Source organism: Thauera butanivorans NBRC 103042 (assembly GCF_001591165.1).
GTDB classification, from domain to species: domain Bacteria; phylum Pseudomonadota; class Gammaproteobacteria; order Burkholderiales; family Rhodocyclaceae; genus Thauera; species Thauera butanivorans.
Window position 1 is genome coordinate 1 of the sequence record NZ_BCUG01000035.1, and the last position, 46,535, is coordinate 46,535.

Sequence of the window (46,535 nt, forward strand, 5' to 3'; positions counted from 1 at the left end):
CGCGCCGCCGAGCACGGCGACGGCTGGATCCCCTGGCTGGTGACCAGCGAGGACCTGCCCGGCTGCATCGCCTACATGAAGAGCCTGCCCGCCTACGAGGCCAAGGCGGACCGCTTCGAGATCCTCGTCACCACCACCGCCTACAAGGTCGACGACTACTCCCATGCCGAACGCGGCCAGACCCAGATCGCCAGCGACCGCGACGGCGTGCTGCGCGAGATCGAGGCGCTGCAGAAAGCCGGCGCGACTTCGGTGCAGGTGATGCCGCCGCGCCACGACACCCTCGAGCAGACCCTCGAATGGATCGAGTGGTACGACGACGAGATCATCCCCCGCTTCCGCTGACGGGCGCCGCCCCCCTTTTTCGAGGATCCACGCATGACCGAAGAACTGCGCCATCTGCAATTCCGCATCGAGGACAATGTCGGCATCATCACGCTGAACCGGCCCGACAAGCTCAACGCGCTGAGCTGGGAGCTGGTCGAGGAACTCGCCGCGCTGCTGCGCCGCCTGCGCTACGTCGACGAGGTGCGCTGCATCCTGCTGCACGGTGCCGGCCGCTCGTTCTGCGCCGGCGGCGACGTGGACTGGATCGCCGGCGACAGCGATCGCCCGATGCCGGGCACCTCCGACCCCTCGCGGCCGATTCCGCGCTCGCAGCGCATGACGCCGGGCGGCCCCTTCATGGACGTCACCCGCCAGATGGTGGCGGTGGACAAGCCGATCGTCGCCGCCCTCCACGGCCACGCGGTCGGCGCCGGCCTGGCCTATGCCATGGTGTGCGACCGCCGCTTCGCCGACGCCACGACCAAGATGTCGGCGATCTTCACCAACGTCGGCGTGGCGCCCGACTGCGGCCTGTCCTGGTTCCTGCCGCGCATCGTCGGCCTGCCCACGGCGCTGATGATGGTCGAGAGCGGCAGGACCTTCGGCGCCGAGGAATGCAAGGCGCTGGGCCTCGTCGACGAGCTGGTGCCGGCGGGCGAGAGCTTCGCGGCGGCCTTCGAGTACGCGCGCACCCTGGCCAGCCGCGCCAGCGTCGCCGTCTGCATGGCACGCCGCATGGTGCTGATGGGGCAGACCGCCACGCTGGAGCAGATCCTCGACTACGAAGGCATCGCCGGCGTCATCGTGGCCTCGACCCTCGACGCGAAGGAAGGCACCCAGTCCTTCCTCGAACGCCGCAAGCCGGCTTACCGCGGCATCTAGACCCACCTGCCGCCGCAATGGCAGCCAACCGGAAAGCTCCTCGATGAAACCGATCTCACTGCGCGCCGCAGCGGCCCTGGCCGGCTGCTGCACCATCCTGCTCACCAGCGTTCCCGCCGCCGGCGGCGGCGGGAACGAAGCCGCCAGCCTCGCCGAGCTGCAGCGGCAGGTCCGCGAACTGCGCGACATCGAAGCGATCAAGCGCGTCAAGCACGCCTATTTCCGCGCCATCGACAGCGCCGATCTGGCGCTGCTGGGCAGCCTGCTCGACCCCGGGGTGGAAGTGCACTTCATCGGCGGCGACTACGAATGGCGCCTGCAGGGGCGCGACGAATATGTCGAGGCCATCGGGCGCAACTTCAATTCCGAGGTGATCGCCCAGCACAACGGCCACCATCCCGAGATCACCGTGCTCAGCGAGACCGAGGCCGAAGGCATCTGGTACCTCCACGACAACTTCTACAACCTGAGCACCAGGCTGTTCACCACCGGCAGCGCCTTCTACCACGACCGCTATCGCAAGGTGGACGGCCAGTGGCGGATCGCCGCGACGCGCTACACCCGCCACTACGAGATCGTCACCCCGCTCGAGGACCTGCCCAAGGTCACCGTGCATTACCTGGGCAAGCATGGCCGGGTGGTCGATCGCCACTGCCACACCGACGCCCTGTGCCGCGACGCCGAATAGCCCCCGGCCGCGCGCCGGCGGTTCACATGTATGGGTGATGCGAGCGCGGCACGCAGCCCGTATCGTCGGCCACATGCATCGAACCGGCCTGCGCCAGAGATGAAACCATGAAACCGGCTCCCTTCGACTACCATGCGCCCGCGACCATCGACGAGGCCGTCGCCCTGCTGGCCCGCCTCGACGGCGAAGGCCGCGACGCCAAGATCCTCGCCGGCGGGCAGAGCCTGATGCCGATGCTCGCGCTGCGCGTCGCACGGCCCGAAATCCTGGTCGACCTGCGCCGCCTGGGCACGCTGGACTACATCCGAGACGAGGCCGGCACCCTGGCCATCGGCGCCATGACGAGCAAACAGGCCGCCGCCGATTCCGCCCTGGTCAGGCGCGCCCAGCCCCTGTTCCAGGCCGCCACCGAACTCGTCGGCCACCGCCAGATCCGCAACCGCGGCAGTGTCGGCGGCTCGTTCGCGCACGCCGACCCGGCCTCCGAGTACCCGGCCGTCGCCCTCGTGCTCGACACCGGGTTCGAAGCAGCCGGGCCGGACGGCAGCCGGACCATTGCCGCGGCCGACTTCTTCATCACCTACATGACCACCGCCCTCGAACCGACCGAGATCCTGACCGCGGTGCGCTTCGCGCCCTTCCCGGCGGGTCGGCGCTGGGCCATCGAGGAATTCGCGCGGCGCAACGGCGACCTCGCGCTGGCAGGCGTCACCGTCACCTTCGACGTCGACGCCGGACTGTGCCGCAACGTGCGCATCGCCGCATTCGGCGTCCAGGCCACCGCGCTGCGCCTCACGGCGGCGGAAGCGCTGCTCGAAGGCCGCCCGGCGCAGGCCGCGCAGTTCGACGCGGCGAGCAAGGAAGCCGCCGCCGCGCTCGACGATCCGATGAGCTGCATCCACGCCTCGTCCGCCTACCGCCGCCACCTGGTCGGCGTGCTCACCGCCCGGGCGCTGGGCCAGGCAGCGGCGCGCCCGCACTGAATCCACGCGAGAGGACAAGCATGCCGAACAAGCAACGCGTCGAAGTCCGGGTGAATGGCACCCGATACGTCCGCGAGGTGGAGCCGCGCCTGACGCTGGCCGACTTCCTGCGCCACGAACTGAACCTGGGCGGAACCCACGTCGGCTGCGAGCACGGCATCTGCGGCGCCTGCACCGTACTGGTCGACGAGCGCAGCGCGCGCGCCTGCCTGACGCTGGCGGTGCAGGCCGACGGCTGCGGGATCACCACCGTCGAAGGCCTGCGCGACCCCTCGAGCGGCGCGCTCCATCCGATCCAGCAGGCCTTCGTGGACGGCCACGGCCTGCAGTGCGGCTTCTGTACCCCGGGATTCATGATGACCACGCTCGAACTGCTGCGCTGCACGCCCGACCCGAGCGAAGAGCAGATCAAGGAAGCCCTCGGCGGCAACCTGTGCCGCTGCACCGGCTACCAGTCGATTCTCGACTCCGTGAAACTGGCCGCGCAGCGGATGAAGCCGTCGACGCCGGCCTGAGCCGGCTCCTTCGTTCCACAGCGCAAACCACCAAGGCGACGACACCATGGCAATCGAGATTCCCACCCTGCCCGAACAGATGCCCAACGATGCATCGCGCTATGTCGGCAAGGCGGTGAACCGTGTCGAAGATCCGGCACTGGTATCGGGCACGGTCGAGTTCATCGACAACTTTTCCCTGCCCGGCATGCTGCACTGCGCCATCCTGCGCAGCCCGCATCCGCACGCCCGCATCCTGTCGGTGAAGGTCGACGCCGCGCTGGCCGCCGAAGGCGTCGCCGCCGTGCTCACCGGCGAAGATGTCGGGCGCTGGTGCAACCCCTGTTTCACCGCCCCCGAGGGCTGGGGCAACTACTGCCTGGCGGTCGGCAAGGTGCGCTTCGTCGGCGAGCCGGTCGTGGCCGTCGCCGCAAGCAGCCGCTACCTCGCCGAGGATGCCCTCGAACTGGTCGACATCGAGTACGAACTCCTGCCGCCGGTCGCCGACGCCGGGCAGGCGATGGCGAGCGGCGCCCCGCTCGTCTTCGAGGAACGCGGCACCAACGTCATGCTCGACCGCACTTACACCTGGGGCGAGCTCGAGCGCGTCTTCGCCGAGGCCGACCGCGTGGTCAGCCGGCGCTTCCGCTGGAACCGGGTCGGTGCGAACCCCACCGAGACTTTCGGCTGCGTCTGCCGCTGGGACCTCGCCGACAACAGCCTGGTCTGCCACGGTGCCTACCAGACGCCCCGCTTCATGGCCATCGGCCGCGCCGCCTCGCTCAATCTGCCGGTCAACCGCGTGCGCATCGTCACCCATCCGCAGGGCGGCGGCTTCGGCGGCAAGGGCGGCCCGCGCGGCACCGACATCGCCGCGCTGCTGTCGCGCAAGTCGGGCGGGCGGCCGGTGAAGTACATCGAGGACCGCATGGAATACCTGCTCGCCGGCGGCGGGCAGTCCTGGGACCGCCATTACGACGCGGCGCTGGCGGTCAAGGCCGACGGCACCGTCACCGGCTTTCGCGTGCGCCTGGTCGACGACCAGGGCGCGGGCGCCGAAGGCTACGGCACCATCTCCGCCGCCAAGCCGCTGGCCGCATTCACCGGCAACTACCGCATCGAGGCCGCCGGCTACGAGCTGACCCTGGTCGCCACCAACCGCGCGCCGACCTACCCCTACCGCGGCTACGGCCCCCCGCCGCACAACCTGGTCCTCGAATCGCTGATGGACTGCACCGCCCGCGAAATGGGCATCGACCCGGCCGAACTGCGCCGGCGCAACTACATCCGCCCGGAGCAGTTCCCCTACACCGTGCCGAGCGGCAACGAGTACGACAGCGGCGACTACCACGCGGTCCTCGACCGCGTGCTGCAGATGGCCGACTACGACGCCCTGCGTGCCTTCCAGGCCGAAGCGCGCGCCGCAGGCCGCCTGGTGGGGATCGGCGTCGTCAATACGGTGGAACCGGGCGTGTTCGACTGGAACGCCTACGCGACCGTGGGCGTTCCCGGCGTCGGCGTGCCGGAAGGGGTCAAGGTCGCCGTCGACCTGTTCGGCGGCGTGACGGTGGCGGTCGGCTTCAGCCTGCAAGGCCAGGGGCAGTTCACCGTGGCCTCGCAGGTCGCCGCCGACTACTTCGGCATCGACATCGCACAGGTGCGCGTCGCCACCACGCCCTCGGACGTCGCCGTCCCCCACTTCGGGCAGGGCGGCAGCCGCCTCGGCGTCGCCGTCACCGGCGCCATCCTGGGTGCCTGCGAGAAGCTCAGGGCGATGTTCTGCACGGTCGCCGCGCATGTCATGCAGGCGCCCGAAGGCGGCGTCGAGCTGCGCAACGGCTGCCTGCGCCGCATCGACGCCCCCGAACACTCGATGTCGCTGGCCGAGATCGCCGGGCTGATGCTGTCGCGCAGCGACCTGCTGCCGCCAGGCATCGAGCCCTGCCCGGAAGCGACCTACGTATGGACCGCGCCCAACCGCAACGCGCCGGACGACCAGGGCCGCTGCCGCAGCTACCTGACCGCAGCCAACGCCACCCACGTCGCCGTGATCGAGATCGACCGCGACACCGGCCGCAGCGCCATCCTCGACTACTTCATCGTCGACGACTGCGGCACCCGCCTCAACCCGGCCAACGTGGAAGGCCAGCTGCAGGGCGGCGTCGCCCAAGGCGTGGGCGCGGCGCTGTACGAGGAATACGTCTACGACGCCGACTGCCAGCCGCTGGTGAGCACCTTTGTCGACTACCTGATGCCGACCATCCACGAAGTGCCGATGACGAAGAAGGACCACATCGTCACCCCTTCGCCGGTGTCGCCGCTGGGCGCCAAGGGCTGCGGCGAAGGCGCGATCCATACCACTCCGGCCACGATCCTGTGCGCGATCAACGATGCGCTCGCGCCGCTGGGCAAGGAACTGCTCGAGACCCCCGCTTCGCCGCACCGCGTCTGGAAGCTGCTGCACGAGGATGGCGCCGCGGCCTGAGCAAGGCGGCCGGACTGGCCAACTGAACGAAAGGAAACACGAAATGAGCCGCACCGACCTGTCTGCCGGGCCCCTCTCCGGCCTGCGCGTACTCGACCTGTCCACCATGCTGGCCGGCCCCTACGGCGCGACCCTGCTGGGCGACCTCGGCGCCGACGTCATCAAGCTGGAATCGCCCTACGGCGACGAGAGCCGCCACCTCGGCCCCAAGCGCGGCGAGGAACGCGGCCCCTACCTGAGCCTGAACCGCAGCAAGCGCGGCTTCGTGCTCGACCTGCAGCAGGCCGATGCGCAGGCGGTGTTCGCCCGCCTGGCCGCCACCGCGGACATCCTCATCACCAACATCCGCGAACCGGCGCTGAGCAAGCTCGGCCTCGCCTACGAGCAGGTCCGCGAGCACAGGCCCGACATCATCTGGATCCGCGTCACCGCCTTCGGCACCGACGGTCCCTACGCCGGCCGCCCCGGCATCGACTTCCTCGCCCAGGGCTACACCGGCGTGCTGACGCTGAACGGCGAACCGGACGGCGCCCCGGTGCGCACCGGCTTCCCGGCAGTGGACGTGATGACCTCGCTGCTCGTCAGCAACGCCGCGCTGGCCGCGCTGCGCGCGCGCGAGCTCAACGGCGAGGGCCAGCGCATCGAGATCTCGCTGCTCGACGCGCTGATGCATGCGCAGGCAAGCTCGATCGGCACCTACCTCGCCACCGGCGACCGCCCCAAGCGCACCGGCAACCGCAGCCTCTACTTCGCCCCCTCCGGCGTCTACCCGACGCGCGACGGCAGGCACGTGGTCATCACCACGCCGGGCGAGAAGTTCTTCGCCAAGGTCTGCCGCGCGCTGGAAACCGACTGGGACAGCGACCCGCGCTTCCACGACATCCACGCCCGCCTCGCCCACGAGGACGAACTCGACGCCGCCATCGCCGAGCACACCCGCCGCTTCGACCGTGACGATCTGGTGGCCAGGCTGGTCGCCGCCGACGTGCTCACCGCGCCGATCAACGAAGTCGAGGACGTGGTGAAGGACCCGCAGATCCTGCACAACCGCATGATCGTCCCGGTCGAACACCCCGAGCTCGGCCGCCTCGACGTCACCGGCATCCCGGTGCATTTCTACGGCACGCCCTGCGAAGTGCGCAAGCACCCGCCGATGCAGGGCGAACATACCCGCGAACTGCTCGCCGAACTGGGCTATGCCGGAAACGAGATCGACGCGCTGATCGCGCAGGGGCTCGCCGCCGATACCGCCGAACTGCGGCGCCAGAGGGATGCGCGGCGGGCGGAGAGAGCCACGGCGGCGCAAGCTTGAGGCGGACTGGCGGGCGACCGCGGGAAAAGCCTGGACCCCGATCGTTCAGCGCATCGTGCCGAAAAACTCGGCGTTGCTCTTGGTGGCCTTCATCCGCGTCAGCAGGAATTCGACCGCTTCGAGGTCGTCCATGCCGTGCAGCAGACGGCGCAGGATCCACATCTTCTGCAGTTGGTCGGGCGGCACGAGCAGCTCCTCCCGCCGGGTGCCGGAACGATTGACGTTGATCGCCGGATACACCCGCTTTTCCGCCAGGCGGCGGTCGAGGTGGAGCTCCATGTTGCCGGTACCCTTGAATTCCTCATAGACCACGTCGTCCATGCGGCTGCCGGTGTCGACCAGCGCGGTGGCGATGATGGTCAGCGAGCCGCCCTCTTCGATGTTGCGCGCGGCGCCGAAGAAGCGCTTGGGTTTTTGCAGCGCGTTCGAATCCACGCCGCCGGTGAGGATCTTGCCGGATGCGGGCGCAACGGTGTTGTAGGCGCGCGCCAGCCGCGTCAGCGAGTCGAGCAGGATGACGACGTCGCGCTTGTGCTCGGTGAGGCGCTTGGCTTTCTCGATCACCATCTCGGCGACCTGGACGTGGCGGCTGGCGGGTTCGTCGAAAGTGGAGGCGATGACTTCACCCTTGATCGAGCGCTGCATCTCGGTCACTTCCTCGGGGCGCTCGTCGATCAGCAGCACGATCAACACCACGTCCGGCTGGTTGGCCACGATCGAATGGGCGATGTGCTGCAGCATGATCGTCTTGCCGCTCTTGGGCGGAGCGACGAGCAGGCCGCGCTGGCCCTTGCCGATCGGCGCGATGAGATCGATGACCCGGCTGGTGAGGTTCTCCTCGCCGCGGATGTCGCGCTCGAGCCTGAAGCACTCCTGCGGATGCAGCGGCGTCAGGTTCTCGAACAGGATCTTGCCCTTGCACTCGGCCGGCGGGCGGCCGTTGATCGCATCGATGCGCTCGAGGGCGAAGTTGCGCTCTCCGGCCCGGGGGACGCGGATGATCCCTTCGACGGTGTCCCCGGTGCGCAGGTTGAAACGCCGGACCATCGAAGGCGAGATGTAGATGTCGTCCTGGCCGGTCAGGTAGGATGAGTCGGCCAGGCGCAGGAAGCCGAAGCCGTCGGGCATCAGCTCGAGGGTGCCGTCGCCATGGATCGGCCCGCCGCTGCGCGCGTGGAGGCGCAACAGGGCAAACACGAGATCCTGCTTGCGCAGGCGCTGCGCGCCTTCCACACCCTGCACCTGCGCCATCGCCAGCAGTTCGGAGACGTGCAGGGACTTGAGCTCGGACAAATGGAGCGGCGGACCGGTGTTGACGTCCGCCCCTGCGGACGCCTCGGTCTCGATCGGCTCGGGCAGGTCGTATTCGTACCCCTCGCCGGCGGGGCCTCCGGCATCATGCCGGGCAGGGTTGCGGCCGTTCTTCCTGGGGCCGTTGGAGGAGTGGGAGCCGTTGCGGCGCCCACGTGCAGGATTCTTCGAGCGCGGCTTGGCGGCGGGTCTGGGGGTATCGGTCACTCTGAAATACCGTGAAAAGGAATCGAACGGGCGGCTGCGAACTCCGTACAGCGGAGCACCCGCGCGCCGCCTGCAGCCTTTCGGGCCGCGGACTACGCATGGGTCCAGCCAGAGATGTCGCCTGACGAGAAAACCCCGCAGGCCGGAGCAGCACCGTGACCACGATGCCAGGCACCACGCTCATCGGTTCAACGCCGGAGCCCTCTTCCGCATCACTCAGGACACGGCCCGGCGAAAGCATTCCGGACGCACGGCGATGGCCTGGCCCGGTGGCCGGTCTACGGGGCGATTCAATGCGGCATGGCCTGCGCGATTCGGTCTGCGCCAGCCGTGGTTCCGCCGCTCCAACAGTGGAACCCGCATCATACCATCGTCGACGGCGCGGGCCGGGCATGATTCGGCCACGCCCCTCCCCCGATGCTTCCGCCCCCCGCCTGAGCAGGCCTTTTCCCGTTTCATGGTCTATGGTCAGACGAGAAGCCGGCGCAGATGCGGCTCCGGCAGACTTCGCACCGCCGCTGCAGACCGGATGAGGGAGGAAGGCATGGCGAAACCCGGCGACGCCCGCCCCGTGTTCCTGGATCTCTTCCGGATCCGCTTTCCGATCGGTGCGATCGCATCGATCCTCCACCGGGCCTCCGGCGTCCTGCTCTTCCTCGCCCTGCCACCGCTGGCACTCGGACTGGAGATGTCGCTGCGTGGCGAGGCGCAGTTCGAGGCCCTGCGCAGCTTGCTGCCGGCACCGTGGCGGATCGTGATCGGCACGATCCTGGCGTGGGCAGCAACGCACCACCTGCTCGCCGGCATCCGCCACCTGCTGATGGACGTCGGCGTCGGCAGCGCGCTCGGTACGGCACGTGCCAGCGCCCGCGCGGTGCTGGCGATTGCGCTGCTCGCCGCCCTGTTCGCGGCCTGGCGGGGGCTGTCATGAGACTGTTCCGCGGCCAGCGCGCCTGGCTGGTGCAGCGCATCAGCGCGCTGCTGGTGCTGGCCCTGCTCGCGGCGGGCGGCCTGGCGCTGCTGCTCGGCCCGCCGCTCGACCATGCGCGCTGGCACGCGCTCGCCACCGGCGTCCACGGCGGCCCGCTGATCATGCTGCTGTTCGCGGCGCTGTGTGCGCACGCCTGGGTCGGCATGCGCGACATCGTGCTCGACTACGTGCAGCCGCGCGCCCTTCGCCTGTCCGTGCTGACGCTGGTCGCGCTCGTCCTGTTCGCGGTGCTCGTGCGCGTGCTGCTGACGCTCGCCGCCCATTTCGCCCCGCCTGGCTGAGCGCCCGCGCGCAGGAGACGACATGAAGCTCTCGATCTACCGCTTCAACCCCGAAACCGACGACAGGCCGCGCATGCAGGCCTACGAGATCGAGCCCGAGGCTGGCGACAAGAAGCTGCTCGACGTGTTGATGCGCCTGCGCACCGTCGACGACAGCCTGTCCTTCCGCCGCTCCTGCCGCGAGGGCGTGTGCGGCTCCGACGCCATGAACATCAACGGCCGCAACGGCCTCGCCTGCCTGACCGCGCTGGCCGGGCTGAAAGAGCCGGTGGTGCTGCGCCCCCTGCCCGGCTTTCCGGTGATCCGCGACCTGATCGTCGACATGACGCAGTTCTTCGCCCACTACCACGCGATCAAGCCCTACCTGATCAACGACGGCCCACCGCCCGAGCGCGAGCACCTGCAGACGCCCGAGCAGCGCGCCCGCCTCGACGGCCTCTACGAATGCATCCTGTGCGCCTGCTGCAGCGCGTTCTGCCCGTCCTACTGGTGGAATCCCGACAAGTTCATCGGCCCCTCGGGGCTTCTGCAGGCCTACCGCTTCATCGCCGACAGCCGCGACACCGCCACCGCCGAGCGCCTGGACTACCTCGACGACGTCTACCGCCTGTACCGCTGCCGCACGATCATGAACTGCACCGAGGTCTGCCCGAAGGGCCTGAGCCCCTCGCACGCGATCGAGCGCATCCGCCTGGCGCTGCTGCAGCGTTCGTCCTGAGCCGGCCGGCGGGCGTCAGCCCTGCTTCATGGCCTGCACGACGTCGGCCCAGTGGCGGGGATCGGGGCAGCGGTTGTGCGTGATGCTGACGCTGTCGGCGATGCCGTCCAGGCGCGCGCGCAGCTTGCCCGGGATCTCGTGGCGCTCGCCGACGACGGCGATCTCGTCGAGGATCGCGTCGTCGATCACGGCCGTCATGTCGTCCCAGCGCCCCTGCTTGGAGAGCCGGTTGAGTTCGGTATGGACTTCGTTCCAGCCATGGCAGGCCAGCGTGGGGACGTAGGCGGGGGTGGAGCCGTAGAAGGCCAGCTGCTTGCGCGCCGCCAGCCGGGACGCGGCGAAGGCTTCTTCCGTGTCGGCGGTCACCACCAGCGTCGCGCACATCACCTCGATGTCGCGCCGCGTGCGTCCGGACCTGAGCAGGCCGTCCTGCAACGCGGGCAGCGTGTTCTCGAGCAGGGAGCGGCGCGTGTTGAACGGATGGGCGATGAAGCCGTCGGCCGTCTCGCCGGCCACCGCCGTCATCCGGGGGCCGAAGCCGCCGGTGAAGATCGGCGGCGGGCCATACGGGTTGGGGCCGGGGTCGAAGGCCGGAATCATGATCGTGTGGTGGTAGAACCTGCCCTCGAAACGAAGCGGCGCCCTGCCCTCCCAGCAATCCCAGATGGCCTTGATCGCCCGCACGATCTCCGCCATCCGCTCCGCCGGGTGGGACCACACGCTGCTGAAGCGCTTCTCGATGTGGGGCTTGACCTGCGACCCCAGCCCCAGCACGAAGCGGCCACCGCTGATGGACTGCATGTCATGGCCGAGGTTGGCCAGGTTCATCGGATTGCGCGCGAAAGCGACGGCGATGGCCGTGCCCAGGCGCAGCGTACTCGTATGCTCGGCCGCTACCGCCAGCGACAGGAAAGGGTCGTGCTTGGCCTCGAAGGAAAAACCGCCGTCGTAGCCGATGTCCTCCAGTTCCTTGTAGATCGTGCGCGCCCGGCGGGGATCTTCCAGGGGAGCGGTGGTGTAGACCTTCATGTCGCATGCCTCGGGCAGGTGGTGGGGAGCCTAGATGCCGGCGCGGCGAGCGCGCCGGCTGGCATCGGCGCATTTCCACGCCAGCGGGATCGCCAGCAGCGACACCGCCGCCGCCAACTGGCCGACGCTGTCGAAGCCGGCCAGGCGGCCGCCGGCGTCGATGTCGATCATCAGCCCGGCGGCGAGCGCACCCACGCCCATGCTGAGCTGGGTGACGACGCCGTTGATCATCATGAAGCCGCCGCGGTGCTCGGCGCGCGGCAGTTCCGACAGCAGCGCCAGCGCCGGAATCCAGCGCCCATAGACGGTGAGGAAGAAAGCCGCGCCCAGCGCCACCGCGAGCCACGCCGGCAGCAGCGCGGCATGCGTCGTCTGCAGGATCACCACGATCGACAGCAGCGTGGCGGCGACGAAGACTTCGAAGCGGCCGTGGCGGTCGGCGAGACGGCCGACCAGCGGCGAGGTGAACAGGCTGAGCGCGCCGGCGACGAGGTAGACGAGCGGCAACTGCGCATCGCCGATGCCGACGTTGCCGACCCAGAACGGCGCGAAGTAGGCGCCGACCGCGTAGGCCGAGCCACTCACCGTGACTGTCAGCAGCAAGGCGGGCGACAGCGCCAGCAAGGCCTTGCCGCCCGCCCCCGCCGCCGGCGACGCCGGCCGCGCGGGCAGGCGGGGTACGCGGCGCCGGATACCCAGCGCGACCGGCAGCGCCAGCAGCAGCAGCGCGCCGAAGGCCAGCCGCCAGTCCAGCGCCGAGGCGATCGCCAGGCCGAGCGGCACGCCGACGACCGAGGCCAGCGCATGCCCGGTCATCACCGTGCCCAGCGCCGCCGCCCGCCCTTCGAGCGGCACGCAGTCGGCGACCGTGGCCTGGATCAGCGACGACAGCACGCCGCCGCAGGCGCCGGCCAGCACGCGCGCGGCGAGCAGCGCCGGCAGCGACGGCGCCAGCGCGGTGAGCAGCAGCGCCAGCGCGAAGCCGCCATAGACGGCGAGCAGCAGCGCGCGGCGCTCGAAGCGGTGGATGACGGCGCCCAGCACCAGGCCGGCGGCGCCGGCGCCCAGCGTATACAGGAAGACGAGCTGGCCGAGGGCGGCCGGCGGCAGGCCCAGCGTGCGCAGCAGCTGCGGCGCCAGCGGCATGACGATCATGAAATCCACCAGATGGGTCATGTGCACCCATCTCAACACATTGGTCAGGCGACGTGCCGCTCCCGCATCGCCCGCCGCTGGCTCAAGTGCCGGCACCGGCCGGCGTCACCGACAGCACGTCGTCCGGCGCCCAGTACGCCCGCATGCTGGTCACTTTCAGCGTCGGGTCGAATTCGAGCACCTCGATCACCGCGATGCACATTTCCCCCTGCGGCGTATCGACGCGAACATTGAATGCCATCGCTGCGGCCAGCCCATGCGAGGCGCGGATCGGCGTCACCAGTTCGATCCGGGCACGCGCGGCAACCGCCCGGTCGTAAAATCCGGCGATTGCCGCGCGTCCGCGCACCGGCTCGCTGCCGACCGGATCTTCCACCGTGGCGTCCTCGGCGTAATGCCTGACGATGCGTTTCACATCTCCCGCATCGAGCCCATCGATGATGTCCTGCACGATTCGTCGCATCTCCTGCGCTGTGTCGATATCCACATCCCTCTCCTGGCTGTGCGTCCGGCGGCGGTTCAGGCCGGAGCCTTGATGATGTACTGGCTGGTCTGCACGACGTCGAGCTTGTCGAAGTCGATGAAGCGCGCGCAGCTCTCGCGCATCGAGGCCTGGTTGCGCTGGTATCTGGCCTCGTCGCCGGCAGCATCGTAGAAGGCCCGGATGTCACCGAAGGCCGCCGGCGGGAAACCTTCCTCGACGATCGCGTCATAGCGCGGAGCATCGAAGCTCAAGGCGCGCCCGACCACGTTCTGCACGTACAGGAAGGTGTCCTGGGTATCGATCGCCACCTGCGTGTGGGATTCGAGCCAGATGTCGAGCCAGGCCTCGCGCGCCACCCGCGGCGGGCGGCGGAACAGTGCGATCTGGATGAAGCCCGGCGTGCGCTCGCCCGGCGCGGCCGGGAAGCGCGTGTTGCGCATGGGCTGGGATTCGCTCACCGCATAGCTTGCCACCCGCCCGCCGAGGCTGCCGACGGCCTCGTCGAAAGGCGCACGCGAGGCGCGGTTGGCCGAATCCACCCACACCGAGATGAAGGCCTCCATCTGCGGCGCGCAGGAACGGAAGGCCGGCGCGGCGCCCCGCGCCGCCTCGTCGGCGACGTTGACGGCCACGCCGAGCGCACCGCGCTCGACGAGCAGCGGTCCCACTTCCTCCCGCACCCGCCGGCAGAAACCCGCCGGATCCTCGCGCGGATCGCGCCACAGCGCATGGACGATCTTCTCCATCAGTTCGCCTTGGGCACGCGCTTGGTCGGCTCGATCCCGGTCAGGCGCGCGAGGTTGAGGCGGAGGATGTTGGCCTTGTCCTGCTCGGTGAGCTGGGCGTAGCCCCACTTCTGCTGCAGCTCCTCGGGCATGTCGAAATGGCGGATGTAGTCGGTGACGCGCCCCAGGTCGTCGAACGGCAGGTCGAAGCCGAGCACGATCTTCTCCGACGTCATCCACTGCAGCGCGGTGCCGATGGCGTGGTAGCCGCGGTAGGGCGCGCGCTGGTACCAGCCGATGATGCCGGAGATGCTCATGTACAGGTTCTTGTGCTTGCCGCACAGGCCGACCAGCAGCTCGGTGTCGGGCCAGCCGGCGTGGTAGGCGATGATCTTCAGGTCGGGGAAGTCGAGCAGCACCTCGTCGAGCTGGCCGACCGCGCAGTGGTTGTTCGGCTGCGGGCAGACGTAGCTCATGCCGGTGTGGATGGTGAGCGGTACCCCCAGTTCCTGCGCCTTCTCGTAGAACGGCCACAGGCGGCGGTCGTTGAGCGGGCCGTCGTCTTCGGGCGTATACAGCTTGCACAGGCGCGCGCCGCGCTCCTTGGCCAGGTACTCGAGCTCCCAGTTGGCGTGCTTGATGCCGCGCTTGATCACCGGGCCGACGTTGGCCTCGAGGTACATGCGCTCCGGATAGGGCTCGATCTGCTGCAGCATGAAGCCGTTGGTCGACATCGACACCGTGCCGCCGGTGATGTCCATCATCGGCTCGCGCAGGCAGAAGGCCACGTCAACGTTGGCCTGGTCCATGTGCTTGATGAGTTCGCTGGCGATCGGTGCCGGCCACTCGCTGTCGAGGTCGCGTCCCGCCCAGGCGCGCAGCACGCCGTTTACGCTGTCGTGGAAATGCTGCATTCCGGGGTAGTAGCCGATCTCGCTCATGGTCTGCAGGTTCATGAAGTGGAACTCGGTCATCGCGACGAAATAGTCCTTCTCAGCCATGCTCGCTTCTCCTTTGGTGATGGTGTTGCGCCGGTCCGGCTCAGCGTCCGGTGAATTCGGGCTTGCGCTTGGCGGCGAAGGCGCGCGGCCCTTCCTGCGCGTCGTCGGACGCGAACACGCGGGCCGACATCGTCTTCTCGAGCACGAAGGCGGGTTCGTTGTTGAGCGCGCGCACCGCGATCTCCTTCGCCGTGCGCACCGCCAGCGGGCCGTTGTCGCAGATCCGTTGTGCATAGGCGAGCGCCTCGTCCATGAGCTTGTCCGCAGGCACGACCTTGTTGATCAGACCGACCTCGCAGGCGCGCTGGGCGTCGATGGTGTTGCCGGTGAGCAGCAGTTCCATCGCGATCGCCCATGGCACCTGCTGCGGCAGCCGGATGTGCGAGCCGCCCGCCGGCACCACGCCCCAGCGCACTTCCGCAAGGCCGAACTTCACATGCCCGGCGGCGATACGGATGTCGGTGCCGAGCATGAATTCCAGCCCGCCGGCCACGCACATGCCGTTGACCGCGGTGATGATCGGCTTGAAGTTGCGCTGGAAGGGCCGCTTGGCGGGATCCTCGTAGCCGAGCGCGTCGCCTTCGTTGAGCGCCGGCAGGGCGACCTTGAGGTCGAGGCCGGTGCAGAAGGCCCGCTCGCCGGCGCCGGTGAAGATCGCCACCCGCAGCGCGGGATCGGCCTCGAAATCGTCGAAGGCGGCTTCCAGGCCGATGAGCATTTCCTTGGTCAGCGAGTTCATCGCCTCGGGACGGTTCATGGTGATGACCGCGATCGGGCCGCGTTTCTCGTAGATCACGCTTTCGGGCAGCTTCGGTTCCATCCTTCCTCCTGTGTTCGTTCCTTGCCGGCCGCAGGGCTGCGGCCCGTGCTCAAACCTCGCTGCGCCTGAAGCAGGGCAGATACAGCTCGTCGGTGACGCGGCTGAAGGCGACCTCGACCGCCATGCCGATCGACAGTTCGTCCGGCGCGCAGTCGAGTACCCTGCTCAGCATCCTCACGCCCTCGTCGAGTTCGACGATCACCGGCGCGTAGGGCGCATCCCCGGCGAAAGCCGGATGCAGCGGGCGCTCCACCACGGTCCACGAAAACACCTTGCCACGGCCGCTGGAACCTTCCCACACCCATTTGGGTGAACCGCAATGCGCGCACAGCTCGCGCGGCACGTGGCGGTAGCGGCCGCAGCCGCTGCAGCGCTGGAAGCGCAGTTCGCCCTGCGCGCCCCAGCGATAGAATTCACCCGCCAGCCCCTCCAGGGCGGGCAGGGGCTTGCCTCGATCGGCGCTTGCTGCATCCATGTTCATATCGACCTCTCTTGCCCTCAGCGCCGCAGGATGGCGATGCTGCCGTCACCGAAATCCCCCCAGCCGGTGACCACGCCGATCTCCGCGCCGGCCACCTGGCGCGCCTCCGCCTGACCGCGCAGCTGCCGGACCGCCTCGACGACGTGGGCGATGCCGAGCACGTGGGCCTGCGACAGCAGGCCGCCGTGGGTGTTGACGGGCAGCCTCCCGCCGAGCTCGATGCCGCCGTCCTCGACGAAAGCACCGCCCTCGCCGCGGGCGCAGAAACCCGCCTCCTCGAGCTGCTGGATCACCTCGAAGGTGAAGCAGTCGTAGATCTGGGCGAAATCGACGTCCGCCGGCCCCACTCCGGCCATGCGGAAGGCTTCGGGTGCGGCCGTCGTCAGGCCGATGCGGTGGAAGTCGGGGCGGCCGCAGATCTCGTCCGCCGGATAGGGCTGGCTGGCCGCCGCGCCCATGATGAACACCGGGTCCCGGCGCAGGTCGCGCGCCCGCTCCGCGCTGGTGACGACGAAGGCGGCGGCGCCGTCGGTTTCCAGGCTGCAGTCGAACAGCCGGTAGGGCGACGAGATCATCGGCGAGGCGAGATACTGCTCCATCGTCAGCGGCTTGCCATGCATCAGCGCCGCCGGATTGAGCTGGGCGTGGCGGCGCATCGCGATCGCCACCGCGCCGAGCTGCTTCTCGGTGGTGCCGAATTCATGCATGTGGCGGCGCGCCATCAAGGCATACCACTGCGGCGGCGCGGTGAGCCCGAACGGCAGGTAGAAGTCGCGCGCGATGCCGCCGCCCGGGATCGAGTTCACGTCGTTGGCGGCGGTTTCGCGCACGCGCGCGCCGGAGAATCCGTTCCAGCCGCCGGGCACCAGCACGTGGTCGGCGACGCCGGTGGCGACCGCCATCGCCGCCGCGCGCAGCGAGGCGACCGGCGCCGCGCCGCCCATGTGCAGGGTGGCGGCGAAGCGCAGGCTGGTGCAGCCGAGTTCGGCAGCGAAGGCTTCGGCCTTGCCGACGTTGGGAAAGGGCATGATGCCGTCGATGTCGGCCGGCTTCAGACCGGCATCCTCGATCGCGGCCAGCGCCGCCCTGAGCTGGATGCCCATCTCCGACAGCCCGGAACCGGGCTTGCGGCAGAAGGGCGTTTCGCCGACGCCGACGATGCAGGCCTTGTCGCGCAGCATTTCCCGCTGCATGCCCCGCCGCATGTCCTACTCCCCGGCCGCCGGCGCGGCGCCGTCGGCGAGGTAGGCATCGAGCAGCGCCTGCCGCATGCCGGCCTCGCGCTCGCGCAGGCGCCAGAAGTCAGGCCGGCGCTTGGCGAGGAAGGCCGCGCCGCCTTCCTTGCCTTCGGGCATGTCGAACCAGTCGGGGTACATCGCCGCCGAAGTTGCGCAGGACTCGCGGTAGCCCTCCATCTCCTGGTCGAACGCGGCCTTGAGCACTTCCAGGCAGCCCGGGCTCTTCTCCAGCAGTTCGGCGCACCAGCGGTCGACTTCGGCCTCCAGTTCGTCGAGCGCCACCACGGTGTTGACCAGGCCCATCTCCAGCGCCTGCTCCGCCTTGTACTTGCGGCACAGCATCCACATCTCGCGCGCTTTCTTGGCGCCGACCACCTTGGTCAGATAGGGCACGAAGAAGCCATCGGCCGGCGACGAGACGCGCGGCCCGGCCTGACCGAACACCGCGTCGTCGGCGGCGATGGTGAAGTCGCAGCAGTAGGCCATGTGGTTGTGGCCGGCGATGCAGTAGCCCTGCACCTGCGCGATCACCGGCTTGCGCGACAGGCGGATCAGGCGGTTGTGCGGATAGCGGTTGTAGAAGGCCTCGCGCAGGCCCCAGCGCTCCCACTCCACGTCGCCGCCGGCACCGAAGTGCCTGCCCTTGCCGGCGATGACGATGACGCCCGTCATCGGATCGTGGTTGGCGTCGTAGAAGGCGCGGAACATCTCGTCCACCGTCGCCAGCGTCAGCGTGTTCATCCTGTCGGGCTTGTTCAGCGACACGCGGGCGATGCCGCCGCCCGAGGGCAGGTGCTGCTTCTTCTCGTAGATGATCTCGGCGAAGTCGTCGAGACCTTCCCCTTCAACCTGCTTCCAGTCGCTCCATGCGGCCATGCCGCCATCCTCGCGTGTACTCATGACTGTCGTTTCCCTGCTGTTGATCCTGCGCCCTGCCGCCGCATCGGCGGCGCCCGGGAAACACCGGTTCGTCCGCGGCCGCCTGGGCCGGGCCCTTCGGCAAGCCCGGGGCTGGCGGACTGGTCCGGCATGTCCCTCAGGGGATCGCACCCCTGGCCTTCATCGCCTCGATCTCGTCCCACTCGTAGCCGAGCAGTTCCATCATCACCAGTTCGGTGTCCTGGCCGAGCTGCGGCCCGAGGCAGCGGATCTCGCCGGGGGTCCGGGACAGGGTGACGGGCAGGCCACGCACGTCCACTTCGCGCTGCACCTCCTCGCACCAGGTCTTCATGAAGTAGCCGTTGCGCCAGGCCTGCTCGTCGCGGATCACGTCGGCGAGGTTGTTGACCGGGCTCGCGGCCAGCCCCTCGCGGCCGAAAGCCGCCATCAGCTCCGCGTGGCCGAGGCCCAGGGTGCGCTGCTCGATCGCTTCGATGAGCGCCTCGTTGTGCCGGCGCCGCCCGTCCGCGTCCGCGAAGCGCGCATCGGCCGCCAGATCGGTGCCGCCCAGCGCACGGCACAGCGCCGCCCAGCGCGCGTCCTCGTTGGGCTCGCACAGGAACACCCATTTCCCGGCCGTCGGGTAGAGATTCCACAGCGGGTTGTCGACCTGCTTGCGCGACTGCTGCAGCGAGACCGATTCCTTGCCCGCCAGATAGGACTGCAGGAAAGGCGCGGCGAGGAAAAGCTGGGCGCCGTAGAGCGAGGCATCGAGGCACTGGCCGCGCCCGGTACGCCTGCGCTGGTACAAGGCCAGCACGATGCCGAGCGCCGACATGATGCCGCCGTAGGCATCCCCCGAGCCCATGCCGAGGTAGATCGGCGGCTCGCCGGGTTCGCCCAGCCGGGCCATGATTCCGGTCAGGGCCTGCACCGTCATGTCGAAGGAGGGCTTGGAGACGTCGCCCAGGCGGCCGTAGCCGGTGTTAGTGGCGTAGATGATGTCCGGCCTGATCGCCTTTAGCCTGTCGTACGACAGCCCCCAGGCGTCGAGCATGGACGGCGCGAGATTGGACAGGAACACATCCGACTCGGCGACCAGGCGGTACATGATCTCGCGCCCGCCCTCGGTCTTGAGGTCGATCGCCACGCTCTTCTTGTTGCGGTTGATGACCAGGAAGTACTGGTTCCAGTCACCGATCTCCAGCGACTTGATCGAGCGCACCCCGCGCGCCTGGTCGCCGCCCTGGGGCCGCTCGATCTTGATCACCTCGGCGCCGAAGTCGGCCAGGTACTGGGCCGAGACCGGCCCCTGGAACCAGACCGTCAGATCGAGGACGCGGATGCCTTCCAATGCCCGTGCCATGGCACTCTCCTTGTGCTGCCTTCAAGCCACCACGCCTGCGCTGCGGCAGGCGTGGATGGCGTCTTCCGAATAGCCGAGCAGGTCGCGCAGGACCTGCGAAGTGTGCTGGCCGATGCAGGGCGCGAGGCGGTCGAGGCGCGCCGTGCCCTCGCTGAGGAAAACCGGGAAGCCCAGGCTCTTCACCGTGCCGAAGCTGGGGTGTTCCAGTTCGAGGATGTAGCGGTTGGCGCGTGCCTGCGGATCGGCGGCCGGGTAGTCGAAACGTTCGATGACGTCGGCCGACAGCTGCTTTTCCATGAACACCCGGCGCCAGTCGCCGCCCGGCCGGGTGGCGAAGGCGGCCTCGAGCGCGTGGATGAGTTCGAGCCGCCGGGATTCGGTGCGCTTGTCGTGGGTGTCGAAGCGCGCATCGTCGGCGGCGATGCCGACCGCGGCCGAGAACACCGGCCACCAGCGGTCGGTATCGGGCATGGTCAGCGTGACCCAGCGCCCGTCCGCGCTGCGGTACAGCGCGCCCGACATCGGGTTCGACACGTCCAGCCGCGAGATCGGGTTGAGCAGCCGGTCGCCCTTGCCGATGGCGAGGAAGGCCTGGATGTCGAGCGCGGCGCCGTACATGTTGGCGCCGAACAGCGACACGTCCACCGCCTGCCCCTCGCCCGAGGCGGCGCGGTGCAGCAGCGCGGTCACCACCCCGAAGGCCAGCATCGCGGTCGAGTGCATGGCGCCGGCGCCGGTATACACCGGCGGCTGCCCGGGCTGCGGCAGGATAGGCATCATCCCGGTGCGGGCGGCGGCCAGTTCGTCGATCGGCGGCAGCCCGCTGTCCGGCCCCTGCGGCCCGAACCCGGACAGCCGGCCGAACACGATGTCGGCGCGCAGGGCGCTGGCCCCGGCATGGTCGATTCCCAGCGCCGCGAGTTCGGGCACGCTCCAGTCGGTCAGCAGCACGTCCGCCTTCGCCACCAGTTCGTGGAGCAGCGCCCTGCCCTGCCCGCTGCGCACATCGAGGGCAAGGCTTTCCTTGTTGCGGTGGATGAGGTCGGCTTCGTGGTTCCAGCCGGCGGCCGTGCGCGCCGCTTCCTGCGGCAGCGGCTCGAGGCGCACCACGCGCGCGCCGAAGTCGCCCAGGAAGGCAGCCCCCAGGGATGTACAGAACAAGCGTGTCAGGTCGATCACGACCACGTCGTCGAGAGGACGATCCATCTCTGTTTCCTCGTTCGATTCGCCGCATACGCCGCCGTCGGGCGCTGCAGCGCAAGCCTTCAGACGGCTCCGGGCGGCCCGGCCCCTGCTGCACCATCGGCGTGCCGCAACAACAATTGCTGGAAGCGAGTCTAGTACCGGCGTCGTCGCGCAATGACTTCGCGATTGGCTCAAATGCGGCCGTTGGAACATCAAAAACGGCCCTTCGCGGAAGTAATCCGAATGAGTGATGCGCCGGCAGGAAGGGCATGGAAGTCTCCCGTTGCGGCGCCGCCGTCGGTGCCGAGCCACAGAACCAAAGGGGAATGGGATGCCCATCAGGAAAAAAGAACGAGGAGACAAGGTGCAACCGGCAATCGCCTTTTCACCGCTGGCACTGGCAATCGGTCTGGCCGCTGCGCCCGCAGCCCATGCCGGAGCGACGATCGATCTCGGCGAAGACACCAGCCTGGCCTATTCGGTGACGCTCTCGCACACGATGTCGAGCCGGCTGAAGAAGGCGGCGCGCGAATACCTCGCCGATCCGAACTACGACGACGGCACGCGCAACTTCGACCGCGGCAGCCTCATCACCAATCGCACCAACGTCCTGGGCGAACTGCGCCTGCGCCATGACAATCTCGGCGCGATGCTGCGCGCATCGACCTTCTACGATTCGGCCTACCGCAACGGCAACGACAACGACTCGCCGGCCACCGTCAACAAGATCGGCCCCCACGACGAGTTCACCGCCACCACCCGCCGCGACAGCGGCCGCTCCTCGCGCATTCTCGACGCCTACGTCTATGGCAACTGGGCGCTGGGCGAGCAGCAGTACCTGTCGGTGAAGGCCGGGCGCCATGTGCTGGCCTGGGGCGAGAGCATGTTCTGGCCGAACATCAGCCAGGGCCAGGCGCCGGTCGACGCCACCGTCTTCAACGTGCCGGGCACCGAAGCCAAGGAAGGCTATCTGCCGGTCGGCCAGCTGTCGGCGTCATTCACGCTGAACGACCAGTTGACCCTGACCGGCTTCTATCAGTACGAATGGGAGAAGACCCGGCTCAATCCGGTCGGCGACTACTTCGCTTCCGACTTCTTCGGCCCGGGTGCGCAGTTCTACCGGCTCGCCTCCGGGGTGATCACGTCGCTGCCGGACAATACCTACACCGCGGTCAACTTCGCTGGTGAGATCAAGCCGCGCGACTCCGGCCAGTGGGGCCTGGGCGCACGCTACCAGGTCAGCGACGCCACCGAACTGGGCCTGTACCACTACCGCTACCATGACCGCGTCGGCGCGATGTTCTTCGATTTCAGCGGCGATACGACCTACTCGTCGTTCTCCCGTTTCGGCCGCCGCGCCTCGCCCGGCAGCGCGCCCTCTTACAAGCTCGCCTATTTCGACGACATCGAGCTGACCGGCATCAGCCTCAGCTCCAAGATCGGCGACGCGGTGCAGTTCGCCGGCGAACTGAGCTACCGCGACAACGCCCCGGTCTATGTGATGACCCCGCTCGGCGCCGCACCTGCCCGCGGCAGCTACTTCCAGGGCAACGTGAACGCGGTCTACATGCTCGGACCGTCGAAGCTGGCACACCAGACCACGCTGATGGGCGAGATCGTGCATCAGCGCATCCACAAGGTCGATGATCTTGCGATCACCACGGGCGGCTTCGACATCGGACGCTACGGCGACTACACCTACGAGGGCCAGACACGCGGCTCGACGCTGGTCGGCCTGGGCGCGCTCTTCGACTATCCGTCCGTCTTCCCGGGCTGGGACCTGGCCACCAAGGTGATCTGGACCCAGAACGTCGCCGGCAGCGCCTTCAGCGGCATGGGCCGCGACGAGAAGCGGCTGACGCTGGGTGCCGAATTCAAGTACCTGGGCAATTTCAGCATCGGCCTGACATACGTCGGCTATTTCGGCTCGCCGAGCATCGCCGAGGGCCGCACGATGGCCGACCGCGACTACGTCTCGCTGAGCGCGAAATACACCTTCTGATCCCGATGAAACGGAACAAGGAATCGAACATGAAACCCAAATTCATCGGCCTGGCGGTCGCCACAGCGCTCGCCCTGCCGTTCGCCGCCGGTAGCGCGCATGCGAAAGCCACGGCAGACGAGATCGCCCGCCTCGGCAAGGATCTGAACTGCATCGGCGCCGAGAAGGCCGGCAATGCCGACGGCTCGATCCCCGAATGGAGCGGCAAATGGCTCGGCGTGCCGCCGCACGTGGACTTCAAGGGCACCGGCAGGCATCCGATCGACCCCTATGCCGGCGAAAAACCACTGTTCGAGATCAACGCGAAGAATGTCGCCCAATATGCGACACGCCTCTCCGAAGGCCAGAAGGCGCTGTTCGCGAAGTATCCCGACACCTTCCGCATGCCGGTCTATCCGACCCACCGTGACTTCCGCTACCCGGACGCGGTGTGCGAATCCACCCGCCGCAACGCTGCCGAAGCCGAACTGCTCGACGGCGGCATGGGCGTCCATGCCTACACCAACGGCGTCATGTTCCCGTTTCCGCAGAGCGGCCTCGAACTGCTGTGGAACATCACCGTCCCCTACCGCGCCCACACCGAGGAGCTGGTTTCGGACAACGCCTACGTCATCGCCAACGGCAGCATCAACTGGGGCCGGGTGAAGTCGCGCAACATGGGGCCGAGCCACAAGCCGGGCATGATCGAGCCGGTCGGCGAACGCGCCGCCTCGTGGTACCTGAACGAAACCCTGCTCCCCGAGCGCGACCGCGGCGAAGTCAATACCGGCGTCGAGTTCTACAATTACAAGAAGCAGCCCCGCCAGAGCTGGCGCTACGATCCCGGCACCCGGCGCGTGCGGCAGTCGCCCGGCTACGGCTTCGACATGTCCTTCCCCGGCACCGGCGGCTCGATCACGGTGGACGAAGTGCGGATCTGGAACGGCTCGCCGGAACGCTACGACTGGACCATCCTCGGCAAGCAGGAGATCTACATCCCCTTCCACGCCTGGCGTGTCCATGCGCCCGACATCAAGTATGCCGATCTGCTGATGAAGGGCCATGCCAACCCGGACTACATGCGCTATGAACTGCGCCGCGTCTGGGTGCTCGAAGGCAAGCTGAAGGAAGGCCTGCGCCACCTGTACGGCAAGCGCGTGATGTACATCGACGCCGACACCATGTTCCCGGTCATGGCGGACAACTACGACGCCCGCGGCGAATTGTGGCGGACTTCGATGCTCAACCACTTCTATGCCTACGAGATGAACACCTGGCAGGCGGGCGCGGGCTTCTACCACGACCTCAACGCCGGTACCTATCTCGGCTTCAACCTGATCAACGAGCAGCCGAACGCCTATCGCCTGAACGAGGACAGGATCAGCGAACGCGACTTCGGCCCCGAAGCGGCACGCCGTATCGGCCAGTAGCCCTCGCAACCCCCGGCACAAGGCCGGGGGAACCTTCTCTCCCTTGCGGCCTGCGCTCACCGTCCGGTGGCGCAGGTTTTTTTCGTCGGGCCGTCCCAAGGCAAAAACAGCCCCCTCGGGGGGCAGCGACCCGCGCAGCGGCGGAGCGTGGGGGCCCTTTTTCGCCGGCAGACGGGGAGTGCGCAGCGTGTCGACAAGAAACGGCCACCGTTGCCGGTGGCCGCCATCTGCCCTCTTCCCCGCTCCAGGTGTCACCCGGGAGAAATCGTCCGGCGCTACACCATCATGCCGACGTTCGCGCCATGGCGCGTCGCTTCCGCCAGGCGGCGCGGCACCCAGGCCGAACCGGCAAGCAGGATTTTCGGGATGCTGCCGTCTTCCTGCAGGCGGTAGTACAGCTCGGGCTGCTGCACGGCGCCATAGACCAGCACGACGCTGTCGAAGCCCTGCTCGCGGTAGCTCTGCCCGCCCCAGGACGAGACGAATTCGAGCGTGTCGCCACTCACCGCCTTCAGCACCCGGTTCGGGTGCACCTTCACGCCACAGCTTTCCATGCGCTTCAGCACCATGCCGATCGAATAGCGCGCGACCTCGGTCGCCAGATGCACGGACTTGTGGAAGACCTCCACCTGCTTGCCCTGCGCGGCGAGGTATTCGGCGACGCAGGGTGTCTGGTAGTAGTCCTCCTGCGACACCACCGCCACCCGCTTGCCGGTGGCGGCCTTGCCGAGCAGGACGTCCCAGCCCTGCACCACCTGGGGCTGGTCGATGCCCGGCACGTCGTCGGGCAGGCGCGGCAGCGCGCCGGTGGCGACGACCACCGCCTGCGGCTGCATCGATCTGACGAGGTCGAGGTCGGCGCGGGTGTTCAGGCGCACGTCGACGCCGAGGCGTTCGAGGGCGTTTTCCTCGAAATACACCTGATCCTCGAAGGAATCCCGTCCGGGCGCACGCGCGGCGATCAGCAGTTGGCCGCCGAGGCGCCTGCCCTGCTCCAACAGCGTCACCCGGTGGCCGCGCATGGCCGCCACGCGGGCCGCCTCGCAGCCGGCCGCGCCGCCGCCGACGACGACGACGTGGCCTGGCCGGTCGGCAGGCCGGAAGGTGGCCGCCCAGTGCAGCTCGTTGCCGATCTCCGGGTTGATCGAACAGGTCGGCGCATACGGGATGGTGAGCGGCTCGGACGCTTCGTCGATGCAGCGGGTGCAGGCGATGCAGCGCCGGATCTCGCCGAGACGGCCTTCGCGCGCCTTGTTGGCGAATTCGGGATCGGCGATGCCTGCCCTGACCATGCCGACCAGGTCGCAGAAGCCGCCCTTGAGCAGTTCCTCGGCGAGCACCGGGTCATTGATGCGGCCGGTGAACAGCACGGCGACCTTGCGCTCCAGCTCGGCGAGGTCGGAGCGCGCCGCCTTGCCGAACTCGCGGTATTCCGCATGCGGATGGTAGGACGAGGGCACATAGGACGGCGCCCCCCAGCAGTGTCCCACGTCCAGGTCGACGAAATCGAGCAGCCCGGTCTCGGCGATGTAGTACAGCATCTCGCGCAATTCCAGGTTGTCGTAGCCGCCGTCGCGGGACTCCTGGCCGTTGATGCGGATGCCGAGCGCGAGCCTGTCGCCGACGCGCGCACGCACGCGCCGGAGCGCCTCGACGACGAAGCGGATGCGCTCGCGCGGCCCGCCGCCCCAGCGGTCGGTGCGCCGGTTCGTCGCCGGCGACAGGAAGCTGTAGCCCACGGTCTCGTGCGCACAGTGGATCTCCACGCCGTCGGCACCGCTGTTCATCGCCGCCTCGGCGGCATCGGCGTAAGTGTCGAGCAGGAACCCGATCTCGCTTTCGCCGAGCACGTGCGGGGTGTAGTCCTGCGCACCGACCACCGGCACTGCCGAAGGCGCCCACAGCGCATTCAGGTGGGTGAGCTGGACCACGACCACCGCACCGCTGGCGTGGATCTCATCGACGAAGCGCGTCCAGCCCTCGATGAAGGCGGGATTCCGGTAGGCGGCGAAATGGCTGCCGAAGCCGCCGCGCAGCGACACCTCGTCCGGCGCGCCTTCCGGGAAGGGCACATCCAGCAGCCAGGTCTCGCTGCCGATCCAGCCGGTGCCGCCTTTGGCCTTGGCGCCGTGGTGAGCGATGAAATGCTCGTCGATCAGGCCCGGCGCGCGCGAGGAATTGATCGTGTTGGTGGTTTCACAGATCCGGTTGGGCACCCGCATCGGGCCGACCTGGAGCGGTGAGAACAGGTGTTCGAACTTCACGTTGGTCATGGGCGTCTCCCCTGGCTTTACCCGGCACGAGCGTCGCGGCCGCCCGCTGCGCGGCCGGCACCCCTGCCCCCGATGCGCGGCCTCAGGCCGGTCCGGTCGGCGTCAGGATGACGATCCCGAACGGCCGATCGGTCTGCGACTGGAAGTAGCCCCAGGTGGGAAACAGCGCCACCAGGCGGGGCCACAGCGCCTTGCGCTCCTCGGGCGAGGCATCGCGCGCGATCGCGCTCATGCGCCTGCGGTCGCACTGCACCCAGCATTGCGGGGTGGCGCTGACGTTCAGATACCAGGCCGGCGGCGCGTCGTAGCCCGCCAGCGAAGCGACGACGACCATGTTGTCGCCGTCCTGCAGGAAGACCAGCGGCGTGGTGCGCTTGTCGCCGGACTTGCGCCCGACCATCGTCAACAGCAGGGTGGGCAGCCCGGAAGGCGAGCCCTCGCCGGTCGACCATCCGTCCGGGTTGGCGAGATAGCGCGCCACGTCCGCCTTGGCATCGCCGCGGATGCGCTCGAGCGAGGCGGTTGCGGCCTTGAGGCCTTCCCAGTCTTCATCGGACATGTAGTCCGGCTTGACCATATTGTCGCGATCGTGTGTTGCCATGATTCCCCGGCCTCCGGCAGATTGAAGAAATGACCCGGCACACAGTCTAGTGCCGGCCTTTCCGACGCTCCGGCCTCCAGGCATCTCCGATGCGGTCTTTGCGGTGCCAATTCAGGACACCGCCTTCAGCGCCACGATGGCCGCCGGCGCCTCGTCCGGATCGGCAATGCATGCGCTGGCCTCAGGCGGCCTCGCCCCGCACCTCGGAGAGGGTCTGCCCGGTCCAGCCCTTGAAGGCGCGGCGGAAGTTGCTGACGCTGCTGTAGCCGAGCAGGAAGCCGATCTCCTTGGGCGTGAGCGCGGTGTGCCTGAGGTACTGGATGGCGAGCTCCTGGCGCGTCTGGTCGAGGATCTGCTGGTAGCTCACCTTCTCCTCGACCAGGCGCCGGCGAAGGGTTCGCGCCCCCATCTTCAGGCGAGCGGCCATTTCCTCCAGGGTGGGGAAATTGCCCGGGTTGTTGACCAGGAAGTTGCGGATCGTCTCGGCGAGCACGGCCTTGTCGCGATGCTTGACCGCCAGCAGCTCGCAGTTGCGCGCGCACAGCTTGAAGACTTCGTCGTTGGCCAGGCTGATCGGATCCTGCAGCAGCTTGATGTCGAAGACGACGATGTTGCGCGGCTGGTTGAAATAGATCGGGCAGTTGAAGCGCCGCATGTAGCACGAGATGTCGGCCGGCTGCGGATAGGTCAGGTGCAGCTCCAGCACCGGGAACGGCCTGTTGGTCAGCGCCGAGGCGAGCTCGATGGTCTGGCTGACGAATTCCTCGATGCCGAAGCGGAGCACGTCGCCGAGCCGGTGGACGTCCTGGATCTCGGAGAACCAGCGGCCGTTGGCGATGTGGTTGCGGGACAGGAAGACATGCTGCTCGTTGAGGTCGCGGTAGCGGTCGTAGAGCTCGCGCGAAACCTTCAGCGTCGGCGCGCTGAGCGCGGCATAGCCGAGGATGCCGAGATCGCTGATCTTGAACTCCTGCCCCAGGCTGATGCCCAGATGAGGGTCGCCGGTGAGCTGCATCATGTTGAGGATGATCTGGCGATACTGCGGCGGCGACGGCCGCCCGTGCGGATCGTCCAGGCGTTCGGGCTTCAGCCCGGTCCCCTCCAGCACCTGGTCCGCCATGAAGCCGCGGCGGTGCATGCGTTCGAGGTAGAAATCGATCTTGCTCTTGGGTTTCAGGTCGTGCATGGCTGCTCCTCCCTTGCTCCGGCCGGGCGCCGGCTCCCGGCGCTCGCGGCATGGCCACATTTGATCAGGCGGCCGCGCCCGGCACATCACCCGATCGAATTAAATCCGGCCCGTGCCGGTCCGGTTTGCAGGCGCCGGTGCCGCTTCCCGGACGGCCGCCCGGTTTAATTCGTTGAGGTGATGCGCGCCCGCCAGCGCCGTGCAAAAGTTCCCGCCAATGCGGCCCCGGATGGCATCCGGCCGCTTCACGTACGGCACACGGGGACTGCGGCCATGAATGAACTCCAGCAGATCAGCAGCGCCTTCGCCGATGCCGACGCGCGCGGCGAAGCCACCGCCCTCGCCACCGTCGTCGCCATCGAGGGTTCGGCCTATCGCCAGCCGGGGGCGCGGATGCTGGTTGCGGACGAAGGCCAGCGCCTGGGCTCGGTGAGCGGAGGCTGCCTCGAGCGCGACGTCGTCCGCCATGCCTGCCGCAGCATCGCCAGCGGCCAGCCGGTGCTGCGCCTGTACGATTCGCTCGACGAAGACCTCGCCGAAGGCTTCGCGCTCGGCTGCAACGGCGCGGTGCTGGTGCTGGTCGAGCCGGCCGGAGCCAATGTCCGGCACCAGATGGCCTTCCTCGACGACTGCCTGGGGCAGCGCCGCCGCGGCGCGGTCGCCACCGTCTATGCCACGCCGGCCCCCTCCACCGCCGAACTCGGCGCGCGCGTATCCCAGCTCGAAGGCGGCGAGGCGCGCGCCTCGGGCCTGCCCTCCGGCCCGCTGCGCGCGGCGCTCGAAGCCGCCGTCGCCGACGCCCTGCAGCGCGGCCACGGCGGTAACTGCTCGCTGCCGACCGATGCCGGCCCGGTATCCGCCCTGATCGAAGTCGTCACACCGCCGCTGCGGGTCATGGTGTTCGGCGCCGGCCTGGACGTGGTACCGCTGGTCGATTTCGGCCGCCAACTGGGCTGGAGCATGCAGGTGGTGGCCAGCGCCGGCGGCTTCGGCACGCGCCAGCGCTTCCGCGGCGCCGACGCGCTGCACATCGGCCCACCGGACGAAGCGGTCGCCGCCCTCAGGCCCGACGGCGACACCGTCGCCCTGCTGATGAGCCACAACTTTCCGCTCGACGTCGCCGCCTTTCGCGCCCTCGTGCCGTGCCGGCCGCGCTACATCGGCCTGCTCGGGCCGCGCCACCGTGCCCGGCGCCTGCTCGACGAGGCCCAGGCCCAGGGTGCGGTCATGGACGAGGCCTTGCGCGCGCGCATCTTCGGCCCGGTCGGGCTCGACATCGGCGCCGAGACGCCCGCCGAGGTCGCGCTCGCCATCGCCGCCGAAATCAACGCCACGCTCAGGCAGCGCGGCGGCGCATCGGCACGGCTGCGCCAGGGGCCGCTGCATGTCCCTTGCCCCCCGGTGCAGGATCTGCGCGCCGCCGGCCATGCCGCAGCGGACGCGGTCTGCGCGCTGGCCTGAAACCCCGACCCCGGCCTCGAGCCCATCCCCGGCCGCCGTCCGGGTCCGTTGCCGCCAGGCGCTTCATCCCAACTTGCATTCGACAAGCAAACGATGGCCGCTCAGCGAGCGGGGCTGATCGAACAATGTCCATGCTTTCCAACGCGGATGGGTATCAGTCCATGCGCGCGATGACTTCCTCGCCGAAACGGCGGACGGCGTCGAGCTGCGCGGGAAGATCCTCTGCCGCCACCTGCGCGTTCCACGGCACCGTACCGGCGTGAGTCACGCCGATGTCGCGCAGGCGGCGGAAATCGTCGAGCGTGCGGGCGCTGAAATCGATGCCGTGGATCTCGTAGTCCTCGCGCGCCAGGGTTCCGAATTCGGCGCGGAAGGCATTGAGCTGGTCGATCAGGGATTTCAGGGTGTCGACGTCGGTGTTGGCCGACGCCCAGCCGTCGCCCAGCCTGGCCGCACGCCGCAGCGCCGGCTTGCTGTGGCCGCCCACCAGGATGGGCACCGGCTGCTGCGGCACCGGCCGCATGCGCAGCGGACCGAAATCGAAGTGCCTGCCGTGATGCTCGAAGAACTCCCCGCTCATCGCCCCGCGCAGGATCTCGATGCACTCATCCATGATCTCGCCGCGCTTGTCGAAATCGACCCCGTTGTAGACGAAATCCTCCCGCCACGGGCTCAGGCCCGCGCCGAGGCTGATGCGCCCGCCCGACATCACCGCCGCCGACGTCAAGGACTTGGCGAGGATCAGCGGCTGGCGCACTGGCACCTTGAGCACGCCGGGGTAGAAGCGCAGCCGGGTGGTCACGGCCGCCATCGACGCCATGGCGACGAAAGGCTCGATGAACTCCGAGTGCTCGAGGTAGCCCCGGATCGCATCGGTTTCGGCATAGGGATAATCCGATTCCGTGGCGCGCGGGAAGAACAGGCTGTCGGGCATGGACAGGCTGTGCCAGCCGGCCTTCTCGGCCGCGCGCGCCAGGTCCAGGTAATTGCGGTAATGGGTGAAACCGAGTTGCAGAACGAACTTCATGGGCGGGCTCCCGATCGCAGGCGGTAAATCGGCGCTGCCCCCCGCGTCCGACCTTGCCGGACCCGGAACGGAGCAGCATGGTCATCGTGGATCCGATGCTAGCGCCGAAGGCAGTTTCGGCCTTCACCCAAGTGGGTGATGCATCCCCCTGCCCATGCCGGTAACGTGGCCATGACCTTCCAAATGCGAACGAGGAGCCGAGCATGGCCCTGGAAATCAAGGAAAGCTTCGAAGTAGCCGCGCCGGTCGACGCCGTCTGGGCATTCCTGAACGACCCGCACAACGTCGTCTCCTGCATGCCGGGCGCAAGCCTGAAGGAGATCGTCGACGACGCGCAGTTCATCGGCTCGGTCAAGCTCAGGATCGGCGCCGTCAGCGCGCAGTACCAGGGCACGATCACCTACGTCGAGCGCGACGCCGCCGGCCGCGTGGTGAAGATGCTCGCAGCCGGCAACGAGCGCGGCGGCGGCACCGTCAGCGGCACGATCCTCACCCGCCTCGAGCCCCAGGGCGGCGGCTCGACCCGCGTCAGCTGCGAATCGAGCATCGATCTCACCGGCAAGATCATCCAGGTCGGCCGCGGCATGATCGAGGGCGTTTCGGCGCAGATCATCAAGCAGTACGTCGGCAACGTGCGCAAGCTGCTCGAAGCCCCCGGCGCGCAGGCTGCGGCCGATGGCGCGCCCGCGGCTGCCGGCGCAGCGCCGGCCAGCCCCCCACAGGCCGCGAAGGAAGAGTCCATCAACGTGCTCGCCGTGGTGTTCAAGGTCATCGTCGACCGCATCACCGCCTTCTTCCGCCGCCTCGCCGGGCGCGCCTGAACGCCGGCGGGCCCTGGCTGCCTCCCCTCGCCTGCAAGGATGGCCGGCATGTCCGCGCAAGCCCCCTGCCTCTCCCAGCAAGCGCTGGCCGGACTCGCGCTGGCATCCGCCTACGCGAGCGCGCACTCGCCCTTCGACGAGCCTCACTGCCTGCTGGTCGCGCTCGACGACGGCCCGCCCTGCGCGCCCGCGCAACTGCCCCGCCTGGCGCAATGGCTGCGCGCGCAGGCCTGCCCGGTGATCGGCATCGGCACCCGGCCGGGCGGCATCGCCGCCGCCTGCGACACCGTCCTCTCCGATCCGGCCGACGCCGCCACGCTGATCGCCAACATCGGCCGGGCGCCGATCGCCGCGATGACGCTGGTACAGGTGCTGCGCGCCACCCGGGAGATGCCGGCGGCGGACGCGCTGACGGTCGAATCGCTCGCCTACTCGATGCTGCAGGCCGGCCCGGAATTCCGCCGCTGGTCCGCGGAGCATCCGCCGTCGGCGGGCAGTATCCCGACCGACCCCGGCCCGGCGGTGGAGATCGAACGCGACGGCAGCACCCTGCGGCTGCAGCTCAACCGCCCGTCGAGCCGCAACGCGATGACGATCGAGATGCGCGATGCGCTGGTCGAAGCCTTCGACCTCGCCGCGACGGACGACAGCATCGCCGCCATCGAGCTGCGCGCACGCGGCGCCTGCTTCTCCACCGGCGGCGCGCTGGAAGAGTTCGGCACCGCCGCCGACCCGGCCAGCGCGCACGCGGTCCGCAGCCTGCGCCTGCCGGCCGCGGCCCTGCTGCGCAGCCGGGCCGCCACGCACGTCCACGTCCATGGCGCCTGCATCGGCTCGGGCATCGAGCTGCCCGCCTTCGCCCGGCGGCTGACGGCGAGCCCGGGGGCCTTCTTCCAGTTGCCCGAGATCCGCTTCGGACTGATCCCCGGCGCCGGCGGCTGCGTCAGCATCGCGCGGCGCATCGGCTCTCAGCGCACAGCCTTCCTTGCGCTGTCGGCGCGCCGCATCAACACCGCGACCGCGCTCGAATGGGGGTTGGTGGACGCCATCGTCCCACCGGCCGGCTAGCTAGTCGTATTTGTTGCTTGGTGCCTATCAACTGTCAGGGTTTCAGGCCGAACCGGTGCTGCCGTAGCAACTGCCGCGTTGCTCCAGGATGGCATCCCGATCAGCGCTGCAAGAGTTGGACTGCCGATGGCCGAAATTACGCAATATGGGTTCCAGTCGATCAAAATCATTGATGACCCAGTCCGGCTGACTACTCAAGGACTCCAGTCTGCTGTAGCCAAAACTCACGAAAACGGACCGCACTCCTGAGTTTCGAGCAGCGCACACATCATTTTCGGTATCGCCGATCATCACGCAGGCATCCGGGGGCAGCCCCAGTCGCCCGACGATCCACTCAATCGGCCCTGGATGCGGCTTGCGATGCGGCAAAGAATCCCCATAAACCAAAAATCGAAAGTACCGAGTCAGGTCCAGGCCATCCAGTACCGCCTTGGCCAGAACTCCTGCCTTGTTGGTGCAAATGGCAAGGTCCAAGTCTCGTGCTTTAGCGTATTCCAGCATGGGAATCACGCCAGGAAAAACCCTGGTCTCATGAATGGGTGCGGAAAGGTATGCTTGGAAATAGCTTTCCTGCAATTGGGCGGCTCTTTCCGAGTCGACTTCACGTCTGGCTTTCTTCAATGCGTATTCCACCAGGGCCGTGCCGCCTTCGCCTACACGATCAGCAATCTCTGAAATTGTCAGCGGCGCAAGGCTATGGCGCACCAAAGCGCAGTTGATCGCTTTCGCAATCCCGCCAATCGTGTCGACCAGTGTGCCATCCAGATCAAAAATCAGCGCTCTTATCGGGGAGGTCACGGCTATGCTCTCATCCGGCGCATCTGGAGAGAGAAGGGTAGCTGTAAAGCCTCCTGAGGTGGTTCTTTGACTTTTCATCAATCAACCCTCACGGAACCATGAGAGACGAGGCCACTTCATCAATCGAACGAGCCCCGCCATGACGACCAAGATAGGAAGAATGGCGTACAGATTGAGCGTTTGCCAGCCCAGCGCATTGACCATCGCACCGGAGAACAAGGTCGCGGCCGTGACGCCCAAGAATACGAGCGTATCATTCAGGGCCTGAACGCGGGCGGCCTCTTCCTTGCGACAGTTCTCGGTCAGCAGGGCTGTGGCACCAACGTAGAGAAAATTCCAACCGATCCCCAGCAGAATCAGCGCGGCCTCAAAGTGGGCCAGCTCGATCCCCGTCAGGCTGACCGCAATGCTCCCGAGACTCAACAGACAACCCAATAGCATGACCGGCATGATGCCAATTCTCTGAATGAGCGCTCCAGTGAAAAATGAGGGCGCAAACATGGCGATCACGTGCCACTGAATGACTTGGGCGGTCTGGGCGAAACTGAGCCGTGAACACATCATGGCTAGTGGCGTGGCGGTCATCAGGAGATTCATCACAGCATAGCCAACAACCCCTCCCAAAATGGCCATGGCCAACTTGGGATTACTGGCAATTTCAGACCATGACCGCCGTGCCTGCTTGTTTTCCGCCTTCACCATCGGCGGCAGGCTGAGGCCTGCCGCGAACATGGCCCCCAACAACGCCACGCCGGTCAATGAAAGAAAGCTGGCGTAGAAGGCTGGCTCGAGAGCGTCCTTAGTCCACCGAGCAAGCATCGGTCCGGCCACAGCGGCAAGGAGCCCGCCAGTCAGCGTCCACGAGATAGCCAGATTTTTTCTGCTCGGAACCACCGAATCGACTGCCGCGAACCGGTAATACTGGCCGACTGCACCAAAGGCGCCGATCAAGAACCCGGCCGCTGCGAACAAGGTGAAACTGCCAATCCGCACGCCGAATGCAGCGCATGCCAAGCCGATCGCACCAACCAAAGCTCCAGCACAAAAGATGAAGCGGCGCCCAAAACGTTCCATAAGCCTGGCTACCGGATAGAGCATCACCATAGTCCCCAGGTACTGGATACCCAGTGGCACGGTAGCGTAGTCCGGTGACGAGAGTTGAGCCCCCACCAGGGCCGACGATGAGAGCACGAGGCTGATCGTGGTCATCATCGCCGCCTGGGAGAGCGCCAACAGAAAAATGTTACGGTTCATACGCTGGGCTTCGACGGTTCGTAGAATTGCGTCAGCCCCTTCTCATCGATCACCCGGGTGAAGGATGGATTACCGATAACGGTTATCTCGTGACGAATTTCCATCCGCTCGGCATCGTCATTGTCGCCCGACACCAGGACCGCAATGCCATGGTAAGGGAGGAGACGGGAGCCCAGTTTGTATTCCGGATACAGGCGAAGGCCCAATACCGGGATTTTTTTTGCGTGGATCGTAGCCCGAATGGCATTCGGGAAATGACGTTTCTCCCAGTTCGTATCAGCAGCAGCAGCCTTCAAGGCCCGGTACTCTGCAAGCGCCAAGGTGGCACTGTCATCGAGTTGAGCCAGGGAAATGCCGGAGTCGGCACAAAACAGAGCCGCCAACTGTTGTTCGTAGGAGAATCCCATACGCCGGGAATTGAGCGTGGCGCGCATGCTGGCATGCCAGCGCTGGTATTCATCCACAGGCAGATCATGCGACAGCGGATCGGCCAGGAACTTGGCGCACCAAATCTCGAAGCGTTCGTGGAAAAACTGGTTGTAGTAGGAAAGATAGTCGGAGATGTCGTGAATCTTGATGGTCTCCGCTATCTGCAGATCTTCGGTCCGCCGACGCAATTGAACCAGATAATTCTGTGCCTCTACTGACGTAACCCCCAGCGGCAACGCATAGAACGTGCTATCGCTGATCACATGAAAGGTGGCTCCTGGCGGGTAGATATTCGCGATGTGGCGGGCAATGTTATCCATGTGGAGCAGTGATACATCATCCGCGGTGGTTACCTCTGTGGGCTGCACCCGCTTGGTCGGATTGCTGATTACGCAGAATGCGAGGATCAGAATTTCGATCGGAGCACCTTTCTCGCAAGCCTCCGTAACCACCTGACGCCACTGGTCGCATTCGCGGAATTTCTTTCGTGAATTGAACTGGAAGGCGTTGTGATTCAGAAGCTCGATGATCCGCGATGGTAGATCAAGTGTCTTGGTTCGCTCCAAGAACGCATCCATATCGAAGTGGGGTGAGATGCTGAGGCGCCGAATCCGGGCATCATCACTAGGCCCGTAGGTACGCTGCGGCTGCCACTGCGAGCGAGGATCGTTCTTCGGCCAGACAAACTCGTGCCCGATCTGGGACCGAGAGATGATCTCCCCACTCAACCCGACCGGAAGCTGCTGATTGGCAGCGGATGCAGGTACAGACAGCGGTTCGGACATCAACATGGTTTCCTCCTTGTGTTGTGAATGGTTGCCATTGACATGTTGCGCAGATAAGCTAGAGTGAAAAAGACATAGTTCCCTCGTTTTCTGCCATGGCACGCAAGCTGGTTTTTGTCGTATTCCCCAATTTTCAGTTGCTGGATGTGGCCGGTCCGATCGCCGCTTTCGAGATGGCCAACCGGATGGAGCCAAGAACGTATGAGCTGACTTTGGCCAGCCAGAAAGGAGGTGCGGTGGAGAGTTCGGCCGGTACCACACTGCTCGCCATACCGTTTGCCCAAGTGTTCGATGCGGACACCGTAATCGCCGTCGGTGGCGAAGGTGTCATCGACGCAGCATCCTGTACGGAGATGCTGGATTTCATCCACGATCTGTCACGGAAAGCGCGGCGCACGGCGAGCGTCTGTTCGGGTGCCTATCTGCTCGCCTCGGCCGGCTTGCTCAATGGACGGAAGGCGACAACGCACTGGCGGCGTAGCGCCGACTTCAGACGCCGCTTTCCCGACGTATCCCTCGATGAGGATCGCATCTATGTGAATGACGGTACTCTATGGACCTCGGCGGGAATCAGTGCAGGAATCGATCTCTCCCTAGCCTTGATTGCCGACGACGTGGGCGAGCAGATCGCCCGTCAGGTTGCCCACCAACTCGTAGTGTATTACCGTCGCCCAGGTGGGCAATCCCAGTATTCCGCGTTGTTGAAAATGGGCATGGGGGATGGTCGCTTCGCCGGCCTACTCGATTACATCCGTAGCAATCTGGACAAACCGCTGACGGTCGGCGATCTCGCGGACCAGGCGTGCATGAGTCCAAGACATTTTGCCCGATGCTTCACTTCGGAGATCGGCACAACCCCGGCCCGGGCCGTCGAGCGGTTAAGGGTCGATGCCGCGAGCGCCGCATTGGAAAGCGGCAACGGCTCGGTACAGGTTGTGGCGCGCCAATGTGGCTTCACGGACGTCGAGCGAATGCGACGTGCCTTTATCCGCCTCAAAGGAGTCCCTCCTTCGGCCGTAAAACGCCATTTCCGCTAACGCATGCGAGATCGAATTCAGTTGATCACTGATCGCTTCGGCTTGACCGGCCCGAATCGCCCTTTAGCAGTCGGCTCCAATACATTTCAGTCAACCGCCGCTCCCGCGCAGGCGGGAACCCGGAGATGTACCGTATCCTGGATTCCCGCCTGCGCGGGAATGACATTCTTGACTGCTTGCGGTCTTCACTGAGCAGTATTGCGGCTAGACCGCGTGCAGCACCCGCCCGCAGCCGACGGTAAGCCGTACACGTACCGCAGCCAGGTCTTCGAACAAGCCCTCCCACGGCCGGTCCAGCACGCACAGGTCGGCCACCGCGCCGGCCGCCAGCGACCGGCATGGCCCTCCGGGATGCAGAGGATGCGAGCCGTACAGGCGCAGCACGGCCGCCGGATCGAGCGCCTCGTCCGCGCCGAGCACGCGGCCGGCCCGGCTCGTTCGCCGCAGCGCGGCGTCCATCGCCCGCCAGGGATCGATGTCGCCATAGGGGGCGTCCGACCCCGCGCCGAGCGGCACTCCGGCGATGACGAAGCTGCGCGCGCGGTAGAGATGCGCGATGTCCTGCGTCGGCACCGCGGACAGGTAGGCGTCGCCGCGCTCGAACAGGAAATGGGGCTGGGTGACGACGTGCAGCCCGGCCTCGCGGACCAGCGCGACCGCCTCGGGCGAGGCGAGGGAAGCGTGCTCCAGGCGGTCGCCGCGGCGCACGCCGGCGGCCTGCAGAGCGCCCACGGCAAAGACCAGTTCGGCCTGAGTGACGCAATGCACCGCGACCGCTCGGCCGGCGGCGTGGCTTTGCACGATCCGCTCGCGCATCGCGCCGAAGTCCGGCAGCGCCGATTCGCGCAGATGGATCTTGGTCGCCCCCACCGCGAGCCCGGGCCGGCTCCAGGCCGGGTCGAGCCCTGCGCTGCCCATCACCAGCACGTCCTGCAGCAGCCGGCCGCCTGCGCGCTCGCGCGCGAAATGCCGGAATTCGCCGGCGCCGTTGTCCGGGCCGGCGTCGGTCACCCCGGTGATGCCCAGCCGCGCCAGCCGCAGGCTGGCCTCGCCCAGCGCCGGCATGCGCGTGCCGAGCCGCGCCCGCAGCCAGGCATCGGCGCCGTACAGGCGCCCGCTCGGCGTTCCGCCGTGGCGCTCGAAAGGGTCGTCGCCGGCCCCGTCGCCGACGCCGAGGCTGCGCAGGCCCGCCGAATTGAAGATCCACAACTGTCCGCTGCGGTGCTGGATGCGCAGCGGGCGCTCGGGCGCCACGCGGTCGAGCCACCAGCGGTCGATCTCGCCCGCGACCGACTCGTGGTAGCCGACGCCGCGCAGCCAGCCCCCGCCCGCGCGCGCGGCGCGCGTGCCGAGCGCCTGCGCGAGCGCCGCCGCATCGGTCACCTGCGGCGGCCCGCAGGGCACGGAGTCGAGCGCGGCGGCATAGGCGAGCAGGTGCAGATGATGGTCGTGCAGGCCGGGCAGCACCGCCGCGCCGGCGGCATCGAAGACGTCCTCGCCGCGCAGCGGGCGCAAGCCGGGCGAGATGCAGGCGATGCGCCCGCCGTCGATGCGGATGGCCGTGCGCACGCCGGGGCTCAGGCTGGCGCCGGTGATCAGCATGCGAGCAGTTCGGCGAGTGCGGCGTCATCGCCGCCGTGAGGACGTGCCCGCGCTGCGGCAGCCGGCCGCGCCGGGCGGCATCCGGCCAGCCCCGCCGCCAGCGCCTGCGCATGCCAGCGCCGGGCGCGGACGCGCAGCGCCTCGTCGCTCTCCAGGCGTTCCCACGCCGCACAATGGGCGACGACGTCGCGCATTGCCAGCGACACCACGCAGCCGCCGCCTGCCGCATGCGCGGCCCAGGCCGCCAGCGCCGCATGCAGGCCGGTCAGCGGATCGCCGATCGCATCGCCACAGAAAGCCCATGGCCCGCCGGCGCGCGCCAGCATGGTGGACAGCCCGCCCGCCACGCCCGCGTCGTCGCCGAAGGCGACCCAGTTGGCCGCCGGTTCGTGGCGCCCGTAGCCGGTGATGCTGATCCAGCTCAGCGCCGGGTGCGCCGCGACCATCGCCTCGGCGTCGATGCCGAGCTGGCGCAGCGCACGCGGGCGCGAGGAATCGATGACGATGTCCGCCCACTCGATCAGGCGGCGCAGGCGCTCGATGCCTGCCGCGGAAGCGAAATCCACCGCGACGCACCACTTGCCCGCATTGAGCAGGTCGAAGAAGGCCGCATTGCCGGCGCGGGCGCCGTCCGGGCGCCGGGTGCTCTCGACCTTGACCACCTGGGCGCCGAGCTGGTGCAGCAGTTGCCCGCACAGCGGTCCCGCCCACAAAGCGGACAGATCGAGCACGCGCGGCGACCGCCCCTCGCGGCCCGTCTCTGCCCCGGCGCCCCCCCGGCGCACCCGGCACCAGGGCGGGGCCTGAGCGGGCAGCTCGGCCGCGGCGACCGGGAGCCCGAGCAGCCGCGCGCGTTCGAGCGTGGCCTGCGCCGGCTGGGCCGCCACGGCCGCGGCAAGCGCCGGCCAGTCGGCGGCGGCGCGCCCTTCCAGCCAGGCCGGCAGCAGTTCCCAGTCTTCGTCGCGGGCGAGATTCACCGCCAGCATGCCGTCGGCCGCCGCCAGCAGGCGGCAGCTCCCACCGGCCGAGATCCGCCCCCGGCGGCGCAGGCCGAGCAGGGCCGCACGCTGCGCCAGCACGTCTTCCCCGCTACGCCAGGCGGGCGGCAGCTGCGCCCCCAGCGCGCCCAGGGCCTGCAGCACGCCGTTGGCGCAGGCCGACAGCGGTGCCGGCAGCATGCAGCCGGGCTGCTCCGCGGCGCCGGTCAGCCACATCAGCCCGCTGCGGGCCCAGGCGATGGCGGGGTGGGCATCCTGCGCCCCCGCCTGCCGCCCGACCCTGGCCCCCAGCGCCGACAGCAGGCCTTCCGCATAGCGGCTGGCACAGCCTTCGCCGGCGAGCACCAGGCTGCGCCCTGCGAGCAGCCCGTCCGCCTCGCGGCAGGATGCGCCCGGCGCCGGCTCCATGGCGGCTCAGCCCGCGGCGGACAATTCCTCGCGCAGCACGCGGCGCAGGATCTTGCCCATCTCGTTGTAGGGCAGTTGCTGGCGGAAGCAGAGCACGGCGGGGACGCGCGAGGAGCGCAGGCGCTCGCGCACCCAGTCGCGCAGCTCGGCCTCGCCGGCCGTCGCGCCCGGGCCGAGCACCACCACGGCGCCCACGGCTTCGCCCCATTCGGTATCGGGGACGGCCACCACCGCGACATCGGCGATCGCCGGATGCTGGCGCAGCACGTCCTCGATCTCGCCCGGCGAGATGTTCTCGCCGCCGCGGACGATGACGTCGTCGGCACGGCCGTCGAGATAGAGGAAGCCGTACTTGTCCAGGTAGCCGCGATCGCAGGTCGGGAACCAGCCCTTGTCGTCGAGCAGGCTGCCGACGCCCAGGTATTCCCCCGCCACCTGTCCGCCGCGGACGAACACGCTGCCCACTTCCCCCGCGGGCAGCACATTGCCGTCCTCGCCGCGGATCTCGATTTCCACCGCGTCGATCGGGCGGCCTACCGAATGCAGACGCTTGCGCACTTCGGGGTCGGCGCTGTGGAAGCCCTCGCGGTGGCCTTCGGGATCGAGCAGCGCGATCGTCGAGCTGGTCTCGGTCAGGCCATAGGCATTGGTGAAATCGACTGCGGGCCACAGCTGCATCGCGCGCTCGATGACCGGCGCCGGCATCTTGCCGCCGCCGTAGGCGAGCGCGCGCAGAGAGGGCATCGCCGCCTCGGCGCCGGAGCCGTCGATGTATTCGATGATGCGCGCCAGCATCGTCGGCACGACGAAGGCATTGGTCGCCTTTTCGCGGCGGCAGGTCTCGAGCCAGGCCTGGCCGTCGAAGCCGGGCAGCTGCACCATGCGCCGGCAGGCATAGGTCGAGCTCAGGATCGCCGAGATGCCGGCGATGTGGTACGGCGGCACGGCGACGAGCGTGGCGTCGTCCTCGTCCGCGGCGGCGAACTCGACCGTGCCGAGGATGTAGCTCATCAGGTTCTCGTGGCGCAGCACGGCGGCTTTCGGCGCCCCGGTGGTGCCGCTGGTGAAGAGCTGCACCGCCACCGCGGCGGGATCGGCCTGGGCCGGTTCCTCAGCGGCATGCTCGCCGTCGAGGGCCTCGCGCAGGAACTGCTCGCGATCCACCACGGTGAAGCCGTCCGGAACCTCGATCCCTTCGAGCAGCTGCGGGTCGGCGACCAGCCAGGCCGGGGCGATGCGCTGCAGCAGGGCCCGGATCTCGGGCTTGGTGAGGCGGTAGTTCATCGGCACATAGGGCAGGCCGGCGCAAGCCGCGGCATACAGCGCCACCGGTGCGGCAAGGCTGTTGACGTCGAGAAAGCCGACATGCCGGCAGCCGCTCGCGCGGATCCGCGCACCGGCGCGCCGTGCCGCCTCCAGCATGCGGCCGTAAGTGATCGAGCGCTCACCGCAGGTCGCGGCGATCCGCTCCGGATGGCATTCCGCCGCCATTTCCAGCGTCATCAGGACGTTCATGGCTCAGTCCGATGAAGGCAGGGCCTTGGCCTGTTTCACCGCGAGCACCACGCCGTCGATCGACAGGCTGCCCTTGCCGCCTTTCGTGCACAGCAGCTCGAAGCGCTCGGCGGCATCGGTATAGCGCTTGCCGACCAGCGTACCCTGCGCAAACGCCTCGTGCGCCATTGCCGCAGCCGGCTTGTCGGCGCCCATCGGCAGCATCTGCGCACCGCCGCACTCCAGGCACACTTCGTCCGCGACCGCGCGCACGACCATCACCTCGGTATCGCATACCGCGCTTTTCAGGCGCGATCCCGTCTTCAACGTGTTCATCTCTGCATCCTCGAACGATCAAGGGACCGAGCGGGCCAGGCGCCCCTCGCGAATCGGCCGGGCTTCGCCAGCCAGGCCAGTGAAGGGCATTCTGTGCGATGCCGATCGCCTCTTTCAACGGCCCGCCGGAACCCTGTCCCGAATTGCGCCCGAATAGGCCGGATCAGAACTTTGCCCTCGTCCCGGCGGATGGTTTTTCTTTTTATCTTGCCTTCCGGGCGATGCCGCTTCGCACGTCCCTGCGCGCCCGCGACGCCAAGCGCCTCGCTGGCAGTTCCCCATCGGCAGCCGTTGCCACGCCTGGAAACAAGACATGACAGAGCAGACACTTCCCCCGCTGGCGAACCTTCGCGTGATCGAGAGCTCGATCCTCGGGCCGGCCGCGATCACCACAGCCCTCGCCGACCTCGGTGCCGACGTGATCAAGGTCGAGACGCCCGCGGGCGACTACATCCGCGAAATGACCTGGCCGATCATCGAGGGCGTTTCGCTGATGCACTACCACCTCAACCGCGGCAAGAAGAGCATCGCCCTCGATCTCAAGGCCGAAGCCGCGCGCGAGATCTACCGCGAGCTGGTGCGCGGCGCCGACGTCGTCATCGAGGCCTCGCGGCCGGGCGCACTGGCACGCTTCGGCCTCGGCTACGAGGACCTGCGCCGGATCAACCCGAAGATCGTGTTCTGCACCGTGTCGGGCTACGGCATGACCGGCCCCTACAAGGACATGCCCTCGCACGGCATCGCCTACGACACCTGGAGCGGCGTGGTCAAGCCGGCCTACGACGAGGAAGGCTTCTGCTACATCCCGGAGCACGTCGGCATCGGCATCAACGCCGCGCCGCTGTTTGGCGGCCTGGCTGTGCTCGCCGGCGTCATCCGCGCCCGCGAAACCGGCCGGGGCAGCTTCATCGAGCTGGCACAGAGCGACGCCGCCGCCGCCTTCGACTGGTATCGCAGCGAGAGCCACATGGCCTACGCCCGCCCGGAAAACGTCGTCACCGGCAACAAGTCCGACAACTACGTGCGCCGCCCGGTCGCCACCGCGGGCATGAAGGAAGGCGTGCGCTACCAGCTCTACGACAGCGCGGACGGCCATGTGCTGTTCATGGCATCCGAGCAGGCGTTCTGGAAGAACTTCTGCGCCGGCGCCGGCCGCATGGATCTGTTCGAGAAGTGGCCGGGCTCGAAGTATGCCGACCATGCACGCGGCAACCGCGAACTGCAGGCGGTCCTGCGCGACATCTTCCGCTCGCGCACGACCGCCGAATGGCTGGCCTTCGGCGTCGAGTTCAACACGCCGATCGCACCGGTCAACACGCCGGCGAACATCGTGGACGACCCCCAGTTCAAGGACCGCTTCCGCATCCTGCCGCACGAGACGCACGGCGCCGACATGCTCGGCTTCCCGGCCAGGTTCGTCGGCGAGCAGGAAACCGCCCCGGCCCGGGCGCCGACGGTCGGCGAGCACACCGAGGCGGTGCTGCAGCAGGTGCTCGGCTACGAGCCGGCGAAGATCGCCGCGCTGCGCGAAAAAGGTGCCTTCGGCTGAGCCCCGCTGCGCCGGGTCAGGCAATGAAACACCGGCGGCCACATCGGATACCCCTGCGCGGGAGTGCGTCCAATGCGGCCGCATAGAATCGAATCGCAATCGTGCCGGACGCAGGGCGGACCGGCCGAATCGAAAAATCCCGGACACTGGAGGCATCGATACATGGACAGTCCCCTTCACACCCAACTCTGCGACAAGCTCGGCATCGAGTATCCGGTCGTGGCCTTCACCCACTGCAAGGACGTGGCCGTCGCGGTGATCAACGCCGGCGGCTTCGCCGTCCTCGGCGAAGCCCTGCACACGCCCGACCAGATCGCCGCCGACATCAGGTGGATCCGCGAGCGCATCGACGGCAAGCCTTTCGGCATCGACCTGGTGCTGCCTTCCTCGGTGCCGGAAGAGAAGACCGTCGACGAACTGCTGGCGATGATCCCGCAGGCGCAGCGCGACTTCGAGCAGCAGATCAAGCGCAAGTACGACGTCCCCGCGCCCAAGATCGCGCCCGACATCCACCACTGGGGCGGACTCGACCAGAAGCGCGCGCTCGACCAGCTCGAAGTGATCTTCGACGAGCGCGTGCCGGTGTTCGCCTCCGGCCTCGGCTCCCCGGCCTTCCTGCTCGAGCGCGCGCACCAGCTGGGCATGCAGGTCTGGGGCCTGGTGGGCAAGCCGCGCCAGGCCAGGCGCCAGATCGAGGCCGGCACCGACGTCATCATCGCCCAGGGCTACGATGCCGCCGGCCACACCGGCAACATCGGCACCTTCTCGATCGTCCCGCAGGTCGTCGATGCCGCGCGCGGCACCGGCATCCCGGTCATCGCTGCCGGCGGGGTGACGACCGGCCGCCACCTGGCTGCCGCCCTCGCCCTCGGCGCCGACGGCGTATGGACCGGCTCGCTGTGGCTGACCTCGCGCGAATCCGACGTCAACATGCCGCTCAAGGAGCGTCTGCTGGAAGCCGAGACCGAGGACACGATGTACTCGAACTGCATCTCCGGCTACACCATGCGCACCACTCGCTGCCCGTGGCACGACGAATGGATGAGCGAGGCCGCGCCCGAGGTGCTCAAGCCGCCGCTGCAGATGATCCTGTCGTCCGACTACATCCAGGGCTCGCTCGACTACCAGCGCAAGGACCTGATGACCGAAGCAGCCGGCCAGGGCATCCACTACGTCACGGAAATGAAGCCGGCGCGCCAGATCCTGTCCGACATCGTCGAGGAGGCACTCGATGTCTTCGACCGCTTCTCCGCATGAGCCCGCCTTCCGCAGCGGCTTCGAACCCGCGCTGTGCGGCGTCGAGGCCGAATGCGACGGCGGCCGCCCGCTCGCCGGCACGCACCTGGCGGGCCGGCAGGCTTTCAGCGGCCGCCTGACCGGACATTACCGCGACTATGGCCCGTATCCGTGGCGCTGGTATCTGCTGGATTCGCTGACGCGCAAACCCGACGGTTTCGCCGCAAGCGCGGTCTGGTGCGATGCCGAGAGCCTGTACCCGGTGGCGGCTCCGGGCCGGCCGATCGAACAATCCTGCAGAACGGAGTGAAACCATGCGAATCGTGGTGTGTGTGAAGGAAGTGCTGGACCCGGCCGCGGTCAACAACTATGCCCTCGCCGGCGGACTCAGGATGGGGGCGGACGGCCGCCATCCCGACGTCGCCACCATTCCGCGCCTGATCAACGGCTACGACGAGCAGGCCCTGGAAGCTGCCCTGCGCCTGCGCGACGCCGGCGTGGATTGCCGCATCGCCGCGGTCACGATCGGCACCGATCCGGGCGGCATGCTGAAGCATTGCGCGGCGATGGGCGCCGACGAGATCGTCGCCATCGACCCCGGCAGCCTCGAACTGGACGGAGCGGGCGTTGCCGCCGTGCTTGCCGCCTGGATCCACCAGAGCGGCGGCGCCGAACTGGTGCTGTGCGGCCGCCAGGCCTCGGACGACGACCAGGGCGTGGTGCCGCTGCTGCTGGCCGAAGGCCTCGGCCACGCGGTGAGCACCCTCGCCCGCGACCTCGCCTTCGCCGACGGCCTGCTCACCGTCACGCGCGCGACCCCGGAGGGCGACGAAGTGGTGCGCGGCCGCCTGCCGGCAGTCGTCACCGTCAGCAACGAACTCGGCGCCCCCCGCTTCCCGACGGCGAAGGCCAAGATGGCGGCGCGCAAGATGGCGGCAACCGTCGTCGGCATCGCCGACCTGGGGCTGGAGGCGGCGGCCCTGGCGCCGGACATCGTGCTCCAGCGCCAGTACGTGCCGCAGGTCCAGGGCAGTTGCGAGTTCATCAGCGGTTCGCCGGGCGAAATCGCCAAGGCCTTGATGGAGCGTATTCGCGCCGCATGAACCGTACGCCCTATGCTCCCACTTGGGCTATTGTTGCGCGGGGGCTGTTTTTCTGATGGGCAGCAACTCGTCGATGCGGCTGTTGGGCCAGTTCGGCAGCTTTTCCATTGTTTCGGTGAGCCAGTGCATCGGCTCGATGCCGTTGGCGCGCACAGTGGCGAGCAAGGACCGGATGGCCGCGGCGCGCCGGCCCGCGGCCTCGGAGCCGGCGAACAGCCAGTTCTTCTTGCCCAACGCGATCGGGCGGATGGCATTTTCGATCGGGTTGTTGTCGATGGGCAGGTCGCCGCGTGTGGCGTAGCGCGCGAGCGCCGGCCAGCGTTTGAGACTGTAGTCGAGCGCACGCGCCAGGGCACAGCCGTCGGCGGTCCGCTTGCGGGTGTCGGTCAGCCATTTTTCCAGCGCCTCGAGCCTGGCCCCCGTTGCGGTGCTTCGATGGGCCTGGGGCGGGCGTCGGATCGGCGTGGGCGGTTTGGAGCGTTGCGGCGGTGAGCAGCAGCGGAACGAGGGCGTGCATGTTCAGTTCCAGGGTTGGGTGCGGGTATGGGGCCTGTCAGATGAATTAGGGGCGCCGGTCTCTTGAAACATAAATAAATATGCCATGCGCACTTAAATC

The 46,535-nt window shown here is 68.0% G+C and carries 43 protein-coding genes and 1 pseudogene; 20 read left to right on the forward strand and 24 right to left on the reverse strand.

Annotation, left to right across the window (positions count from 1 at the left end; translation table 11 throughout):
• The 7 genes from TBU01S_RS14450 to TBU01S_RS14480 form a co-directional block, all read left to right on the forward strand.
• On the forward strand, positions 1–345 hold a 345-nt coding region (locus TBU01S_RS14450; protein WP_157659156.1), incomplete at its 5' end, for an LLM class oxidoreductase.
• 33 nt (positions 346–378) lie between these two features.
• Entirely contained in the window at positions 379–1,209 is an 831-nt protein-coding gene (locus TBU01S_RS14455) for an enoyl-CoA hydratase/isomerase family protein (protein WP_068637369.1), read from the forward strand.
• A 43-nt stretch (positions 1,210–1,252) separates the two neighbouring features.
• Positions 1,253–1,897 carry a nuclear transport factor 2 family protein gene (locus tag TBU01S_RS14460; protein ID WP_068637371.1) on the forward strand — a complete coding sequence of 215 codons (645 nt, stop codon included), beginning with the start codon at positions 1,253–1,255 and terminating at the stop codon, positions 1,895–1,897.
• A 107-nt stretch (positions 1,898–2,004) separates the two neighbouring features.
• Entirely contained in the window at positions 2,005–2,880 is an 876-nt protein-coding gene (locus TBU01S_RS14465; RefSeq protein ID WP_068637373.1) for an FAD binding domain-containing protein, read from the forward strand.
• Positions 2,881–2,900: 20 nt separating this feature from the next.
• Complete coding sequence (locus tag TBU01S_RS14470; protein ID WP_068637375.1) at positions 2,901–3,395, forward strand: (2Fe-2S)-binding protein; 495 nt, start codon at positions 2,901–2,903, stop codon at positions 3,393–3,395.
• 46 nt (positions 3,396–3,441) lie between these two features.
• Positions 3,442–5,859: a xanthine dehydrogenase family protein molybdopterin-binding subunit gene (locus TBU01S_RS14475; RefSeq protein WP_068637377.1), complete on the forward strand. Its 2,418-nt coding sequence runs from the start codon at positions 3,442–3,444 to the stop codon at positions 5,857–5,859.
• Positions 5,860–5,902: 43 nt separating this feature from the next.
• Complete coding sequence (locus tag TBU01S_RS14480) at positions 5,903–7,171, forward strand: CaiB/BaiF CoA transferase family protein (RefSeq protein ID WP_068637379.1); 1,269 nt, start codon at positions 5,903–5,905, stop codon at positions 7,169–7,171.
• Between the two features lie 45 nt (positions 7,172–7,216).
• Here TBU01S_RS14480 and rho read toward each other — a convergent pair whose 3' ends face one another.
• Complete coding sequence (rho, locus tag TBU01S_RS14485; RefSeq protein WP_369404214.1) at positions 7,217–8,518, reverse strand: transcription termination factor Rho; 1,302 nt, start codon at positions 8,516–8,518, stop codon at positions 7,217–7,219.
• A gap of 715 nt (positions 8,519–9,233) precedes the next feature.
• Here rho and sdhC point away from each other — a divergent pair.
• Genes sdhC through TBU01S_RS14500 form a run of 3 tightly spaced genes read left to right on the forward strand, consistent with a single transcriptional unit; the run spans position 9,234 to position 10,679 of the window.
• Positions 9,234–9,620, forward strand: a complete 387-nt coding sequence (sdhC, locus tag TBU01S_RS14490) for a succinate dehydrogenase, cytochrome b556 subunit (RefSeq protein WP_068637381.1) — start codon at positions 9,234–9,236, stop codon at positions 9,618–9,620.
• Positions 9,617–9,961, forward strand: coding sequence for a succinate dehydrogenase, hydrophobic membrane anchor protein (sdhD, locus tag TBU01S_RS14495; RefSeq protein WP_068637383.1), 345 nt, complete (start codon positions 9,617–9,619; stop codon positions 9,959–9,961). Before sdhC ends, sdhD begins: the two co-directional genes overlap by 4 nt.
• Positions 9,962–9,983: 22 nt before the next feature.
• Positions 9,984–10,679: a succinate dehydrogenase iron-sulfur subunit gene (locus TBU01S_RS14500; protein WP_068637385.1), complete on the forward strand. Its 696-nt coding sequence runs from the start codon at positions 9,984–9,986 to the stop codon at positions 10,677–10,679.
• Between the two features lie 15 nt (positions 10,680–10,694).
• Here the strand turns inward: TBU01S_RS14500 and TBU01S_RS14505 are convergent, their stop codons facing one another.
• The 11 genes from TBU01S_RS14505 to TBU01S_RS14555 all read right to left on the reverse strand — a co-directional run bounded on the left by TBU01S_RS14505 (position 10,695) and on the right by TBU01S_RS14555 (position 21,063).
• A complete protein-coding gene (locus TBU01S_RS14505; RefSeq protein WP_068637387.1) occupies positions 10,695–11,708 on the reverse strand; it encodes a TIGR03617 family F420-dependent LLM class oxidoreductase in 1,014 nt (337 codons plus the stop codon).
• Between the two features lie 30 nt (positions 11,709–11,738).
• A complete protein-coding gene (locus tag TBU01S_RS14510; RefSeq protein WP_068637388.1) occupies positions 11,739–12,884 on the reverse strand; it encodes an MFS transporter in 1,146 nt (381 codons plus the stop codon).
• Positions 12,885–12,945: 61 nt separating this feature from the next.
• Positions 12,946–13,350, reverse strand: a complete 405-nt coding sequence (locus TBU01S_RS14515) for a nuclear transport factor 2 family protein (RefSeq protein ID WP_068637392.1) — start codon at positions 13,348–13,350, stop codon at positions 12,946–12,948.
• A 32-nt stretch (positions 13,351–13,382) separates the two neighbouring features.
• Entirely contained in the window at positions 13,383–14,093 is a 711-nt protein-coding gene (locus TBU01S_RS14520; protein ID WP_068637394.1) for an EthD domain-containing protein, read from the reverse strand.
• Entirely contained in the window at positions 14,093–15,073 is a 981-nt protein-coding gene (locus tag TBU01S_RS14525) for an amidohydrolase family protein (protein WP_068637396.1), read from the reverse strand. Before TBU01S_RS14525 ends, TBU01S_RS14520 begins: the two co-directional genes overlap by 1 nt.
• A 40-nt stretch (positions 15,074–15,113) precedes the next feature.
• Positions 15,114–15,893 carry an enoyl-CoA hydratase/isomerase family protein gene (locus tag TBU01S_RS14530; protein ID WP_068637398.1) on the reverse strand — a complete coding sequence of 260 codons (780 nt, stop codon included), beginning with the start codon at positions 15,891–15,893 and terminating at the stop codon, positions 15,114–15,116.
• A 49-nt stretch (positions 15,894–15,942) separates the two neighbouring features.
• Positions 15,943–16,368 (reverse strand): Zn-ribbon domain-containing OB-fold protein, encoded by a 426-nt coding sequence (locus TBU01S_RS14535; RefSeq protein WP_068637445.1) that lies wholly within the window; start codon positions 16,366–16,368, stop codon positions 15,943–15,945.
• 23 nt (positions 16,369–16,391) lie between these two features.
• On the reverse strand, positions 16,392–17,579 hold the full coding sequence (locus TBU01S_RS14540) for a thiolase C-terminal domain-containing protein (RefSeq protein ID WP_245650928.1): 1,188 nt from the start codon (positions 17,577–17,579) through the stop codon (positions 16,392–16,394).
• Between the two features lie 3 nt (positions 17,580–17,582).
• Positions 17,583–18,512, reverse strand: coding sequence for an enoyl-CoA hydratase-related protein (locus tag TBU01S_RS14545; RefSeq protein WP_068637399.1), 930 nt, complete (start codon positions 18,510–18,512; stop codon positions 17,583–17,585).
• Between the two features lie 136 nt (positions 18,513–18,648).
• The gene (locus TBU01S_RS14550; protein ID WP_068637401.1) at positions 18,649–19,857 is read right to left on the reverse strand and encodes a CaiB/BaiF CoA transferase family protein; all 1,209 of its coding nucleotides are present in this window, start codon (positions 19,855–19,857) and stop codon (positions 18,649–18,651) included.
• A gap of 21 nt (positions 19,858–19,878) precedes the next feature.
• On the reverse strand, positions 19,879–21,063 hold the full coding sequence (locus tag TBU01S_RS14555; RefSeq protein ID WP_068637403.1) for a CaiB/BaiF CoA transferase family protein: 1,185 nt from the start codon (positions 21,061–21,063) through the stop codon (positions 19,879–19,881).
• Between the two features lie 343 nt (positions 21,064–21,406).
• On the opposite strand from TBU01S_RS14555, the gene TBU01S_RS14560 reads away from it, so the two are divergent.
• Both TBU01S_RS14560 and TBU01S_RS14565 read left to right on the forward strand, forming a co-directional pair.
• A complete protein-coding gene (locus TBU01S_RS14560) occupies positions 21,407–23,044 on the forward strand; it encodes a DUF1302 domain-containing protein (RefSeq protein ID WP_245650929.1) in 1,638 nt (545 codons plus the stop codon).
• Between the two features lie 29 nt (positions 23,045–23,073).
• On the forward strand, positions 23,074–24,453 hold the full coding sequence (locus tag TBU01S_RS14565) for a DUF1329 domain-containing protein (RefSeq protein WP_068637407.1): 1,380 nt from the start codon (positions 23,074–23,076) through the stop codon (positions 24,451–24,453).
• A gap of 275 nt (positions 24,454–24,728) precedes the next feature.
• Here TBU01S_RS14565 and TBU01S_RS14570 read toward each other — a convergent pair whose 3' ends face one another.
• From TBU01S_RS14570 to TBU01S_RS14580, 3 genes are all read right to left on the reverse strand, one after another.
• Positions 24,729–26,726 carry an oxidoreductase gene (locus TBU01S_RS14570; RefSeq protein ID WP_068637408.1) on the reverse strand — a complete coding sequence of 666 codons (1,998 nt, stop codon included), beginning with the start codon at positions 26,724–26,726 and terminating at the stop codon, positions 24,729–24,731.
• Between the two features lie 82 nt (positions 26,727–26,808).
• Positions 26,809–27,327, reverse strand: a complete 519-nt coding sequence (locus tag TBU01S_RS14575; protein ID WP_157659157.1) for a nitroreductase family deazaflavin-dependent oxidoreductase — start codon at positions 27,325–27,327, stop codon at positions 26,809–26,811.
• Positions 27,328–27,508: 181 nt separating this feature from the next.
• Positions 27,509–28,513: an AraC family transcriptional regulator gene (locus TBU01S_RS14580; protein ID WP_068637412.1), complete on the reverse strand. Its 1,005-nt coding sequence runs from the start codon at positions 28,511–28,513 to the stop codon at positions 27,509–27,511.
• Between the two features lie 273 nt (positions 28,514–28,786).
• On the opposite strand from TBU01S_RS14580, the gene TBU01S_RS14585 reads away from it, so the two are divergent.
• Positions 28,787–29,974 (forward strand): XdhC family protein, encoded by a 1,188-nt coding sequence (locus TBU01S_RS14585; protein WP_068637414.1) that lies wholly within the window; start codon positions 28,787–28,789, stop codon positions 29,972–29,974.
• 154 nt (positions 29,975–30,128) lie between these two features.
• Here the strand turns inward: TBU01S_RS14585 and TBU01S_RS14590 are convergent, their stop codons facing one another.
• Positions 30,129–31,001, reverse strand: a complete 873-nt coding sequence (locus tag TBU01S_RS14590) for a TIGR03619 family F420-dependent LLM class oxidoreductase (RefSeq protein WP_068637416.1) — start codon at positions 30,999–31,001, stop codon at positions 30,129–30,131.
• Positions 31,002–31,204: 203 nt separating this feature from the next.
• Between TBU01S_RS14590 and TBU01S_RS14595 the strand changes: the two genes are divergently transcribed.
• A complete protein-coding gene (locus TBU01S_RS14595; RefSeq protein ID WP_068637418.1) occupies positions 31,205–31,822 on the forward strand; it encodes an SRPBCC family protein in 618 nt (205 codons plus the stop codon).
• 48 nt (positions 31,823–31,870) lie between these two features.
• The gene (locus TBU01S_RS14600; protein ID WP_068637420.1) at positions 31,871–32,890 is read left to right on the forward strand and encodes an enoyl-CoA hydratase/isomerase family protein; all 1,020 of its coding nucleotides are present in this window, start codon (positions 31,871–31,873) and stop codon (positions 32,888–32,890) included.
• Positions 32,891–32,932: 42 nt separating this feature from the next.
• On the opposite strand, the gene TBU01S_RS14605 is transcribed toward TBU01S_RS14600, so the two are convergent.
• From TBU01S_RS14605 to TBU01S_RS23080, 3 genes are all read right to left on the reverse strand, one after another.
• Positions 32,933–33,688, reverse strand: coding sequence for an HAD-IA family hydrolase (locus TBU01S_RS14605; protein WP_068637422.1), 756 nt, complete (start codon positions 33,686–33,688; stop codon positions 32,933–32,935).
• 81 nt (positions 33,689–33,769) lie between these two features.
• Positions 33,770–34,942 carry an MFS transporter gene (locus TBU01S_RS14610; protein ID WP_068637424.1) on the reverse strand — a complete coding sequence of 391 codons (1,173 nt, stop codon included), beginning with the start codon at positions 34,940–34,942 and terminating at the stop codon, positions 33,770–33,772.
• The gene (locus tag TBU01S_RS23080; protein ID WP_157659158.1) at positions 34,939–36,156 is read right to left on the reverse strand and encodes an L-tyrosine/L-tryptophan isonitrile synthase family protein; all 1,218 of its coding nucleotides are present in this window, start codon (positions 36,154–36,156) and stop codon (positions 34,939–34,941) included. The genes TBU01S_RS14610 and TBU01S_RS23080 overlap by 4 nt, the downstream gene beginning before the upstream one ends.
• 95 nt (positions 36,157–36,251) lie before the next feature.
• Here TBU01S_RS23080 and TBU01S_RS14620 point away from each other — a divergent pair, with 95 nt between their 5' ends.
• Positions 36,252–37,193: a GlxA family transcriptional regulator gene (locus tag TBU01S_RS14620; protein WP_068637426.1), complete on the forward strand. Its 942-nt coding sequence runs from the start codon at positions 36,252–36,254 to the stop codon at positions 37,191–37,193.
• A gap of 204 nt (positions 37,194–37,397) precedes the next feature.
• Here TBU01S_RS14620 and TBU01S_RS14625 read toward each other — a convergent pair whose 3' ends face one another.
• From TBU01S_RS14625 to TBU01S_RS14640, 4 genes are read right to left on the reverse strand one after another with little or no spacing between them, the layout of a single operon-like run.
• Positions 37,398–38,795, reverse strand: coding sequence for an amidohydrolase family protein (locus TBU01S_RS14625; protein WP_068637428.1), 1,398 nt, complete (start codon positions 38,793–38,795; stop codon positions 37,398–37,400).
• Positions 38,789–40,201, reverse strand: a complete 1,413-nt coding sequence (locus TBU01S_RS14630) for a CoA transferase (RefSeq protein ID WP_068637429.1) — start codon at positions 40,199–40,201, stop codon at positions 38,789–38,791. Before TBU01S_RS14630 ends, TBU01S_RS14625 begins: the two co-directional genes overlap by 7 nt.
• A gap of 6 nt (positions 40,202–40,207) precedes the next feature.
• Entirely contained in the window at positions 40,208–41,716 is a 1,509-nt protein-coding gene (locus tag TBU01S_RS14635) for a class I adenylate-forming enzyme family protein (RefSeq protein ID WP_068637431.1), read from the reverse strand.
• A gap of 3 nt (positions 41,717–41,719) precedes the next feature.
• Positions 41,720–42,031 carry a hypothetical protein gene (locus TBU01S_RS14640; RefSeq protein WP_217999628.1) on the reverse strand — a complete coding sequence of 104 codons (312 nt, stop codon included), beginning with the start codon at positions 42,029–42,031 and terminating at the stop codon, positions 41,720–41,722.
• A 313-nt stretch (positions 42,032–42,344) separates the two neighbouring features.
• Between TBU01S_RS14640 and TBU01S_RS14645 the strand changes: the two genes are divergently transcribed.
• The 4 genes from TBU01S_RS14645 to TBU01S_RS14660 all read left to right on the forward strand — a co-directional run bounded on the left by TBU01S_RS14645 (position 42,345) and on the right by TBU01S_RS14660 (position 45,919).
• Entirely contained in the window at positions 42,345–43,580 is a 1,236-nt protein-coding gene (locus TBU01S_RS14645) for a CaiB/BaiF CoA transferase family protein (protein WP_068637433.1), read from the forward strand.
• A 162-nt stretch (positions 43,581–43,742) separates the two neighbouring features.
• A complete protein-coding gene (locus TBU01S_RS14650) occupies positions 43,743–44,837 on the forward strand; it encodes a nitronate monooxygenase (RefSeq protein ID WP_068637435.1) in 1,095 nt (364 codons plus the stop codon).
• A complete protein-coding gene (locus TBU01S_RS14655; RefSeq protein WP_068637437.1) occupies positions 44,812–45,126 on the forward strand; it encodes a hypothetical protein in 315 nt (104 codons plus the stop codon). The genes TBU01S_RS14650 and TBU01S_RS14655 overlap by 26 nt, the downstream gene beginning before the upstream one ends.
• 4 nt (positions 45,127–45,130) lie before the next feature.
• On the forward strand, positions 45,131–45,919 hold the full coding sequence (locus tag TBU01S_RS14660; protein WP_068637439.1) for an electron transfer flavoprotein subunit beta/FixA family protein: 789 nt from the start codon (positions 45,131–45,133) through the stop codon (positions 45,917–45,919).
• Between the two features lie 27 nt (positions 45,920–45,946).
• Here TBU01S_RS14660 and TBU01S_RS23085 read toward each other — a convergent pair.
• A pseudogene (locus TBU01S_RS23085) lies at positions 45,947–46,357 on the reverse strand (IS66 family transposase); the annotation flags it as partial.
• Positions 46,358–46,535: the final 178 nt, after the last annotated feature.

Excerpts from the sequence above, each read along its gene's own strand:
- TBU01S_RS14455 (WP_068637369.1), top strand. The coding sequence starts at position 379 with ATGACCGAAGAACTGCGCCATCTGCAATTCCGCATCGAGGACAATGTC.
- TBU01S_RS14460 (WP_068637371.1), top strand. The coding sequence starts at position 1,253 with ATGAAACCGATCTCACTGCGCGCCGCAGCGGCCCTGGCCGGCTGCTGC.
- TBU01S_RS14465 (WP_068637373.1), top strand. The coding sequence starts at position 2,005 with ATGAAACCGGCTCCCTTCGACTACCATGCGCCCGCGACCATCGACGAG.
- TBU01S_RS14470 (WP_068637375.1), top strand. The coding sequence starts at position 2,901 with ATGCCGAACAAGCAACGCGTCGAAGTCCGGGTGAATGGCACCCGATAC.
- TBU01S_RS14475 (WP_068637377.1), top strand. The coding sequence starts at position 3,442 with ATGGCAATCGAGATTCCCACCCTGCCCGAACAGATGCCCAACGATGCA.
- TBU01S_RS14480 (WP_068637379.1), top strand. The coding sequence starts at position 5,903 with ATGAGCCGCACCGACCTGTCTGCCGGGCCCCTCTCCGGCCTGCGCGTA.
- sdhC (WP_068637381.1), top strand. The coding sequence starts at position 9,234 with ATGGCGAAACCCGGCGACGCCCGCCCCGTGTTCCTGGATCTCTTCCGG.
- sdhD (WP_068637383.1), top strand. The coding sequence starts at position 9,617 with ATGAGACTGTTCCGCGGCCAGCGCGCCTGGCTGGTGCAGCGCATCAGC.
- TBU01S_RS14500 (WP_068637385.1), top strand. The coding sequence starts at position 9,984 with ATGAAGCTCTCGATCTACCGCTTCAACCCCGAAACCGACGACAGGCCG.
- TBU01S_RS14505 (WP_068637387.1), bottom strand. The coding sequence starts at position 11,708 with ATGAAGGTCTACACCACCGCTCCCCTGGAAGATCCCCGCCGGGCGCGC.
- TBU01S_RS14510 (WP_068637388.1), bottom strand. The coding sequence starts at position 12,884 with ATGACCCATCTGGTGGATTTCATGATCGTCATGCCGCTGGCGCCGCAG.
- TBU01S_RS14520 (WP_068637394.1), bottom strand. The coding sequence starts at position 14,093 with ATGGAGAAGATCGTCCATGCGCTGTGGCGCGATCCGCGCGAGGATCCG.
- TBU01S_RS14525 (WP_068637396.1), bottom strand. The coding sequence starts at position 15,073 with ATGGCTGAGAAGGACTATTTCGTCGCGATGACCGAGTTCCACTTCATG.
- TBU01S_RS14530 (WP_068637398.1), bottom strand. The coding sequence starts at position 15,893 with ATGGAACCGAAGCTGCCCGAAAGCGTGATCTACGAGAAACGCGGCCCG.
- TBU01S_RS14535 (WP_068637445.1), bottom strand. The coding sequence starts at position 16,368 with ATGGATGCAGCAAGCGCCGATCGAGGCAAGCCCCTGCCCGCCCTGGAG.
- TBU01S_RS14540 (WP_245650928.1), bottom strand. The coding sequence starts at position 17,579 with ATGCGGCGGGGCATGCAGCGGGAAATGCTGCGCGACAAGGCCTGCATC.
- TBU01S_RS14545 (WP_068637399.1), bottom strand. The coding sequence starts at position 18,512 with ATGAGTACACGCGAGGATGGCGGCATGGCCGCATGGAGCGACTGGAAG.
- TBU01S_RS14550 (WP_068637401.1), bottom strand. The coding sequence starts at position 19,857 with ATGGCACGGGCATTGGAAGGCATCCGCGTCCTCGATCTGACGGTCTGG.
- TBU01S_RS14555 (WP_068637403.1), bottom strand. The coding sequence starts at position 21,063 with ATGGATCGTCCTCTCGACGACGTGGTCGTGATCGACCTGACACGCTTG.
- TBU01S_RS14565 (WP_068637407.1), top strand. The coding sequence starts at position 23,074 with ATGAAACCCAAATTCATCGGCCTGGCGGTCGCCACAGCGCTCGCCCTG.
- TBU01S_RS14570 (WP_068637408.1), bottom strand. The coding sequence starts at position 26,726 with ATGACCAACGTGAAGTTCGAACACCTGTTCTCACCGCTCCAGGTCGGC.
- TBU01S_RS14575 (WP_157659157.1), bottom strand. The coding sequence starts at position 27,327 with ATGGCAACACACGATCGCGACAATATGGTCAAGCCGGACTACATGTCC.
- TBU01S_RS14580 (WP_068637412.1), bottom strand. The coding sequence starts at position 28,513 with ATGCACGACCTGAAACCCAAGAGCAAGATCGATTTCTACCTCGAACGC.
- TBU01S_RS14585 (WP_068637414.1), top strand. The coding sequence starts at position 28,787 with ATGAATGAACTCCAGCAGATCAGCAGCGCCTTCGCCGATGCCGACGCG.
- TBU01S_RS14590 (WP_068637416.1), bottom strand. The coding sequence starts at position 31,001 with ATGAAGTTCGTTCTGCAACTCGGTTTCACCCATTACCGCAATTACCTG.
- TBU01S_RS14595 (WP_068637418.1), top strand. The coding sequence starts at position 31,205 with ATGGCCCTGGAAATCAAGGAAAGCTTCGAAGTAGCCGCGCCGGTCGAC.
- TBU01S_RS14600 (WP_068637420.1), top strand. The coding sequence starts at position 31,871 with ATGTCCGCGCAAGCCCCCTGCCTCTCCCAGCAAGCGCTGGCCGGACTC.
- TBU01S_RS14610 (WP_068637424.1), bottom strand. The coding sequence starts at position 34,942 with ATGAACCGTAACATTTTTCTGTTGGCGCTCTCCCAGGCGGCGATGATG.
- TBU01S_RS23080 (WP_157659158.1), bottom strand. The coding sequence starts at position 36,156 with ATGTCCGAACCGCTGTCTGTACCTGCATCCGCTGCCAATCAGCAGCTT.
- TBU01S_RS14620 (WP_068637426.1), top strand. The coding sequence starts at position 36,252 with ATGGCACGCAAGCTGGTTTTTGTCGTATTCCCCAATTTTCAGTTGCTG.
- TBU01S_RS14625 (WP_068637428.1), bottom strand. The coding sequence starts at position 38,795 with ATGCTGATCACCGGCGCCAGCCTGAGCCCCGGCGTGCGCACGGCCATC.
- TBU01S_RS14630 (WP_068637429.1), bottom strand. The coding sequence starts at position 40,201 with ATGGAGCCGGCGCCGGGCGCATCCTGCCGCGAGGCGGACGGGCTGCTC.
- TBU01S_RS14635 (WP_068637431.1), bottom strand. The coding sequence starts at position 41,716 with ATGAACGTCCTGATGACGCTGGAAATGGCGGCGGAATGCCATCCGGAG.
- TBU01S_RS14640 (WP_217999628.1), bottom strand. The coding sequence starts at position 42,031 with ATGAACACGTTGAAGACGGGATCGCGCCTGAAAAGCGCGGTATGCGAT.
- TBU01S_RS14645 (WP_068637433.1), top strand. The coding sequence starts at position 42,345 with ATGACAGAGCAGACACTTCCCCCGCTGGCGAACCTTCGCGTGATCGAG.
- TBU01S_RS14650 (WP_068637435.1), top strand. The coding sequence starts at position 43,743 with ATGGACAGTCCCCTTCACACCCAACTCTGCGACAAGCTCGGCATCGAG.
- TBU01S_RS14655 (WP_068637437.1), top strand. The coding sequence starts at position 44,812 with ATGTCTTCGACCGCTTCTCCGCATGAGCCCGCCTTCCGCAGCGGCTTC.
- TBU01S_RS14660 (WP_068637439.1), top strand. The coding sequence starts at position 45,131 with ATGCGAATCGTGGTGTGTGTGAAGGAAGTGCTGGACCCGGCCGCGGTC.